The organism is Shinella sp. H4-D48 (assembly GCF_022637395.1).
Taxonomy (GTDB): Bacteria; Pseudomonadota; Alphaproteobacteria; order Rhizobiales; family Rhizobiaceae; genus Shinella; species Shinella sedimenti.
This window is the reverse complement of record NZ_CP093337.1, coordinates 991,753-1,047,772: the sequence shown is the minus strand read 5'-3', so window position 1 is coordinate 1,047,772 and position 56,020 is coordinate 991,753. Positions and strand designations below refer to the sequence as shown.

At 63.6% G+C, this 56,020-nt stretch carries 54 protein-coding genes (1 of these 54 cut by a window edge); 27 read left to right on the top strand and 27 right to left on the bottom strand.

Going from position 1 to position 56,020, the window contains the following annotated elements:
* The first annotated feature begins 13 nt into the window (after positions 1 to 13).
* Positions 14 to 946 carry a ribose-phosphate pyrophosphokinase gene (locus MNR02_RS04985; protein ID WP_241598083.1) on the top strand — a complete coding sequence of 311 codons (933 nt, stop codon included), beginning with the start codon at positions 14 to 16 and terminating at the stop codon, positions 944 to 946.
* A gap of 141 nt (positions 947 to 1,087) precedes the next feature.
* Positions 1,088 to 1,735 carry a Kazal-type serine protease inhibitor domain-containing protein gene (locus tag MNR02_RS04980; RefSeq protein WP_241598082.1) on the top strand — a complete coding sequence of 216 codons (648 nt, stop codon included), beginning with the start codon at positions 1,088 to 1,090 and terminating at the stop codon, positions 1,733 to 1,735.
* A 55-nt stretch (positions 1,736 to 1,790) separates the two neighbouring features.
* Here MNR02_RS04980 and MNR02_RS04975 read toward each other — a convergent pair whose 3' ends face one another.
* The 3 genes from MNR02_RS04975 to MNR02_RS04965 form a co-directional block, all read right to left on the bottom strand.
* Positions 1,791 to 2,174: a DUF779 domain-containing protein gene (locus MNR02_RS04975; protein WP_371746710.1), complete on the bottom strand. Its 384-nt coding sequence runs from the start codon at positions 2,172 to 2,174 to the stop codon at positions 1,791 to 1,793.
* Between the two features lie 124 nt (positions 2,175 to 2,298).
* The gene (gene adh / locus MNR02_RS04970; RefSeq protein ID WP_241598078.1) at positions 2,299 to 3,807 is read right to left on the bottom strand and encodes an aldehyde dehydrogenase; all 1,509 of its coding nucleotides are present in this window, start codon (positions 3,805 to 3,807) and stop codon (positions 2,299 to 2,301) included.
* Between the two features lie 150 nt (positions 3,808 to 3,957).
* Positions 3,958 to 4,917, bottom strand: coding sequence for a helix-turn-helix domain-containing protein (locus MNR02_RS04965; protein WP_241598076.1), 960 nt, complete (start codon positions 4,915 to 4,917; stop codon positions 3,958 to 3,960).
* A 200-nt stretch (positions 4,918 to 5,117) separates the two neighbouring features.
* On the opposite strand from MNR02_RS04965, the gene MNR02_RS04960 reads away from it, so the two are divergent.
* A complete protein-coding gene (locus MNR02_RS04960) occupies positions 5,118 to 6,302 on the top strand; it encodes a benzoate/H(+) symporter BenE family transporter (RefSeq protein ID WP_241948824.1) in 1,185 nt (394 codons plus the stop codon).
* Here the strand turns inward: MNR02_RS04960 and MNR02_RS04955 are convergent, their stop codons facing one another.
* Positions 6,303 to 7,760, bottom strand: a complete 1,458-nt coding sequence (locus tag MNR02_RS04955) for a hypothetical protein (protein WP_241948299.1) — start codon at positions 7,758 to 7,760, stop codon at positions 6,303 to 6,305.
* Between the two features lie 230 nt (positions 7,761 to 7,990).
* Here MNR02_RS04955 and MNR02_RS04950 point away from each other — a divergent pair, with 230 nt between their 5' ends.
* The 4 genes from MNR02_RS04950 (at position 7,991) to pth (ending at position 12,770) form a co-directional block, all read left to right on the top strand.
* Positions 7,991 to 8,599 (top strand): 50S ribosomal protein L25/general stress protein Ctc, encoded by a 609-nt coding sequence (locus MNR02_RS04950; protein WP_241598072.1) that lies wholly within the window; start codon positions 7,991 to 7,993, stop codon positions 8,597 to 8,599.
* Between the two features lie 226 nt (positions 8,600 to 8,825).
* Positions 8,826 to 11,210, top strand: coding sequence for a bifunctional diguanylate cyclase/phosphodiesterase (locus MNR02_RS04945; RefSeq protein WP_241948823.1), 2,385 nt, complete (start codon positions 8,826 to 8,828; stop codon positions 11,208 to 11,210).
* Between the two features lie 22 nt (positions 11,211 to 11,232).
* A complete protein-coding gene (locus MNR02_RS04940) occupies positions 11,233 to 11,982 on the top strand; it encodes an ABC transporter substrate-binding protein (RefSeq protein ID WP_241948298.1) in 750 nt (249 codons plus the stop codon).
* 74 nt (positions 11,983 to 12,056) lie between these two features.
* Complete coding sequence (pth, locus tag MNR02_RS04935) at positions 12,057 to 12,770, top strand: aminoacyl-tRNA hydrolase (protein WP_241948297.1); 714 nt, start codon at positions 12,057 to 12,059, stop codon at positions 12,768 to 12,770.
* A 27-nt stretch (positions 12,771 to 12,797) separates the two neighbouring features.
* On the opposite strand, the gene clpS is transcribed toward pth, so the two are convergent.
* On the bottom strand, positions 12,798 to 13,109 hold the full coding sequence (gene clpS / locus MNR02_RS04930; protein ID WP_241598065.1) for an ATP-dependent Clp protease adapter ClpS: 312 nt from the start codon (positions 13,107 to 13,109) through the stop codon (positions 12,798 to 12,800).
* Positions 13,110 to 13,266: 157 nt separating this feature from the next.
* On the opposite strand from clpS, the gene ychF reads away from it, so the two are divergent.
* A complete protein-coding gene (gene ychF / locus MNR02_RS04925; RefSeq protein WP_241948296.1) occupies positions 13,267 to 14,370 on the top strand; it encodes a redox-regulated ATPase YchF in 1,104 nt (367 codons plus the stop codon).
* A 37-nt stretch (positions 14,371 to 14,407) separates the two neighbouring features.
* Here the strand turns inward: ychF and MNR02_RS04920 are convergent, their stop codons facing one another.
* Complete coding sequence (locus MNR02_RS04920) at positions 14,408 to 15,523, bottom strand: hypothetical protein (RefSeq protein WP_241948295.1); 1,116 nt, start codon at positions 15,521 to 15,523, stop codon at positions 14,408 to 14,410.
* A gap of 71 nt (positions 15,524 to 15,594) precedes the next feature.
* Here MNR02_RS04920 and MNR02_RS04915 point away from each other — a divergent pair, with 71 nt between their 5' ends.
* Positions 15,595 to 16,104 (top strand): MaoC family dehydratase, encoded by a 510-nt coding sequence (locus tag MNR02_RS04915; RefSeq protein WP_241948294.1) that lies wholly within the window; start codon positions 15,595 to 15,597, stop codon positions 16,102 to 16,104.
* Positions 16,091 to 16,558, top strand: a complete 468-nt coding sequence (locus tag MNR02_RS04910) for a MaoC family dehydratase (RefSeq protein ID WP_241598047.1) — start codon at positions 16,091 to 16,093, stop codon at positions 16,556 to 16,558. Before MNR02_RS04915 ends, MNR02_RS04910 begins: the two co-directional genes overlap by 14 nt.
* A 26-nt stretch (positions 16,559 to 16,584) precedes the next feature.
* On the opposite strand, the gene MNR02_RS04905 is transcribed toward MNR02_RS04910, so the two are convergent.
* The 6 genes from MNR02_RS04905 to MNR02_RS04880 form a co-directional block, all read right to left on the bottom strand.
* Complete coding sequence (locus MNR02_RS04905) at positions 16,585 to 17,127, bottom strand: adenine phosphoribosyltransferase (RefSeq protein WP_241948293.1); 543 nt, start codon at positions 17,125 to 17,127, stop codon at positions 16,585 to 16,587.
* Positions 17,128 to 17,234: 107 nt separating this feature from the next.
* Positions 17,235 to 18,113 (bottom strand): cytochrome c1, encoded by an 879-nt coding sequence (locus MNR02_RS04900; protein ID WP_241598043.1) that lies wholly within the window; start codon positions 18,111 to 18,113, stop codon positions 17,235 to 17,237.
* 26 nt (positions 18,114 to 18,139) lie between these two features.
* Positions 18,140 to 19,408 (bottom strand): cytochrome b N-terminal domain-containing protein, encoded by a 1,269-nt coding sequence (locus MNR02_RS04895; protein WP_241598041.1) that lies wholly within the window; start codon positions 19,406 to 19,408, stop codon positions 18,140 to 18,142.
* 14 nt (positions 19,409 to 19,422) lie between these two features.
* Positions 19,423 to 20,001: a ubiquinol-cytochrome c reductase iron-sulfur subunit gene (gene petA, locus MNR02_RS04890; RefSeq protein ID WP_241598039.1), complete on the bottom strand. Its 579-nt coding sequence runs from the start codon at positions 19,999 to 20,001 to the stop codon at positions 19,423 to 19,425.
* 265 nt (positions 20,002 to 20,266) lie between these two features.
* Positions 20,267 to 22,135, bottom strand: a complete 1,869-nt coding sequence (locus tag MNR02_RS04885) for an ABC transporter ATP-binding protein (protein ID WP_241948292.1) — start codon at positions 22,133 to 22,135, stop codon at positions 20,267 to 20,269.
* 90 nt (positions 22,136 to 22,225) lie between these two features.
* Positions 22,226 to 24,082, bottom strand: a complete 1,857-nt coding sequence (locus MNR02_RS04880; RefSeq protein ID WP_241948291.1) for an ABC transporter ATP-binding protein — start codon at positions 24,080 to 24,082, stop codon at positions 22,226 to 22,228.
* A gap of 434 nt (positions 24,083 to 24,516) precedes the next feature.
* Between MNR02_RS04880 and MNR02_RS04875 the strand changes: the two genes are divergently transcribed.
* Entirely contained in the window at positions 24,517 to 24,978 is a 462-nt protein-coding gene (locus MNR02_RS04875) for a tRNA (cytidine(34)-2'-O)-methyltransferase (RefSeq protein ID WP_241948290.1), read from the top strand.
* Between the two features lie 19 nt (positions 24,979 to 24,997).
* Here MNR02_RS04875 and MNR02_RS04870 read toward each other — a convergent pair whose 3' ends face one another.
* Together MNR02_RS04870 and MNR02_RS04865 are read right to left on the bottom strand one after the other, a co-directional pair.
* On the bottom strand, positions 24,998 to 26,230 hold the full coding sequence (locus MNR02_RS04870; RefSeq protein ID WP_241948289.1) for an MFS transporter: 1,233 nt from the start codon (positions 26,228 to 26,230) through the stop codon (positions 24,998 to 25,000).
* On the bottom strand, positions 26,227 to 26,799 hold the full coding sequence (locus MNR02_RS04865) for an NADPH-dependent FMN reductase (protein WP_241948288.1): 573 nt from the start codon (positions 26,797 to 26,799) through the stop codon (positions 26,227 to 26,229). The genes MNR02_RS04870 and MNR02_RS04865 overlap by 4 nt, the downstream gene beginning before the upstream one ends.
* Positions 26,800 to 26,871: 72 nt before the next feature.
* Between MNR02_RS04865 and soxR the strand changes: the two genes are divergently transcribed.
* Positions 26,872 to 27,339, top strand: a complete 468-nt coding sequence (gene soxR, locus MNR02_RS04860; RefSeq protein ID WP_370879904.1) for a redox-sensitive transcriptional activator SoxR — start codon at positions 26,872 to 26,874, stop codon at positions 27,337 to 27,339.
* On the opposite strand, the gene MNR02_RS04855 is transcribed toward soxR, so the two are convergent.
* Entirely contained in the window at positions 27,336 to 28,616 is a 1,281-nt protein-coding gene (locus MNR02_RS04855) for a hemolysin family protein (protein ID WP_241598025.1), read from the bottom strand. The genes soxR and MNR02_RS04855 overlap by 4 nt on opposite strands.
* A gap of 133 nt (positions 28,617 to 28,749) precedes the next feature.
* On the bottom strand, positions 28,750 to 29,007 hold the full coding sequence (locus MNR02_RS04850) for a hypothetical protein (RefSeq protein WP_241598024.1): 258 nt from the start codon (positions 29,005 to 29,007) through the stop codon (positions 28,750 to 28,752).
* 171 nt (positions 29,008 to 29,178) lie between these two features.
* Here MNR02_RS04850 and hemF point away from each other — a divergent pair, with 171 nt between their 5' ends.
* From hemF to MNR02_RS04835, 3 genes are all read left to right on the top strand, one after another.
* Positions 29,179 to 30,090 carry an oxygen-dependent coproporphyrinogen oxidase gene (gene hemF / locus MNR02_RS04845; protein WP_241598022.1) on the top strand — a complete coding sequence of 304 codons (912 nt, stop codon included), beginning with the start codon at positions 29,179 to 29,181 and terminating at the stop codon, positions 30,088 to 30,090.
* 110 nt (positions 30,091 to 30,200) lie between these two features.
* A complete protein-coding gene (locus MNR02_RS04840; protein WP_241948287.1) occupies positions 30,201 to 30,452 on the top strand; it encodes a hypothetical protein in 252 nt (83 codons plus the stop codon).
* A gap of 97 nt (positions 30,453 to 30,549) precedes the next feature.
* Complete coding sequence (locus tag MNR02_RS04835; RefSeq protein ID WP_241598018.1) at positions 30,550 to 30,741, top strand: DUF1059 domain-containing protein; 192 nt, start codon at positions 30,550 to 30,552, stop codon at positions 30,739 to 30,741.
* Positions 30,742 to 30,766: 25 nt separating this feature from the next.
* Here the strand turns inward: MNR02_RS04835 and MNR02_RS04830 are convergent, their stop codons facing one another.
* The 3 genes from MNR02_RS04830 to MNR02_RS04820 are packed head-to-tail and all read right to left on the bottom strand — an operon-like array spanning position 30,767 to position 33,269.
* Entirely contained in the window at positions 30,767 to 32,026 is a 1,260-nt protein-coding gene (locus tag MNR02_RS04830; RefSeq protein WP_241948286.1) for a CCA tRNA nucleotidyltransferase, read from the bottom strand.
* Positions 32,023 to 32,655, bottom strand: a complete 633-nt coding sequence (locus MNR02_RS04825; RefSeq protein WP_241948285.1) for a CoA pyrophosphatase — start codon at positions 32,653 to 32,655, stop codon at positions 32,023 to 32,025. Before MNR02_RS04825 ends, MNR02_RS04830 begins: the two co-directional genes overlap by 4 nt.
* On the bottom strand, positions 32,652 to 33,269 hold the full coding sequence (locus MNR02_RS04820) for a DUF1285 domain-containing protein (protein ID WP_241948284.1): 618 nt from the start codon (positions 33,267 to 33,269) through the stop codon (positions 32,652 to 32,654). Before MNR02_RS04820 ends, MNR02_RS04825 begins: the two co-directional genes overlap by 4 nt.
* 192 nt (positions 33,270 to 33,461) lie before the next feature.
* On the opposite strand from MNR02_RS04820, the gene MNR02_RS04815 reads away from it, so the two are divergent.
* From MNR02_RS04815 to MNR02_RS04795, 5 genes are all read left to right on the top strand, one after another.
* A complete protein-coding gene (locus MNR02_RS04815) occupies positions 33,462 to 34,475 on the top strand; it encodes a MoxR family ATPase (RefSeq protein WP_134647000.1) in 1,014 nt (337 codons plus the stop codon).
* Positions 34,476 to 34,488: 13 nt separating this feature from the next.
* Entirely contained in the window at positions 34,489 to 35,406 is a 918-nt protein-coding gene (locus MNR02_RS04810) for a DUF58 domain-containing protein (RefSeq protein ID WP_241948283.1), read from the top strand.
* Positions 35,403 to 38,213: a DUF4159 domain-containing protein gene (locus MNR02_RS04805; protein WP_241948282.1), complete on the top strand. Its 2,811-nt coding sequence runs from the start codon at positions 35,403 to 35,405 to the stop codon at positions 38,211 to 38,213. The genes MNR02_RS04810 and MNR02_RS04805 overlap by 4 nt, the downstream gene beginning before the upstream one ends.
* 1 nt (position 38,214) lies before the next feature.
* Positions 38,215 to 40,287 carry a hypothetical protein gene (locus MNR02_RS04800; protein ID WP_241948281.1) on the top strand — a complete coding sequence of 691 codons (2,073 nt, stop codon included), beginning with the start codon at positions 38,215 to 38,217 and terminating at the stop codon, positions 40,285 to 40,287.
* Positions 40,288 to 40,481: 194 nt separating this feature from the next.
* Complete coding sequence (locus tag MNR02_RS04795) at positions 40,482 to 41,018, top strand: glyoxalase superfamily protein (protein WP_241948280.1); 537 nt, start codon at positions 40,482 to 40,484, stop codon at positions 41,016 to 41,018.
* Between the two features lie 17 nt (positions 41,019 to 41,035).
* Here the strand turns inward: MNR02_RS04795 and MNR02_RS04790 are convergent, their stop codons facing one another.
* Positions 41,036 to 41,536 (bottom strand): GNAT family N-acetyltransferase, encoded by a 501-nt coding sequence (locus tag MNR02_RS04790; RefSeq protein WP_371746731.1) that lies wholly within the window; start codon positions 41,534 to 41,536, stop codon positions 41,036 to 41,038.
* A gap of 291 nt (positions 41,537 to 41,827) precedes the next feature.
* Between MNR02_RS04790 and MNR02_RS04785 the strand changes: the two genes are divergently transcribed.
* Positions 41,828 to 42,814 carry a glutathione S-transferase family protein gene (locus MNR02_RS04785; RefSeq protein WP_241948278.1) on the top strand — a complete coding sequence of 329 codons (987 nt, stop codon included), beginning with the start codon at positions 41,828 to 41,830 and terminating at the stop codon, positions 42,812 to 42,814.
* Position 42,815: 1 nt separating this feature from the next.
* Here the strand turns inward: MNR02_RS04785 and MNR02_RS04780 are convergent, their stop codons facing one another.
* Positions 42,816 to 43,313 (bottom strand): NUDIX domain-containing protein, encoded by a 498-nt coding sequence (locus MNR02_RS04780; RefSeq protein WP_241948277.1) that lies wholly within the window; start codon positions 43,311 to 43,313, stop codon positions 42,816 to 42,818.
* A 109-nt stretch (positions 43,314 to 43,422) separates the two neighbouring features.
* Here MNR02_RS04780 and MNR02_RS04775 point away from each other — a divergent pair, with 109 nt between their 5' ends.
* From MNR02_RS04775 to MNR02_RS04760, 4 genes are all read left to right on the top strand, one after another.
* A complete protein-coding gene (locus MNR02_RS04775) occupies positions 43,423 to 44,325 on the top strand; it encodes a metallophosphoesterase (protein WP_241948276.1) in 903 nt (300 codons plus the stop codon).
* Between the two features lie 129 nt (positions 44,326 to 44,454).
* Positions 44,455 to 45,057, top strand: coding sequence for a hypothetical protein (locus MNR02_RS04770; protein ID WP_241597993.1), 603 nt, complete (start codon positions 44,455 to 44,457; stop codon positions 45,055 to 45,057).
* A 192-nt stretch (positions 45,058 to 45,249) separates the two neighbouring features.
* On the top strand, positions 45,250 to 45,768 hold the full coding sequence (locus tag MNR02_RS04765) for an RNA polymerase sigma factor (protein ID WP_160869739.1): 519 nt from the start codon (positions 45,250 to 45,252) through the stop codon (positions 45,766 to 45,768).
* A complete protein-coding gene (locus MNR02_RS04760; RefSeq protein ID WP_241948275.1) occupies positions 45,768 to 46,628 on the top strand; it encodes an anti-sigma factor in 861 nt (286 codons plus the stop codon). Before MNR02_RS04765 ends, MNR02_RS04760 begins: the two co-directional genes overlap by 1 nt.
* A 65-nt stretch (positions 46,629 to 46,693) precedes the next feature.
* On the opposite strand, the gene MNR02_RS04755 is transcribed toward MNR02_RS04760, so the two are convergent.
* The 3 genes from MNR02_RS04755 to MNR02_RS04745 form a co-directional block, all read right to left on the bottom strand.
* Positions 46,694 to 47,167: a VOC family protein gene (locus tag MNR02_RS04755; protein ID WP_241948274.1), complete on the bottom strand. Its 474-nt coding sequence runs from the start codon at positions 47,165 to 47,167 to the stop codon at positions 46,694 to 46,696.
* Between the two features lie 134 nt (positions 47,168 to 47,301).
* Positions 47,302 to 49,008 (bottom strand): 2-isopropylmalate synthase, encoded by a 1,707-nt coding sequence (leuA, locus tag MNR02_RS04750; RefSeq protein ID WP_241597986.1) that lies wholly within the window; start codon positions 49,006 to 49,008, stop codon positions 47,302 to 47,304.
* A gap of 445 nt (positions 49,009 to 49,453) precedes the next feature.
* A complete protein-coding gene (locus MNR02_RS04745) occupies positions 49,454 to 50,032 on the bottom strand; it encodes an ATP-dependent Clp protease proteolytic subunit (protein WP_117366840.1) in 579 nt (192 codons plus the stop codon).
* 264 nt (positions 50,033 to 50,296) lie between these two features.
* On the opposite strand from MNR02_RS04745, the gene MNR02_RS04740 reads away from it, so the two are divergent.
* Positions 50,297 to 50,875, top strand: a complete 579-nt coding sequence (locus tag MNR02_RS04740) for a HupE/UreJ family protein (RefSeq protein WP_241948273.1) — start codon at positions 50,297 to 50,299, stop codon at positions 50,873 to 50,875.
* An 80-nt stretch (positions 50,876 to 50,955) separates the two neighbouring features.
* On the opposite strand, the gene MNR02_RS04735 is transcribed toward MNR02_RS04740, so the two are convergent.
* The 3 genes from MNR02_RS04735 to MNR02_RS04725 form a co-directional block, all read right to left on the bottom strand.
* On the bottom strand, positions 50,956 to 51,873 hold the full coding sequence (locus MNR02_RS04735) for a cation diffusion facilitator family transporter (RefSeq protein WP_241948272.1): 918 nt from the start codon (positions 51,871 to 51,873) through the stop codon (positions 50,956 to 50,958).
* A 153-nt stretch (positions 51,874 to 52,026) separates the two neighbouring features.
* Positions 52,027 to 52,836: a signal peptidase I gene (gene lepB / locus MNR02_RS04730; RefSeq protein WP_241948271.1), complete on the bottom strand. Its 810-nt coding sequence runs from the start codon at positions 52,834 to 52,836 to the stop codon at positions 52,027 to 52,029.
* Positions 52,837 to 52,893: 57 nt separating this feature from the next.
* A complete protein-coding gene (locus MNR02_RS04725) occupies positions 52,894 to 55,089 on the bottom strand; it encodes an anthranilate synthase (RefSeq protein WP_241948270.1) in 2,196 nt (731 codons plus the stop codon).
* Between the two features lie 352 nt (positions 55,090 to 55,441).
* Between MNR02_RS04725 and MNR02_RS04720 the strand changes: the two genes are divergently transcribed.
* Positions 55,442 to 56,020, top strand: partial view of a TonB-dependent hemoglobin/transferrin/lactoferrin family receptor gene (locus tag MNR02_RS04720; protein ID WP_241948269.1) — the 5' portion only. 1,740 nt of this gene lie beyond the right edge of the window; the window shows 579 of its 2,319 coding nt (coding positions 1-579); its start codon is at positions 55,442 to 55,444; its stop codon lies off the right edge, out of view.

The following is a 56,020-nucleotide window of genomic DNA, read 5'->3' as shown; positions in this document are numbered from 1 at the left end:
AGGCGGACCATAAATGAAGGTTTTCGCGGGCAATTCGAACCGGCTTCTGGCCGAAGCGATCTGCAATTATCTGAATGTTCCGCTTGGCCGCGCGACGGTCAGACGCTTCGCAGACCAGGAAATCTTCGTTGAAATCCAGGAGAATGTGCGCGGCGAGGACGTCTTCGTCGTCCAGTCCACCTCCTTCCCGACCAACGACCACCTCATGGAACTGCTGATCATGATCGATGCCATGCGCCGCTCTTCGGCGCGCCGCATCACGGCCGTGATCCCCTATTTCGGCTATGCCCGCCAGGACCGTAAACCGGGTCCGCGCACGCCGATCTCCGCCAAACTCGTCGCCAACCTGATCACCGAAGCCGGCGCCGACCGCGTGCTGACGCTTGACCTGCATGCCGGCCAGATCCAGGGCTTCTTCGATATCCCGACCGACAACCTCTACGCCGTGCCGATCCTGGCGCGCGACGTGAAGGAAAACTACAACCTCGAAAACGTCATGGTCGTTTCGCCGGACGTTGGCGGCGTGGTGCGCGCCCGTGCGCTCGCCAAGCGCCTCGACTGTCTGCTTGCCATCGTCGACAAGCGCCGCGACCGCCCGGGTGAATCCGAAGTTATGAACGTCATTGGCGATGTCTCCGGCAAGGATTGCCTGCTGATCGACGACATCGTCGATTCCGGCGGCACGCTCTGCAACGCGGCCGAAGCACTGCTGAAGAACGGCGCGACCAGCGTCACCGCCTATATCACGCATGGCGTGCTCTCGGGCGGCGCGGTAGCCCGCGTCACGTCCTCCAAGCTCAAGGAGCTTGTGATCACCGACACGATCCAGCCGACCACGGCCGTGCAGTCCGCGCACAATATCCGCGTCATCTCGACCGCAAACCTGCTCGGCGAGGCGATCAACCGCACGAGCGCGGAAGAATCCGTTTCCAGCCTGTTCGACTGATACGGCTCCCTTCTCCCATTCAGGCCTGCGCACCGGCACCGGTTGCGCAGGCTTTTTCGTCTCCGGCGTCTTTCCGCGCAGATCCCGATGTTGCGCCCATCGAATCTGCGCTAGGTTCCATCAGTCTCACAGGAGGAGTCCATGAACGTGACGTCGCCTTTCCTACGCCGGCTTGCCGGTCGCATCGCCATCCTTCTCGCGGCCGGCACGCTCGCAGCCTGCCAGGTCGAGGTCGATCAGGGCGGCGGCGGTTACCGCCCCGGCCCGCAGGCCTGCACGCGTGAGTACCGCCCGGTCTGCGGCGCGCGCGGCGGCGATCTCCAGACCTTCGCCAACGCCTGCGAAGCCCGCGAAAGCGGCTACCGCGTCGCCGGCCCCGGCGAGTGCCGGCGAGATGGCGGCCGCCCGGAGCCCTATCCGAATCCAGATCGTGCCTGCACACGCGAATATGCGCCGGTCTGCGGCACGCGAGGGCGTGACCGCCAGACCTTCGCCAACGCCTGCGAGGCGCGCAAGAGCGGCTATGACATCATGGGCCGCGGCGAGTGCCGGGCCGGCCGACCGGACAACCAGTGGGGTGGTGGCGGACGCGATCGTCCGGGCCGCGACCGTGACCGTGACGACGACTGGGCCGGCGGCGGCAGCGGTGGCGGCCAGCGCATGTGCACAATGGAATACAATCCGGTCTGCGCCCAGCGCGGCCGTGACCTGAAGACCTTTGGCAATTCCTGCTCGGCCGATGCCGCGGGCTATCGCGTGGTCCGGCCCGGCGAATGCCAGGCCTACTGATCACGGCCTGACGTAACTGCACGCCCCGCCCGCAAGGCGGGGCTTTTTTTGCGCCCTATCGCGGCGGAAGCGGGCAGGCCTCGCCACCGCCGAACAGGCGCGAGCGGGTGAGAAAGCGCTTTTCCCTTCCGTTATCGAGCGAAAACATCCCGCCGCGCCCCGGCACGACATCGATGATGAGCTGCGTGTGCTTCCACACGTCGAACTGGCTCTCGCTGATATAGACCGGCACGCCGCCGATTTCCCCGAGCTTCACGTCGCGGTCACCGACGATGTAATCGTCCGCCGGATAGCACATGGGGGACGAGCCGTCGCAGCAGCCGCCCGACTGGTGGAAGAGTATATCGGGATAATCCGTCTGGATTTCCCTGATGAGCGCAAGCGCCGCATCGGTCGCAACGACCCGCGGCTCCGTCACGGCTTCTGGCACGTCTGGCATCGCAGCCTCCCGAAACAGGTTTCCCTCCCCCCGGAGACCGGAGAGAGGGAGGAGGCAGGTCACGGAGAATGCGCCCTGCCCTGCGGTCACCTTCTCCGGGGGGTAGGAGAAGGTTATCGGCGGCTCAGAAGAAGCCGAGCGCCTTGGGAGAGTAGCTCACCAGCATGTTCTTGGTCTGCTGGTAGTGGTCGAGCATCATCTTGTGCGTTTCGCGGCCGATGCCCGACTGCTTGTAGCCGCCGAAAGCGGCGTGCGCCGGATAGGCGTGGTAGCAGTTGGTCCACACACGACCCGCCTGGATGTCGCGGCCGAAGTGGTAGCAACGGTTGGCATCGCGGCTCCACACGCCGGCGCCGAGGCCGTACAGCGTGTCGTTGGCGATTTCGAGCGCTTCCGCATCGTCCTTGAAGGTCGTGACCGATACGACCGGCCCGAAGATTTCCTCCTGGAACACACGCATCTTGTTGTGACCGCGGAAGACGGTCGGCTTCACGTAGTAGCCGCCGGCCAGATCGCCGCCAAGATCGTTGCGGCCGCCGCCGGTCAGCACTTCCGCGCCTTCCTGCCGGCCGATGTCGATATAGGACAGGATCTTTTCCAGCTGCTCGGACGACGCCTGCGCGCCGATCATCGTCGCCGTATCGAGCGGGTTGCCCTGAACGATCTTCTCGACGCGCTTGATGGCCTTTTCCATGAAGCGGTCATAGATCTTCTCATGCACCAGCGCACGGCTCGGGCAGGTGCAGACCTCGCCCTGGTTGAGCGCGAACATCGCAAAGCCTTCCAGCGCCTTGTCGAGGTAGTCGTCATCCTCGTTCATGACGTCGGCGAAGAAGATGTTCGGCGACTTGCCGCCCAGCTCCAGCGTGACCGGAATAAGATTCTGGCTGGCATATTGCATGATCAGGCGGCCCGTCGTCGTCTCGCCGGTAAAGGCGATCTTGGCGATGCGCGGGTTGGACGCGAGCGGCTTGCCGGCCTCAAGACCGAAGCCATTGACGATGTTGAGCACGCCGGCCGGCAGGAGATCGCCGATCAGCTCGGCCCAGACGAGGATCGAGGACGGCGTCTGCTCGGCGGGCTTCAGCACCACGCAGTTACCCGCGGCAAGCGCCGGTGCCAGCTTCCAGGCGGCCATCAGGATCGGGAAGTTCCAGGGAATGATCTGGCCGACAACGCCGAGCGGCTCGTGGAAGTGATAGGCGATCGTGTCGTGGTCGACTTCGCCGATCGTGCCTTCCTGCGCGCGGACACACGAGGCGAAGTAGCGGAAGTGGTCGATGGCGAGCGGAATGTCGGCAGCCATCGTTTCACGCAGCGGCTTGCCGTTGTCCCAGGTCTCGGCGCGGGCAAGCAGATCGAGATTGTCCTCCATGCGCTGCGCGATCTTCATCAGGATGTTGGCGCGCTCCGTCGAGGAGGTGCGGCCCCACTTGTCCTTGACGGCGTGGGCCGCATCGAGCGCCAGCTCGATATCGGCGGCGTCGGAGCGTGCGACTTCGCAGAGCTTGCCGCCGGTGATCGGCGTGATGTTGTCGAAGTAGCGGCCGGCGACGGGCTCCTTCCACTCACCACCGATGAAATTGCCGTACTTCGCCTTGTACGGATTCTCGACGATCTTCTGATGCAGCATTGTCATTCCTCCCATGAAGAGCCCGGATGGGCCGTGGGAGGAATGGTGCGGTGCTTTGCCCTTTTGCGATAGGGCGACGAGGGCGATGGCCGGCGCGACTGTTTCAGAATTGAGACAGGGCGACGCGGCAGGCTGTGCTGCGCCGCAGCATCAGTTGATCGAGAGCTTCTTCATCTTGCGATAGAGCGTTGCCCGGCTGATGCCGAGCAGATCGGCCGCGTGGCTGACATTGCCGCCGGCACGCGTCAGCACGCGGCGCAGCGCAGCGCGCTCGGCGTCGTCGAGATCCCGGCCCTCCTCCACGCGATCCTCCTTCAGGAGGTCGGAGGCGGCGATGCCGGTGGCGATGCGCCGGTCGTCCAGACCGAGCACCTGCCGTGCCGCACGTGTTGCGCCGAGCACCAGATCGTCCCGGTCGACGGCCAGTAGAGCCGGCGAGGCCCTGCCCTCCACGGGCACGAGCAGGATGCGGGCTGCAGAGAAGGCGCGCCGGAAAAGCCCGGCCTCGATGCGCGCCGCGGCATCGCGAACCGCCTGCGAGAGGATCGACATGGTCATCTCGTTGGCATCGTCGCGGCAGGTGGAAATATCGATGGCCGCAGCAATGCGGCCGGTATGGTCGCGGATCGGCGCCGTGGTGCAGGAAAGCCGCGTGTTCTGCGACAGGAAATGCTGGTCGCGCAGGATAAGGACCGCGCGCTCGTCGGCAAGCGCCGTGCCGATGCCGTTCGTGCCGACGCTCGCCTCGCTCCACACCGTGCCGGACCACAGGCCGACCCCGCGGAAATCGCGGTCATCGCCGGCAGCGCCACGCCGTTCCAGTGCAATGCCGTTCTCGTCGGTGAGAAGCAGGCAGCAGCCGGCCTTGCCGACGGTGGCGAACAGACGGTCGATTTCGCCGCGCGCCTCCTCGATGAGATCGCTGGAGCGGGTCCGGGCCTGCCGGAACTCGCCTTCGGTCAGCCGCCAGGGAACGCGCGCTTCTTCCGGTGACAGGCCGTGCAGCGTCAGGCATCGCCGCCAGGAGGCCGCAACGGGTGAATTCGCCGCGGCCGAGGCATGGGCCACCACCGTCTGGACATGATCCGCGTGATCGAAACGCACAGGCATCCGCTCTCCTCCCGAAAGCTTCCGACCGATCGTCGCACTGGAGTACAGTGCCGCGAACTATAGAACCGTTTGCGGCGAAAGGTCCAGCGGGACGAAGGTTCAACATGGATATGGGCAGCGCGGGGCCGCACAACAAGGCTGTTTCCAACCGTCACGCCGCCTGTTACGAGTGCATATCCTTTTCCAGCATCGATCCTGCCATGTTCCGCGACTTTTCCGCCCAAGCCCTGTTCATGGGCCTGCTCACCACCTTTGTCGGTTTCGCCAGTTCCTTCGCCGTTGTGCTGCACGGCCTGACGGGGGTCGGCGCCAGCGAGGCGCAGGCCGCCTCCGGCCTGATGGCGCTTTCCGTCTCGATGGGGCTCTGCGCCATCGTGCTGAGCGTCGCGACACGGCTTCCCGTCTCGATCGCCTGGTCGACGCCGGGCGCGGCATTGCTCGCCACCTCCGGCGCCGTCGAAGGCGGCTTTTCGACGGCGGTGGGCGGCTTCCTCATCTGCGCATTGCTGATCGTGATTGCCGGCCTGTGGAAACCGCTCGGGCGCATGGTCGCCGCCATTCCCGCGACGCTCGCCAATGCGATGCTGGCGGGCGTGCTGATCGGCCTGTGCTTCGCGCCGGTGAAGGCCATCGCTTTTAATCCGCTGCTCGGCCTGCCGATCGTGCTCGCCTGGGCGATCGTCGGCAGCATCAACAGGCTTTACGCCGTGCCGGCTGCCCTCCTCGCCTTCATCGCGGTGCTGGCCTTCGGCGTCGACATTCCCGACGGTGCTTTCAGCGGTCTTGCCGCATCGCTGCTGCCGCAACCCGAACTCGTCGCGCCGTCCTTCACCATGGCGGGGCTGGTGGGCATCGCCCTGCCGCTCTTCATCGTCACCATGGCATCGCAGAACATTCCCGGCATCGCCGTGCTGAAGGTCAATGGCTATGAGCCGAAGCCGGGGCCGCTCTTTGCCGTGACGGGCGCGTTCTCGTTGCTTTCCGCCCCCTTCGGCGGCCATGCCGTCAATCTTGCCGCCATCACCGCCGCCATGTGCGCGGGCAGCGATGCACATCCCGACCCGGCCAGGCGCTACTGGGCGGCGATCAATGCCGGCATCTTCTATGTGATCTTCGGGCTTGCGGCCGGTGCGGTTACGGCCTTCGTAGCCCTCGCCCCGCCGATCCTCATCCAGGCCGTCGCCGGCCTTGCGCTGATCAGCGCCTTTGCCGCCTCAGCACTGAATGCGTTCCGAGAGCCCGAGGGCCGCGAAGCCGCGGCGGTGACGTTCCTGGTCACCGCCTCCGGGGTTTCGTTTCTCGGCATTTCCGGCGCGTTCTGGGGGCTGCTTGCGGGCGGGCTGATGCTTGGCCTCGCCCATGTCACAGCCCGACGCCGGCGCTGATTATGGCTGGAACGGCAACGGGCGGCCGTTGATCAGCACCTTGCCGTCCTCGCCGACCGTGACGTCCCAGGCCTGCGCCCCGTCACCCGCATCGCGCGCGAGACCCTTCATCATCAGAAGCCCGAAGGAAGCCTGACCGAATTCCGGAACCACTGTGGCGTTCTTCTGCAGATAGGCGACCGTCTCGTCGAATTTGCGCATCGTCAGTGTCAGGTCGGCCCTGCGGCGGTCCTTGTCCTCGATATGGACCTGCATCGTGCCGGTGAGGCGCACGTCATAAATCGGGGAAACGGCCGAGACATCCTCGAGCTCGAACGTCATCATGCCGCCAGGCAGCACGATACGGCCAAGTTCGGCGCTCTGCTCCTCGGTCAGCGGTTCCTTTTTGGAAAAGTCGCCATGGTCGAGCATGTAGGTAACGGCGCCGGCGAGGTCGAGATTGGCAACGGCCATCTTGAAGGTCGCGTGCTCCGGCACCGCGCTTTCGAAAGCCGCCGGCACCACACCGGCAGGCAGCCTCGGCTTGTCGATATCGATGCCGAAGCCGACGCGCGTGGAATGGGCGACCCCGTTCATGTCGATATTGTAAACGAGGCCGTCAGCTCCGAACGTCCCCTTGTCCGTGCCGATGGTGACGTTGGAGGCCCGGATCGTCTCCTTCAGGTTGTCGAAGACTGGAAGGGAATTGCGAAGGAGCTGCTTGAGGCGCGCGATTTCCGGCGGATCGAGAAGAGGCTTGTCGATGTTGTCGAGGATAAGGAAGACAAGGTCCTGCAACGTCTTGTAACGTGCGCCGTCCATGCTGACGTCGATATCCACCTTGTCGGCGCTGATATCCACCTTGCCGGAATCCTTGCTGGTAATAGTCTCCGCAAAGGCCTGCATGACGCCCGTCGTGGAAATGTCGAGGGTATCGGCACCCTTCTTCTCCGCCGCGATCGACATCACCGACTGGCCGAAGCTCGCCGAAATGCTTTCCCTGGGCGTCACGCTGGAGAAGGCGATCTTGCTGGCGGACCAGTCGGCCGAGGTGAAGTAGAGGATCTCGGGATCGTAGATCCCGTCGAGCTTAATGGAATCGATCACATAGGAGAAGGAGGTTGCCTTGTCCGCAGGGGTGTCGAGCGTGCCCTTGATGTCGAGGCTGTCGTTCGACTCGATGCGATAGGTCCCCTCCGGCATGGGCCGCAGATAAGAGGTCATCGGCTTCAGGCCTTCGATCTTCACCGCCCCGCTCTTCGCCTTTGCCAGCAGCGGCGCGGGATCGAAGCGCAATTCATAGAAAGACGTCGCGGCCCGGACCGTGACCATGCCGGCATCGACCAGGTCCTTCGGCAGGTAATGCGTCAGGCGCTTCTGGATGTTTGCGGCCTCGGATACCGAAACCTCCTGGGCATGGACCGTGCCTGCACAAACGAGTGCAACAGCGGCCGAAGCCATCAGGGTCTGTCTTATCATCATGGTCTCCTTGCCAAAAACGAGCTGGGCGGAACTTCCATATACCGCGGCGATGTGTCAATCCGGTCGCGGCCTTGCATTTCCGGGGATTCTCGTTTATCGAGCCCCCGTCCGCGTAGACACCCTTGGAGGCAACGCGGATGAGGCTTTCACGAAATCCTCAAGTTTTGCGCGGCCGGTGAAGACGCCTGCCGGGGAAAACTCTCCAGTAACATATGAAAGGTTTTGCCATGAGCAACGATACCTACGAGCTTAAGGCCGAAACGCGCGAACGGGTTGGTAAGGGGTCCTCTCGTGAACTTCGCCGCAACGGTCTCATTCCGGCAGTCATCTACGGTGAGAAGCAGGCCCCCCTCGCTATCGCCATCGCCACGAAGGAAGTCACCCAGCGCATCTACGCCGGCGGCTTCAAGACGACCGTCGCCACGATCGACGTCAACGGCGAGAAGATCAAGGTTCTCCCGAAGGACTACCAGCTCGATCCGGTCCGCGACTTCACCATGCATGTCGACTTCCTGCGCGTTTCGGGCAACACCCACGTCGTCGTTGAAGTTCCGGTTCACTTCGTCAATGAAGAGAAGTCCCCGGGCATCAAGGCCGGCGGCGTCCTGAACATCGTTCGCCACGCTGTCGAGCTGCACGCTCTGGCCGGCAACATTCCGGATTCCCTGACGGCAGACCTTACCGGCCTCAAGGTCGGCGAAGGCATCCACATCTCCAACATCAAGCTGCCGAAGGGCACGAGCCCGGTCATCACCGACCGTGACTTCACGATCGCGACGATCGCTGTCCCGGCTGCCGGCGTTGAGGAAGAAGAAGTGGAAGCGACCGAGGAATAAGCATTTCTCGGAAATAGCCCCTACAGAAACCCCGTCTCCTAAGGAGGCGGGGTTTTTCTTTGGCCCAAACATCTCTCACGCTACGGCAGGTTTGAATTATCAGCACTTTTCCGAACGAATATTTCAGCAACCTTTAAGTTTTTGATGAAACGCTGATCGGCATGAGGAAAGCCAAAGATATAACGGGCGAGCTTCGCGGACCGGCGGGGGAGCAACCGGCATGAAGATGCATTCGGTGGAGAGCCGATTCATTGCCATCGTTATCGGTGCGCTCCTGGTTTTCGTCGCGCCGCTTTTCGTCCTCTTTCTCATCATCTCGTCCGACCGTGTCGCCCGCGAGCGAACGGAAAGCACCGAAGCCCTGCTCAGGGCCAATGTGCAGGCACTCGGAAAGCCACTGTGGGATTTCGATCTGGACAGCGTTACCCAGATTGTCACATCCCTGCACGCCAATACCGACATCAACTTCGTGCGCGTGCGCGACACGGCCGAAATGATCGACATCAGCCGGCCGGTGGGTCGGCCCGCGGCCGAAGAGACCCGTTCCATCGTCAACGCGGACATTCTCTACAGGGCCAGCGACGGCATCAAGAAGGTCGGCACGGCGGAAATCTGGCTGGAAAAGCAGGGCCTGCTTTCGCGCTTCAGCAGGGACGAAATGGCGATCTTCGCCATCTTTTTCTTCGCCGTCGCGACGCTCTTCACCGCCGCCATAATCGGCAACCGGATCACCATCATACGTCCGCTCATGCGCCTGACGGCGGCGATAGAGGCAACACGCCGCCTCGGCTCACGCCACCATGTCGACTGGACATCGAAGGACGAGATGGGCGCGCTCGCTCATAACTTCAACGAGATGCAGAGCAAGCTCGAGCACGAGGAAGCCGGGCTGAAGCTTGCCCATGCACGGGCGACGGAAATCTACAATCTCACCCCGGCCATGCTGTTTTCCATCGATGCGACAGGCCGCATCACCGCCGTGAGCGACTATTGGCTAACGGCCACCGGCTACACGCGCGACGCTGTGATCGGTCGTGCCTTCACAGATTTCGTCGTCGAGGACTGCCGCGAAAGCTATGACCGCCGCCACCTCACGCAAATGGAAGACGGCGGCATCTGCGAGGTCACCCTGCGCTTCAAGCGCGCCGATCGCACCGTGATCGACGTTCTCATCCTGGAAACGGGGCTTGCGACAGGCGACGAGCGGCCGTCGCTGTCCCTCTCCGTCATGACTGATGTGACCAGCCTGAAGGATGCGGAGAACCGCAACCACCGGCAAGCCATCACGGACCATCTCACCGGCCTGCTCAACCGCCAGGGCTTCGAACTCGTGCTGGACGACCTAATCGGCGATGCCGACAGGCTTGGCCAGCAACTCGCCTGCATCTTCGTCGATCTCGACCGTTTCAAGTGGATCAATGACAATCTCGGCCATGCCACTGGCGACGCGGTGCTGCGTGAGGTGGCGGATCGCCTGCGCGGGCAGTTGCGTGGCAACGACGTCATCGCGCGTCTCGGCGGCGACGAGTTCGCCATCCTGCTCTGCGCACCCGACGCCTGCCGGCTGGCGACCGACATCAGCGAACGGCTGGTGGAAGGCATGCGCGCGCCGCTGACCGCCAATGGCGCGGAGCTGAATGTCAGCGCGAGCATCGGCATCGCCCTCTACCCCGATCACGCGAAGACGGCCGCCTGCCTCCTGCAGAAGTCCGACATGGCCATGTATGCCCGCAAGCGCAGCGGCAAGAACGGCATCCAGCTGTTCGACAACGATATGATGGACATCGCCCGCAAACGGCTGGAAACAGAACAGTTCATCGAGCAGGGCCTGCGCGAGGACTGGTTCGACGCTTATCTCCAGCCCATCGTCGCACTGTCGGACGGCCGTGTCGCCGGTTTCGAGGCGCTGATGCGCCTGAACCATCCCGAACGCGGCCTGCTCTCCCCTGCCGACATCATCGGCATCGCTGAGGAAAACGGCTCCATCGGCCGCATCGGCGACTGCATTCTTTCCAAGGCGATCGCCCATCTGTCCACACTGTCGAAGCTGGAAGGGCTGGCCGACAGTTATCTCGCGGTGAACTTCTCGCCGCTGCAATTCGAACCGGCCCTGCCGTCGCGCGTCGCCGCACTGCTCATGGAAGCTGGCCTCACGCCCTCGCGCATCGTCATCGAGATCACCGAGGCCGTGCTGATGCTCGACAACCCCGTCGTGCGCTCGGTGCTCGATGCGCTTTCGAGCCTGGGCTGCCGCATCGCGCTCGACGATTTCGGCACGGGCTACTCCTCGCTCAGCTATCTCAACCGCTTCCCGGTCGACATCGTGAAGATCGACCAGTCCTTCACCAAGTCGCTGACAAGCGAGCAGCAGGACGTGCGCCGCAAGAGCCGCATGCTGGTGGAGGGCATCCGCACCATCTCGCATCAGATGGGCTGCGCCGTCGTCGCGGAAGGCATCGAGACCGAGGAACAGTGGTCCATGCTCCAGGCTATGAACGTCGAACTCGGCCAGGGCTATCTTTTCAGCCGCCCCTTGCCGCTCGAGGCGCTCCTCGTCAAACTGGACGAACTATCGCCGTCGGAAGAACACGGGCACAAAGTGGCCTCCTGAGGAGCCAGCCGGGGACAGGATGATGAAGACACTCTTTCTGCTGCTCGGCCTGTCACTCGCACCGCTGTCGTCCGCCTGCGCCCAGACCATCCACTTCCTCACCGAGGAATATGCGCCTTTCAATTACACGAAGGCTGGCGCGATCACCGGCATCGCGGTGGACCAGATGAAGCTGGTGACCGAACGCGCCGGCATACACCACACGCTGGAGATCATGCCCTGGGCGCGCGCCTTTTCACTCGCCGAAAAGCAGCCCATGCACTGCGTCTTCACGGCCGGATACAACCGTGATCGTGCCACCCGCTTCGTCTGGATCAAGCCGCTGCTGAAAGACCAGATGGTCATGTTGAAGCGGCAGGATGCGGTCTACGATAACCTCACCATCGTCAAGGCGCGTGAGCTCAAGGTCGGCTCGCAGCGGGGCGACTTCGCGGTGGAAGCGCTGGAGCAGATCGGCTTCCACGACATCGATCTTGCCGCCGATATCGACATTACCCTTCGCAAGCTGTTGAGCGGCCGCATCGACCTGATGCCGACCTCGGTCAAGACCTACGAAAAGATGCGGCTCGACGGTGTTCCTGTCGAGAAGGCCATGATGCTGGCGGGCCAGGTCTACGGCGTCGCCTGCAACAAGGACACTCCCGCCGATCTTATCCAGCGCATGCAGGCCGAGCTCGACAAGCTGATCCTCAGTGGCGAGCAGGACCGCATATTTGCCGCCTATGGACTGCCGCCGAACCCCCGGACGTCTCAGACCCGCGCCCACAAATAATGCGCACGCATGGTTGACTTCCGCGCGCATTCGCGGTGGTGAAGGCGAAACGACATGCTTTGGCGGAGCAATCCATGCTGATCATCGCGGGGCTCGGCAATCCGGGCGCGAAATATGCGGGCAACCGCCACAATATCGGTTTCATGGCGCTGGATGCGATCCATCGCAAGAACCCCTTCTCGCCCTGGTCGAAGAAGTTCAAGGCCGAGATCTCCGAAGGCGAGCTTGCCGGCGACAAGGTCCTGCTCATCAAGCCGCAGACCTTTATGAACCTGTCGGGCGAAGCCGTTGGCGAAGCCATGCGCTTTTACAAGCTCGCTCCCAAGGATATTGTCGCCATTTACGATGAGTTGGACCTCCTGCCCGGCAAAGCGCGTATCAAGGTCGGTGGCGGCCATGGCGGCCACAACGGCATCAAGTCGATCGACGCCCATTGCGGCAAGGATTACCGCCGTCTGCGTCTGGGCATCGGCCATCCCGGCGCGAAGGAACTCGTGACAAACCATGTGCTCGGCGATTTCGCCAAGGTGGACCACACATGGCTCGACCCGCTGCTTGACGAGCTTGCGGTCCACGCCGATATGCTGGTGCGCGGCGAAGACTCACGACTGATGAACAAGCTGGCTCTTGCCACGGGAGGCAAGGCGGAAGAGGACAAGGCCACCAAGAAGCCGGCCGGCCAGTCCCATATCCGCGCGGCCCGCAACCATGCCCAGCCGAAGTCGCTGCCGACGAGCGGCCCGATGGCCGACATGCTGAAGAAACTGTTCGGCAACAAGGGCGATTGACGCTGCGCGCCGGGCAGGCGCGAAAACCTATTCTTCCGGCTCCGTCTGGAATAGCAGCGGAAAGCCCGCCTCCTTGGCGAGGTCCGTCGCCTCCTTGGCCTTGGTCTCGGCTATGTCGCGGGCGCAAATGACGACCACGCAGGTCCCCATCTTGTGCGCCGTCATCATCACGCGGTAGCTCGTCTCCTCCGCCATGCCGAACACGGCCTTCAGCACCAGCACGACGAATTCGCGCGGCGTATAGTCGTCGTTGACGAGAAGCACCTTGTAGAGCTTCGGCCTTTCGAGCTTGGGCTTGGTGGTGGTTTTGGGGTCGAGGATCGTGTTGCCATTGCTCATTGGAAGCTCCTCACGACATTGGCTTCGAGCAGTGTGCGCTCATTGTGCACCGCAGGACGGTGGAGTTCAAGGCCCCGCGCCGCCAAGGTCTTGACCCTGCCCCGTCCTTCCCCCATAGCGGTGGCAACGATTTTATCAAGACGAATGGACCATCTCCATGGGCTTCAAATGCGGTATCGTCGGCCTGCCGAATGTCGGCAAGTCGACCCTCTTCAACGCACTCACCAAGACGGCTGCCGCCCAGGCGGCGAACTATCCCTTCTGCACCATCGAGCCGAACACCGGCGAAGTCGCTGTGCCAGACCCGCGCATGAAGGCGCTCGCCACCGTCGCCGGCTCGAAGGAAATCATCCCGACGCGTATCTCCTTCGTCGATATCGCCGGCCTCGTGCGCGGCGCGTCGAAGGGTGAAGGCCTCGGCAACAAGTTCCTCGCCAATATCCGCGAAGTCGATGCCGTCGTGCATGTGCTGCGCTGCTTCGAGGACGACGACATCACCCATGTCGAAGGCCGCATCAATCCGGTCGGCGATGCCGAGACCATCGAGACCGAGCTGATGCTCGCCGACCTCGAAAGCCTCGAGCGCCGCGTCGAGCAGACCCGCAAGCGCGCAACGGGCAAGGACAAGGAATCGCTTGCCCAGCTGCCAATCATGGAAGCCGTGGTCAAGCTGCTCAACGAAGGCAAGCCGGCCCGTCTTCTCCTCAAGACTTTGGCACCGGAGGAGATCGAAATCCTCAAGAGCCTGAACCTGCTCACGTCCCACCCGGTCCTCTATGTCTGCAACGTCGCGGAAGGCGACGCGGTGAACGGCAACGCGCACACCGAAGCCGTCGCCGCCATGGCGAAGGAACAGGGTGCGGAATGCGTCATCATCTCGGCTGCAATCGAAGCCGAAGTCGCCCAGCTGCCGGAAGAGGAGGCCACCGAGTTCCTCTCCGCACTCGGCCTCGACGAAGCCGGCCTCGACCGCCTGATCCGCGCGGGCTACCACCTGCTCGACCTGATCACCTATTTCACCGTCGGCCCTAAGGAAACGCGCGCCTGGACCATCGTGCGCGGCACCAAGGCGCCTCAGGCTGCCGGCGTCATCCACACGGATTTCGAACGCGGCTTCATCCGCGCCTTCACCATCGCCTATGACGACTACATCGCCTACAAGGGCGAGGTCGGTGCCAAGGAAGCCGGCAAGGGCCGCGACGAAGGCAAGGAATATGTCGTGCAGGACGGCGACGTCATCCACTTCCGCTTCAACACCTAACGTCTCGCCGGACTGACGATTTTCGAACTGCCGTCCCTCACCGGAGGGGCGGCAGTTTTTCTTTGAGCGCAAGCGGCAGCGGCGTCAAAACCCAGCGCCGGAAATGCGGCCAGCCGATGCCGATGGTCAGCACGACAATTCCGACGATCAGAAGGGAGAGGAAAATATAGCTTTCCGGAGCAGCGGTCGTGCGCTGGAGCAGGCTCGCCGTGGCGACACCCAGCGACAGCAGGCCCGAGGTCACGAAGGCGCGGCGATCGATGGCAAGGCCGATCCCCATGAGCACGACGACGATGGCAACGATGACGAGCGCATCGGGCAGGCCCTTGTCGCTGCTGAACAATGTATTGTTCGCGAAGTCGCCGAGAAACACGAAGCTCAGCGTCGAATAGAGCAGCGCCGGTGCCGTGACGAGGTGCAGCCAGAAAGCGATATCGGAGCGGCGGGTGATACGGAAACGATCCGACAGGTCATAGCGCATCGCCACGGTAAACAGCGCGAGAGCCGTAACAAGGAAGATGCCGGCGCAGAGCGTCGAGTGCTCGGTGAAAAGATCGGCGCTATCAAGCATCCGCCCGAGCCCGAAGAAGACAAGGCCGAGCGCCGTGGCCGCAAGCGACAGATACCACAGACTCAGGGACAACGGGATACGGTAGCGCCAGTAGAACAGTGGCAGGAGCACGCATAACGGCAATACCGTCAGCAGGAAGCCGACGATGGCATCCTGCGTGCCGATCGTCTCGTCCTGCAGAAGAACCGACGTCGTGAGGATCCAGTGTACGTAAAGCGCTGTCAGCAAGACGGCCGGAAGCGCGAGCCGCTGCCGCTTCACGAGAATTTCCGCGAGAATGACGATGGCCGGCAGCGCCAGGAGAAACGCGCCGATGCCCCAGACCCCAGCCATGACGATGGCAACGCCGATCGTGATGAGCACATCGTGGAAGCCGCGGATGAAGCGCGGCGCTTCCGTATCTTCCACCGGAGCGATGGCACGGTCTTCCGCAGGCCCGCCGATATCGAGCGCATCAGCGGCCGCCGGCGCATGCAGCCCGACGCCGCGCGCTTCCATATAGGGCAGCAACGCGCCGGCCTGCTCGCCGGAAATGATGCCCTCGCCGGCCGCGCCGTCGAGAACGGATTTCAAAGTCTGCATCGCTGGCCTCTCCTGTTGCCCGCGCACCATAGCGTCGCGCCGCCGCCTGACAAGCCTTGCAAAACAATGTCATGACCGCCATTCTCCTGCCCGTAACAGGACAAACGGACGTGGCCAACCGCAGCTTTGAAGATTTCACACCCGGACGCCGCTTCACCTTCAAGGAGCGCACGCTGACGGCCGACGAAATCATCGCCTTCGCGCGGGAATTCGACCCGCAACCCATGCATATCGACGAGGCCGCCGGCCGCGCCAGCATTCTCGGTGGGCTGGCCGCTTCCGGCTGGCACACCAGCGCGGTGATGATGCGCATGCTCTGCGAAGCCTATATCGACGGCTCCACCTCGGAGGGCTCGCCCGGCGTTGACCTGATGGAGTGGAAGCGCCCGGTTCTGGCCGGCGATACGCTCGGCGGTCATTGCGAGGTGCTGGAGGCACGCGTCTCGCGCTCGCGGCCGGAAATCGGCATCGTGCGGCTGCGCGCCGAAGTGACCAACCAGCGCGGCGAGATCGTCGCCATCTCGGAATATGTCAACATGATGCGCCTTGCCGGGAAGGATGCCGCCTATGCGGATGGCTGAGCTTTATCCGTTCGGTCAGACCGTCCAAATCGGTTCGAACACCTTCACGGCAGAAGATATCATCCGCTTCGCCCGGGATTTCGATCCTCAGCCCTTCCATCTGGATGCCGAGCTCGCCCGGCAAAGCCTGTTCGGCGGCCTGTGTGCCTCCGGCTGGCACACCAGCGCCGGCTGGATGAAATGCTTCGTCGCCTTCTGGACCGCCGAATGCCGGCGCCTGGCGGCAGAGGGCATCGCGCCGCCGAAACTCGGCCCCTCGCCCGGCTTCACCAAGCTCGGCTGGTTCAGGCCTGTCTTCGCCGGCGATACGATCAGCTATTCGGTAACGCTGCTCGCCTCACGCGAGCTGGCGACGCGCAAGGACCGGGTGCTCAACACGATCCGTTGCGCGGGAGAAAACCAGAACGGCGAGCCCGTCATCCGGTTTGAAAGCACCGTGCTGGAGTTCGTCTGAGAGACGAACCGGGGATTGACGCCTCGTCAGTGCCCGTCGAAAGCCACCAGCGTTCGCACTTCGACGCCGAGCGCTTCCAGCTTCTTGCGCCCGCCAAGCGCCGGCAGGTCGATGACGAAGCAGGCCGCGACAATATCCGCCCCCATCTGGCGTAGCAGCTTCACGGCGGCCTCTGCCGTGCCGCCGGTTGCGATCAGGTCGTCGACGAGGATCACTCTCTCGCCCGGCGTAATGGCGTCCTTGTGCATCTCCATCTCGTCCACGCCGTATTCCAGGCTGTAGGCGATGCGCACGGTCTCATGCGGCAGCTTGCCCTTCTTGCGGATCGGCACGAAGCCGGTCGAAAGCTGATGCGCCATTGCACCGCCAAGGATGAAGCCGCGCGCCTCGATTCCGGCGACCTTCGCGATGCCGATGCCCGCATAGGGATGAACCAGTTCGTCCACGGCGCGGCGGAAGGCGCGCGGATTGCCGAGCAGTGTGGTGATGTCCCGGAACACGATGCCGGGCTTGGGATAGTCCGGAATGTTGCGGATCGCGGCGACGAGTTCTTGTTCAACGGTAGACATGGGATTTCCCGGCTGCGGAAGACGGTCCGGTTATTGCAGGTGCGGCAACGCCCCACAACAAAAAAGGCGGCCCGGAGGCCGCCTTTCGAACCGGGCGGTCAGACCGCTCAGTGTTCCTTGTTCGCGTAGACCGACTTCTTCGTCAGATAGATCAGGCCCGTGAAGATCAGCAGGAAGACCATCACCATGAAGCCGGTACGCTTGCGTTCCTCGAGATGCGGCTCAGCGGCCCACATCAGGAAGGCGGCGACGTCGTGAGCGTACTGGTCGACCGTCTGCGGCGCACCGTCGTCATAGGTGACCTGGTCGTCGGAGATCGGCTTTGCCATGGCAAGCGCCGCAGCATTGGCGAAATAGGGGTTGTAGTGCGTGCCTTCGGCGACTTCGAGATGCGCCGGCTTCTCTTCATCGTAACCCGTCAACAGCGAGTAGATGTAATCCGGCCCGCCTTCCTGGTACTGCGTGAAGATGTCGAAGACGAACTGCGGGAAGCCGCGGGTGATGCCGCGCGCCTTGGCGATCAGCGAGAAGTCCGGCGGAGCCGCACCATTGTTCGAAGCGGCAGCCGCCTCGTGGTTGGCGTAGGGCGACGGGAAGTGGTCGGAAGGCACGGCCTTCCGCATATACATCTCGCCGTCGCTGTTCGGGCCGTCCTGAACTTCGTAGTTCGCGGCGAAAGCCTTGATCTGGGCCTCCGAGTAGCCAAGCCCTTCCAGCGTGCGGAAGGAGACGAGGTTCATCGAATGGCAGGCCGAACAGACTTCGGTGTAGACCTTCAGGCCGCGCTGAAGCTGGCCCTTGTCGTACTTGCCGAACGGACCGGCAAAAGACCAGTCCTGCTGCTTGGGCTTATGCATCGGATAGTGCGGCGTGGCGTGTTCGGCCTCTGCACCGGCTGCGGGCGCTGCCTCTTCCGCCGTAGCGAAGGAGGCGCCCAGACCGGCGACGAGGGCGAGCGACAGAATGCCTGCAACAAGCTTTTTCATTGTCATGGTTCCTTTCGTCGCCCGTCTCAGGCCTTGGCCGCCTTGGCGTTCTTCTTTTCCAGAACCGCTTCCGTGATCGAATTCGGAATGCGCTTCGGGGTCTCGATCAGGCCGAGCAACGGCATGAGGATGATGAAGAAGCCAAAGTAATAGACCGTGCCGAGCTGCGACAGGATGACGTAGATGCCCTCAGCAGGCATGGCGCCGAGCCAGCCGAGCATGATGGCGTTGGCCACGAAGATCCAGAAGAACAGCTTGTACCACGGACGGTAGACTGCGGAACGCACCTTGGAGGTGTCGAGCCACGGCAGGAAGAACAGGATGATGATCGAGCCGAACATCACCAGAACGCCACCGAGCTTGGAGTCGATCGGGCCGACATTGAAGGTGATGGCGCGCAGCATCGCGTAGAACGGCAGGTAGTACCATTCCGGAACGATGTGGGCCGGGGTCTTCAGCGGATCGGCCGGGATGTAGTTGTCCGGGTGGCCGAGATAGTTCGGCATGTAGAAGATGAACCAGGCGAACACGATCAGGAAGACCGATACGCCAAGGGCGTCCTTCAGCGTCGCATAGGGCGTGAAGGGAACCGTGTCCGTCTTCGACTTCACCTCGACGCCGGTCGGGTTGGTCTGGCCGGTGACGTGCAGGGCCCAGATGTGCAGGACAACGACGCCCGCGATCATGAAGGGAAGCAGGTAGTGCAGCGCGAAGAAGCGGTTCAGCGTCGGGTTGTCGACGGCGAAACCGCCGAGCAGGAACTGCTGGATCCACTCGCCAACCCACGGGAAGGCGGAGAAGAAGCCGGTGATAACCGTCGCACCCCAGAAGGACATCTGACCCCAGGGCAGAACGTAGCCCATGAAGCCCGTTGCCATCATCAGGAGGTAGATGACGACGCCGAGGATCCAGAGGATTTCGCGCGGCGCCTTGTAGGAGCCGTAGTAGAGACCACGGGCAATGTGCAGGTAGACCGCGATGAAGAAGAAGGACGCGCCGTTGGCGTGCATGTAGCGAAGCAGCCAGCCGTGGTTCACGTCGCGCATGATCTTTTCGACCGAGTTGAACGCGACTGTGGTTTCGGCGGCGTAGTGCATGGCCAGCACGATGCCGGTCGCGATCTGCACGATCAGCATCACCGACAGCATGGCGCCGAAGGTGTAGGCATAGTTCAGATTGCGCGGTACCGGGTAGGAAACGAAGCTGTCATGGATCATGCGCGGCAGAGGCAGGCGCGAATCGACCCATTTTTCGATGCCAGTCGTCGGCTGGTAGGTGGAATGTTCAGCACTCATTATCAGGTGTCCCCTCAACCGATCTTGATGACTGTGTCGGATACGAACGAGAAGGTCGGCACAGCCAGGTTCTCAGGGGCAGGACCCTTACGGATACGGCCGGCCGTATCGTAGTGAGAACCATGGCAGGGACAGAACCAGCCGCCGAAATCGCCGGCCTGGCCGAGCGGAACACAGCCGAGATGGGTGCACGAACCGATCATGACGATCCAGTTCTCCTTGCCTTCGCCGGCGGAGCGGTCGATATCCGTCGCCTGGGCGTCGGGCGCGATGTTTGCGTTGCGCGCGACCGGGTCCTTCAGGTCGGCGAGCGCGACGGCCTTGGCTTCCTCGACTTCCTGCTCCGTGCGGTTACGGATGAAGACCGGCTTGCCGCGCCACTTGGCGGTCAGCGACATGCCAGGCGTCAGGCTGGAGACGTCGACCTCGATGGAAGCGAGCGCCAGCGTGGACGCATCCGGACGCATCTGGTCGATGAACGGCCAAGCGACAGCAACGCCGCCCACGACGCCCGCCATACCGGTGGTCAGGTAAAGAAAATCGCGGCGAGTGGGCTCGCCATGGGATTCGCTTGTTGTCTCGTGTTCGCTCACGGCTAAACCATCCTCTCACGCAAAGTCTGCGGAAAACCGCACCGCCCCCTGGGAACCGGCAATATCCGGACACAATACGGCCATAGATTCCCCGTCAATCCGGCGCGTTCTATGCTTGATCGCAAATTATGTCCAGCCTTGGCAAGGGGAGGTGGGCACATTGTCGCGGGAAAACGGTGAGGGCTTGACATCCATCAGGATGGCGCCGGAAAGCGCAACCCTTTCAAGGCGCAAAGGCGTGCCTGTTCACGACCGCGAGGCGGCCCTATTGCGCCGCTTCCACCTGCCCAAGAAAACCGCCTGACTGGCGTGACCAAAGATCCGCATAAAGCCCGCCGCGCGCGACAAGCTCGCCATGCGTGCCCTCCTCCACGATCCGGCCGCGATCCATCACGATCAGGCGGTCGAGGGCGGCAATGGTCGAGAGGCGGTGGGCGATCGCAAGCACGGTCTTGCCGCGCATCAGGCGCTCCAGATTGGACTGAATGGCCGCCTCGACCTCCGAATCGAGGGCGGAGGTCGCCTCGTCCAGCACGAGGATGGGTGCATCCTTCAGCATGACGCGCGCAATCGCGATGCGCTGGCGCTGGCCGCCGGAGAGCTTCACGCCGCGCTCACCGACATGGGCGTCATAGCCCCGGCGCCCACGCTGGTCCTCCAGCTGGAGGATGAAATCGTGCGCTTCCGCCTTCCTGGCAGCCTCGATCATCTGCTCTTCGCTGGCATCCGGGTTGCCGAAGAGGATGTTGTCGCGCAGCGAGCGGTGCAGCAGCGCCGTATCCTGGCTTACCATGCCGATGCTGGCGCGCAGGCTTTCCTGGGTGACAGCGGCAATATCCTGTCCGCCAACCAGAATGCGGCCGCCCTCCAGGTCGTAGAACCGCAGGAGAAGATTGACGAGCGTCGACTTGCCCGCACCCGAGCGCCCGACGATGCCGACCTTCTCGCCGGGCCTGATGGAGAGCGTAAGGTCGTCGATCACGCCGGATTGGCGGCCATAATGGAAGCGCACGTTCTCGAAACGGATATCGGGGCTCACGACCTTGAGCGCGGTCGCGTCCGGCCTGTCGACAAGGCCGATAGGCTTCGAAATCAGGTCGGCCGAATTCTGGATCGTGCCGATATTGCGCATGATGCTGTTGAGCTGCGTCATCAGGCGGTTGAGCAGGAAATTCAGCCGCAGCACCAGAGCCATGGTGAAGGCGACAGCGCCCGAGCTGATGACGGCGGTAAGCCAGAGGTGAATGCACAACACCGCCATGCCCGCGATCATCAGGCCCGACAGGAAGGCAAGCGACGCGCGCAGCGAGGTCAGAAGCCGCGTGAAGTTCAGGATCGTGGCCTGGAATATATCGAACCCGTCGCGCATGTAGCGGTCGTTCGCATCATCGCGGCCGAAGAGCTTCAGCGTCTGAATATTGGAATAGGCATCGACCATGCGGCCGCTGATCATCGACCCGGCTTCCGCCGACTGGCGGGCATGCTCGCGAATGCGCGGCACGAAATGGCGTGCCAGCGCTGCGAAAATCACAAGCCAGGCCAAAAGCACGGCCGCAAGCCGCCAGTCGAGCTGGCCGAGCAGCACCAGCGTCGAGACCGTGTAGATCGAGACGAACCAGATGCTTTCCATGAAGGAGGTGATGACATCGCCCGTCGCCTGCCCTGCCGACCAGACCTTGGTGACAATGCGGCCGGAAAAATCGTTCTGGAAGAACGAGAGCGACTGGCGCGCGACATGCACATAGGACTGCCAGCGCACGAGATTGTAAAAGCCCGGCGTGATGACCTGCTGGTCGACCAGCGCGGTGAGAAACGCCATGATGAAGCGCACGATGCCGATAAGGACGAGCATCAGCAGCAGTTCTGTTCCATGGGTAGCAAGCAGGCCGCTCCACCCCTCGCCCGGCCTGACCGTCGCCAGCATGTCGACGAGACGCCCGACGAACCAGAAGGTCGCCGCCTCGATCCCCGCCGTAATGCCGCCCAGCACGAGCAGCGCCGCAAACGGCGCCTTGGCCTGCCGGACATAGAACCACACGAACGCAAACAGCCCCGCCGGCGGCCGCAGGTCATCACGCCGCTCGAAGGGCTTTATCCAGGTCTCGAAGAAGGAGAAAAGCGGCCGGAAGATCATGCCCCCGATATAGGCCGTTTTGGCCGGGCGGCAAATTAAAGTTCGGAAAGGAAGAAGGCCGGCCACTAGTAGGGCCGGCCTTCTCTGTTTTTATTCGGCCGCCGTCTCGGTCTCGGCCGCGTCATCGGCGATGAAGCCGCCGGACTGGCGGGTCCACAGGTCGGCGTAGATGCCGCCGCGGGCGACCAGTTCGGCATGCGTGCCGGTCTCGCTGATGCGGCCCTTGTCGAGCACGACGAGGCGGTCCATCTCCGTCAGCGTCGACAGGCGGTGGGCGATGGCGATCACCGTCTTGCCCTGCATGAGGGCGAAGAGGTTTTCCTGGATGGCCGCCTCGACTTCCGAATCGAGCGCCGAGGTCGCCTCATCCAGCACGAGGATCGGCGCGTCCTTCAGGAAGACGCGGGCGATGGCGATGCGCTGGCGCTGGCCGCCGGAGAGCTTCACGCCGCGCTCGCCGACCTGGGCATCGAGGCCGCTGCGACCCTGGTGGTCGCTCAGGCTTTCGATGAAGTCCCAGGCATTCGCACGCCTTGCCGCCTCCATGATCTCGGCATCCGTCGCGTCCGGTTTGCCATAGGCAATGTTGTCGCGAATGGAGCGGTGCAGCAGGGAGGTGTCCTGCGTCACCACGCCGATCTGCGAGCGCAGGCTGTCCTGCGTCACGGTGGAGATGTCCTTGCCGTCGATCGTGATCCGGCCGGCCTCCAGATCGTAGAAGCGCAGGAGCACGTTCATCAGCGTCGTCTTGCCGGCGCCGGACCGGCCGACGAGGCCGACCTTCTCGCCGGCGGCGATGTCGAGCGACAGGTCCTCGATCGCACCCTTGTTCTTGCCATAGTGGAAGCGGACGTGATCGAAAGTGATGGCCCCCTTTGCCGTCGGCAGCGGCGGCGCCTGGGGCGCATCCTTGATATCGTGCGGCTTGGTCATCATGCCCATGCCGTCATAGACCGTGCCGATATTCTCGAACAGCGCGGTCACTTCCCACATCACCCACTGCGACATGCCGTTGATGCGCATGGCAAGGCCGGCGGCCACCGCGACGGCACCGACTGTCACATCGCCCGACATCCAGAAATAGATGCCGATGGCCGTGGTGAAGAACATCGCGATGACATTGTTGATGTCGATGGCGATGTTGAAGGCCGTGATGAAGCGCATCTGCTTGTGCACCGTCTGCAGGAACTCGTCCATGCCTTCGCGGGCATAGGTTTCCTCGCGGCCGGCGTGCGAGAACAGCTTCACGGTCGCGATGTTCGTGTAGCTGTCGACGATACGGCCCGTCATCATGGAGCGCGCATCCGCCTGCATGCGCGAAACCCGCATGAGCTTCGGCACGAAGTAGCGCAGGATGCAGATATAGACGACGAACCATACGAGCAACGGCACCACGAGGCGCAGGTCCGCCGACGCGATGATGGCGATCATCGAAACGAAGTAGCTCACCACATAGATGAAGACGTCGATGATCTTCATGACCGTTTCGCGCACGGCAAGCGAGGTCTGCATTACCTTCGTCGAGACGCGGCCCGCGAACTCGTTGGAGAAGAAGGTCATGCTCTGGCGGATGAGATACCGATGCATCTGCCAGCGGGCGATCATCGGGAAATTGCCCGCAAGCGCCTGGTGCATGGTCATCGTGTGCAGCGCGCCGAAAAGCGGAATGAGCACGAGCAGAAGCACGGCCATCCAGATCAGCGTACCGCCCTCGCGGGTGAGGAACGTGCCGGGATCGCCGGCCGAGAGCCAGTCGACGATATTGCCGAGGAACTGGAACAGCAGCACTTCGGCGATACCGAGCGCCATGGAGCAGAAGCCCAGCACGGCAAGCCACGGCGCCGCCGGGCGCGTGTAGTGCCAAAGGAAGGGGAGTATTCCCTTGGGCGGAAGCGAGGGCGCCTCCGCGGGATAGGGATTCAAACGTCTTTCGAACCAGCCGAACATGGCTTTCTCCGTAATAGAAACGACGGAACCGGTACGCACGGCGCAAAAGGGCGCAGTCGGGAGCGGGTTCCGCTTGGCGTGCCGCGGGGCGACGAAAGGCGTCACACGGCGAATTGATATGCAGGCACGAAGGGAATGAGGGCGGCGAAATGCCTAAGCGAGAAGAGGCGTGATTCCTGCCGGGAGGCGCAGCCGATGGGCGTTATTCATCATGTTCCTCCCTTTCTCGCGTTTCAGATGTGCCGTGGTTAACCCGAAACGATGCAATTTTCCAGCCGCTTCCTGGCGATTTCCCATCTGCGACTAATTCTGTTGCCTTGCCGCCACATTCATCCGCGCCTGCCCCTTCCCGCTCGGGCCCACCTCGCGCCGTTTTCGCCGCGCGCCATGAAAACGGCGTCGCATCGGGCTGCGAATTGTTATAGCGAGACGGCATGTCCGCACTTCGCATTGCCCTCTACCAGCCAGATATCGCCGGCAATACCGGCACGATGCTGCGTTTCGCCGCCTGCATGGGGCTCGCCGTAGACATCATCGAGCCGGCCGGCTTCGACATATCCGACCGCAGCCTGAAGCGCGCCGGCATGGACTATCTCGCCTCGGTGACGCTGACGCGCCATGTCAGCTGGGACCGGTTCGAGGATTGGCGCAGCCAGACCGGCCGCCGCCTGATTCTCGCCTCCACCAAGGCGGCGGGCATCTATACAGACTTCGCCTACCGGCCCGACGACATCCTGCTTTTCGGTCGCGAAAGCGCCGGCGTACCGGACCATGTTCACGACATCGCCGACGGACGCGTCCTTATCCCGATGGTCGAGGCACAGCGCTCCATCAACGTCGCGCTCTCCGCCGCAATGATCTGCGGCGAAGCGCTGCGCCAGACCGGGTTCGTCTGACGCGCTTTCCGGCAAGCCCCTATGCATGCCGACCGGAGACGACCGCACCGTTATCCCGCCACAGCAGCCGTGCCGCGAAGGCCGCGATGCCGATGACCAGGACAATGGCTCCGACGACGGCATACGCCGCCTCGAAACCCGACGCCGAAATGAGCGGCTGCGAAACCACAGGCGAAAGGAACTGGCCCGCAAAGATACTCGCGACCAGCAGACCGGAGATCCGGCCGCGCAGCGCGGGTGGCGCCAGAACCATCGCGGCCGCCGCGAAGTTCGGCATGATCGTGCCCATGCACACGCCGGAGACCGCCATCGCGAGGAGCACACCGGCATAGCTTTGCGCATACGACAGCAGCAGGAAGGAAAGCCCGGCCGAAACGAAACCGAGGCTGAACACGCCCATGATGCCGAGCCGGCGCCGGACCGGCGCAAAGGCAAGGGCACTCATCACGCCGACGAGCTGGCCGGCGCCGATCGCCGTGCCCGCCAGACTGGGCGCGGCAAAGCCGAGATGCGCCAGATAGAACGGCAACTGCGTCGGGATCATGTAGAATGCGATCATGTTGATGATCGCCGCTGCAAACAGCAGGGCGAGCAGCGTCACCCCGCGCCCGCCAAGCCGGCCCTGCCCTTCGACCACCCCCTTCGTCGGTGCACGACGCGGCTCCGGCAGGAACGCGATGGCCGCCGGCAAAAGCAGGATCGCCACCGCGTAGATGAGGAAGGGGCCGCGCCAGTGGACCTCCGCCAGGAAGCCGCCGCCCGTGAGGAAGATCGTGCCGCCGATCCCCACAAAGGCCTGCTGCAAACCCATGTAGCGATCGCGCGCAGCTCCCTGGAAGAAATCGCCGACAAGCGCCGTCGTCGCCGTCATGATGCCGCCGATCGCAATGCCAAGCACGGCCCGCCCTACCAGCAGTCCCGGCAGGGTATCGGCAAACAGCCCCGACGCGCCGGCCAGTGTAAAGAGGACAAGCGAAGCGAGCAGAAGCGGCTTGCGGCCGAAGCGGTCGACCACAAAGCCGGCGGCCGGCGAAAACAACGCGATGAACGCCGCCGGCAGTGTCAGCACCAGCCGGCTGAGCAGCGCCACATTGTCGACATCGGCAAAACGCGCGGCGATGCCCGGCAGGGAGGCGGAAATCGTTGCGCCCGACATGATGGTGAGCGTGCTGATCATCAGCATCGTTGCGTTGCGGCGATAATCCTGGGGCGAGCGCGCAACCTCTGCGGTCGCATAATCGGCCGGTCTCATGCCGCCACCTCGTCATAACGCGTTGCGATCCGCGCCGCCTTCAGGGCATGCGCCCACCAGGCAAGACGCGACATCAGCACGGCGAGCTGGCCGTTCAATATGCCGGGACGGAACGGATTGCCGGCGGGGTCGAACTGCGTCCAGGCATGGGCGAGGCTCACCGTTTCGCGGATCGTCACCGCATGCAGCTCCGCAAAGACCAGCCGCAACTGCTCGACAGCGCGCAGACCGCCCGAGACGCCGCCGTAGCACACGAAGGCGACAGGCTTGGCGTGCCACGGCCTGAAGGAGCTGTCGATGATTGCCTTCAGTGCTGCGGGATAGGCGTGGTTATATTCGGGCGTCACGATGAGGAAGGCATCCGCCTGCGAAATGCGGCTTTCCACCAGCGCCGCCGACGCTTCGTCGAGACCGCCGGGTGTGAAGGCAAGCTCCGCCGCATCGATACGGACGATATCATATTGAGAGAAGCTGGCGAGCTCCGGTTCCAGCCATCCCGCGACCGTATCGGCGAAACGACCCTCGCGGCCGCTGCCATAGATAAGGGCGATGGTCAGTCGTGTTGTCATGTGTTTGGGGCTCCGTTGAAAACTGGGAGCCCGTGGTATAAAACCTCAACTAAACCTGAGGTCAACACCATGATGGAAAAATGTCCCAACGGCGCGATGTCCCGGGAACTCAGCGTCGGCGAGGTTGCCGAACGCAGCGGGGTGGCGGTGTCGACCCTGCATTTCTACGAAGAGAAGGGGCTCATCCACAGCCAGCGCAATCGCGGCAACCAGCGGCGCTACCCCCGCAGCATCCTGCGGCGTGTCGCAGTGATCAAGGTTGCGCAGCGCACCGGCATACCACTTGCCGAGATTGCCGAAGCACTGTCCGTGCTTCCCCATGACAGGCCGCTGACTGTAAAGGACTGGAACGCGCTCTCAAAGACCTGGCGCGGCAAGCTCGACGAGCGCATCGCGCGGCTGACGCGGCTGCGCAACCAGCTCGACGGCTGCATCGGCTGCGGATGTCTTTCGATGCAGGAATGCCCGCTGCGCAACCCGCTCGATACGCTAGGCGCCGAAGGCCCGGGCCCGAGACTGCTCGAGCCCGATGTCCCTTAGTCGAGGCGCGTGACCAGGAGCTTGTCGACGCGGCGGCCGTCCATATCGACGACCTCGAAGCGCCAGCCCTGGGTTTCGGTGACCTCGCCGGTCTTCGGGAGCTTCTGCAGCGATTCGATGACGAGACCGGCGGCTGTCTGGTAGCTGCGGCGCGCCGGCAGCGACAGACCGAGCCGATCGGCCATTTCATCGATCGGCATGGCGCCGGAAATGAGCCACGAACCGTCGTCGCGCTGAACGGCATATTCGTCGTCCCCCTCCTCGATATCGGAGCGGAACACGCCGGCAATCGCCTCCAGCACGTCGGCGGGAGTGATGACGCCCTCGAAGTGGCCGTACTCGTCGTGGATGAGCAGGATCGGCACTTCCGAATTGCGCAGCGTATCGAGAACGCGCATCGCATCCATCGTATCCGGTACGATCGGCGCGGGACGAACGAAGGAGCGGATGTCGAGCGGTTGGCCGCTCAGCAGGGCAGAAAGCAGCTCGCGCTTTTGTACCACCCCGACGATGGTTTCCGGTCCGCCATCGGCGACCGGCAGGCGCGAATGCTGGCTCTCAACGAGCTGCTGGTGAATTTCCTCGACCGTGTCGCCAAGATCGATCCAGTCCACATCGTTGCGCGGCGTCATGAGGCCGCGCGCCTCGCGGTCGGAAAAGCGCATGACGCCGGCGATCATCAGCTTTTCGCCGCCCTCGATGACGCCGGCGGCTTCCGCCTCGGCCACGATGGTCCTGATCTCCTCGTCCGTCACGACCGTTTCGGAGGCCGCATGCTGGCCCATGAGACGGAAGATAAGGCGCGTCGAGGCATCGAGCGCCCAGACGGCAGGCGCGCCGATCTTGGACAGAAGCGACATGGAGGGCGCAACCATCGAGGCGAAACGCTCGGGATTGCGCAGCGCGATCTGCTTGGGCACCAACTCGCCGACGACGACGGACAGATAGGTGATGATGAAGATGACGATACCGTAGCCCAGCGGGTCGGCCAGCCAGTCAGGCACGCCCTCGGCGGCAAGGATGTTACGCAGGCGGCCGCCGAGCGCCGCACCCGAGAACGCACCGGCGAGAATGCCGATAAGCGTGATGCCGATCTGGACGGTGGAGAGGAACTTACCGGGGTCTTCGGCCAGTCGCAGCGCCGTAGCTGCGCCGCGCACGCCCTGCGCCGCCATGGTTTTCAGGCGGGGCTTGCGAGCGGAAACGATGGAAAGTTCGGAAAGGGCAAAAACCCCGTTGAAGAGGATAAGGAAGACGGCAATCGCGAGTTCGAACAAGGACTATGAGCCGTGCTTGAGAACCGCAACGGCGCCTTTCTGTTGATGACAATGGCGGTAAAATAGGGGGGCCGCGCTCCGCCGTCAATCGAGCTTGCACATATGGCGCTTCATCACGTCCTGCAGCAGTGCCTCAATCGGCGCTCGGCAACCGGCGCATGGTGAACTCGATGCGGTCGCCGTCCAGCGCGCGCCAGCTTTCCACTTCTGTCCAGTAGGCCGCCTTCGGCCATTGGTCGAACCACTCGCGGGCCTTCTCACGGGCGTCCTGACGCTCCATGCAGAAGGTCTCGCGCACGAAATGCCCTCCGGTCGCACCTTTCGCGAGCCGGCTGCGCTCGATGTGGCGACGGAGCCCGTCGAGGGGCGGCGGTCCTGGAACACGCGCCATGCAGGTTTCCTCCTGGCAGCACATTCTATACGCTCAATATAGGCCGGATCTGCCCGTTTTGCGAGTCCCGCCGTCCCCAGCGGAAATGCCCCGCTTTGTTGCCAAATGGTGCAAAGTTAAGGAGTGTGACCGAAATGCGATTCGGCGGCGCGGCCGTCAGCGGGAAACATCATGGAACGACCAAACCTGCCGAAAGGCCTGCCCGAAGACATCGAAGACAAGAAGGCCGCTGCCCGCGCATGGTTCGAGCATCTGCGCGACGCGATCTGCGCGAGCTTCGAAGCCATCGAGAACGAGCTGGAAGGTCCGCTGTCGGACATGCAGCCCGGCCGCTTCGTGGCCAAGGACTGGCTGCGCGAGGGTGGCGAAGGTGGCGGCGGCCGCATGTCGATGATGGAAGGCCGCGTCTTCGAGAAGGTCGGCGTCCATACATCCACCGTCTATGGCGAATTCTCCCCCGAATTCCGCGGGCAGATCCCCGGCGCGGATGAGGACCCTAGCTTCTGGGCCTCGGGCATTTCGCTGATCGCCCATCCGGTCAATCCCAATGTCCCGGCCGTGCACATGAACACGCGCATGGTCGTCACCACCAGCCGCTGGTTCGGCGGCGGCGCGGACCTGACGCCCGTGCTGGACCGTCGTCGGGTGATGAGCGACCCGGACACCGCCCTGTTCCACAAGGCGATGGAGATCACCTGCAACCGCCATGCGGTGGCCGATCACGCAAAATTCAAGGAGTGGTGCGACGAGTACTTTTTCCTGAAGCACCGCAACGAGCCGCGCGGCACCGGAGGCATCTTCTATGACTGGCTGCATTCGCCGGAAGAACTCGGCGGCTGGGATGCGGATTTCGCCTTCACGCAGGATGTCGGCCGCGCCTTCGCCATGGTCTATCCCCGCATCGTGCGCTCCAATTTCAACAAGGGCTGGACGGAAGAGGACCGCGACGAACAGCTCGTGCGTCGCGGCCGCTATGTCGAATTCAACCTGCTTTATGACCGCGGCACGCTGTTTGGTCTGAAGACCGGCGGCAATGTCGATTCCATCCTGTCGTCGCTTCCGCCCGTGGTTCGCTGGCCCTGACGTCTGGCCTCCGGACCTCCCCGATATGCTCCCTAGCGGTGTTGTGAACGGGGCTTGATCCTTTTGCGTGGTACACTACCTCTATTGAGGTACTCGTGGAGGAGACAGTCATGAGCAATGCCGCAAAGAACGGATTGCAGTCGGGCAACGACCCGCAGTCCGTCGACTTTATCAATCGTTTTGCCGAAACCATGCGCGCCGAAAGTGGCGTCGATCTTCCGCATGACTATTTCGTCGCCGAAGCGCGGATGCGCCTTGCCGGCGGGACCGTGCATCATATGCCCAGCCAGACTGCCAAGCCGGGCAAGCCGGAGACGTCCGCCTGCTTCGACGCCTGGGCGAAGGCAGGTCACAACAGCTGATTTCGAAGCGTCGGGTGGAACCCTGACCGGCTCTGCGGATTTGGCTCTCGGGGCCATGTCTGCTAAACTGCCCCCGTTGAAACGACAGGAGATAGTCATGAGACTTTTTGAATGCGGTTCACTTGTCCCGGGATGCGACTGGCACACACGCGCCAGCGACGACGCTGAAGTCGTGCGCCGCGCCGTGGAGCACATGCGTACAGCCCATGGCGAAACCACGATCCGCGAAAACATGGTGGAAAACATCAAGCAGCGCATCGTCGACGAAAAGACCGCCGACGCCGCCTGACGGCTGAAGCGGGATGACGGGAGGGTCAGCCCTCCCCGGCGAGCGCCTTAAGCCGGGCAAGCAGCCTTGCCCGGTCATCATGGAAATTACCCCCCACCCATTCTTCCTCGATACGCTCCAAAATCGTGCCCACCGCCGGCCCAGCCGAAACACCAGCGGCAAGCACATCTGCTCCCGTCAGCGGGAAAGTTGGCTTCTGCCATTTTTCAGCGCGCGCCAGCAAACGCTGGCAGAGCCCGGCGAAAGCAAGTACATCCGCATCGCCAAGTCCACGTGCGCGGGCCGAAGCGAGCGCAAGCCTCAACCGCATTGAAAGTCCTTTCGGACCGTTACGGTAGAGCAGCCGGTCAAAGGCGGTTTCCGCCAGTTTCGGCGCAATCTCGGGTGCGGCCGCCCAGCCATCGAGAACAGCGGCCTCCGCCTTGGAGAGGCGCAACCGCTCGGCAAGCGCCTTCAGCCGCTCACGATCCGGCGGCACGATGGCCGCCAGCCTGAGCAGCGCATCCGGCTGCCAGCCGAAGGCTTTCTCGGCCTCGATGAGCCCGGGGACCGCGTCGATGCCCCATTTCTCCGTCTCAGGCAGGATTTCGGTCAGCACGCCAGCCTGCCGCATCCACAGCAGCGCGCGGCCCGGATCAGGAGCAGCCAGAAGTTTCTTCGTCTCGGACCAGACCCGCTCGGCCGACAGCCGCCCAAGCTTGTCCTTTGCCCGCGCACAGGCCTTCAGCCCCTCGGCATCCGGTCGGCCGCGGCCGTAGAGCGCGAAAAATCGGAAAAAGCGCAGGATGCGCAGATGATCCTCGTCGATGCGCGTCGCTGCGTCGCCGATGAAGCGCACCGTGCGGCTTTCGATATCCGGCAGACCGTTCACGAGGTCGATCACCGTACCGTCCTGTGTCGCGTAAAGCGCGTTGATGGTCAGGTCGCGCCGCTCCGCATCGGTCTGCCAGTCGGTGCCGAACGCGACTTCCGCGCGGCGTCCGTCTGTCGCCACGTCGCGGCGCAGTGTCGTCACCTCGAACGGTTTGCCGCCGATGACGAGCGTGACCGTACCGTGCTCGATGCCGGTCGGCACCGCCTTGATATCAGCGGCCTTCGCCCGCTCCACCACGCCCTGCGGCGGCAATGTCGTGGCGATGTCTATATCCGCGACAGCCAGGCCCATCAGGCTGTTGCGCACCGCGCCGCCCGCCACCCGCGCCTCGCCGCCCTCGTTGTTCAGCAGCGAAAGCACCTGCCCGAGCGCCGGATCGGAAAACCACGCCTCGCCCGCAACAGACGTCATGCATAAAGCCTTTCATAGATCACCCGCACGATGCCGGCGGTGATGCCCCAGATGTTATGCCCCTCATAGGGCATGCGATAATAATGCCGTTCGCTGCCGAGCCAGACGCCGCTGCCCTGCGCGTGATTGCGCGGGTCCATCAGGAAGGACAGCGGCACGTCGAAGACCTTGTCGACTTCCGACGGATTGGGAATGAGCTCGAAGCCCGGCTGCACCACCGCCAGAACAGGCGTGATGGAGAAACCCGACAAAGCCTTGTATTGCGGCAGGCGCCCGACCGGCTCCACGAAACGGCGGTCGAGGCTGATTTCCTCCTCCGCCTCGCGCAGGGCGGCCGCCTCTACGTCCGCATCCTCGTCATCCACGGCTCCGCCCGGAAAAGCGATCTGGCCGGAATGCTTGCGCAGCGTCGCCGTCCGCTGGGTGAAGATCACCCGCGCCTCCTCGCCATCGTCGACGACGGGGATCAGCACCGCCGCATAGCGCAGCTTCATGCCTTCCAGATGGGGAATGACGGCGGGGTTGAGCAGGCTGTCGCCATGCTCGCGCCAGGTCTCGTCACCGATGCTGCGCATCTGCGCGACGGCACGGCGGCGGAACTCCGCAGCACTGTAAGGCGTAGAACTCATCGCGAAAGTGCATCCAGCTCGGCAGCCGGCATGACGGGAAAGACCATGCCGCCCGAGCGCACCGCAAACATGTCGACGCCGTCGATCGCGATGGTTTCGCCAAGCGCCACCAGATCGTACATCACGGCGCGCGAGACGAGCGCCTCCAGCCGGCCGCGCACGAGGAGATAGGGCTTCAGCTCGCTGTTTTCGCCCGCGATAACGAAACGCAGCGGATGCTCCGGCCCGACCTCGACAACGTCGCCGACATTGGTGCGGAAGGTGAGCGTCTGCGCCGCGCCCACGCCGCTCGCATTCATCTCCACTGCCAGAAACGGCGCATCGACGACGCGGATGCCGACCTTCTCGACCGGCGTCACCAGATAGGTCCGGCCGTCCTCGTCCTTGCGCAGGACCGTGGAGAAAAGGCGCACCAGCGGTGCACGGCCGATCGGCGTTCCCAGGTAGAACCAGGTACCGTCGGCACGGATTTCCATGTCGATGTCGCCACAGAACGGCGGGTTCCAGCGCTCGACCGGCGGCAGGCCTCGTCCGCCCGTCTCCGCGCCGGCGCGCGCGATCAGGGCGGCCAGTCCCGCCGCATCCGTGCTTTCGCGAATTTCACCTGTTGCCATTGTTCCGTCCCGGTTCACCCCTATCTCCGCAAGAGACCGTTCTTCCCGCGAGGAAAGGGTGGATACACTCACGAGATAGTCATTTCGTGGCCGCTTGTCAGCCACGGCTGCGCTAATAAGGTCTTTATGTAGGACGCGGACGCGGCATGACCACGATTCGCAGGTCATTCATTACCGGCACTGGAGATGAGCATGGGCGTTCAGAATTCCCACGAGGCAGGCCTGGACGAAAAGGCGGTGATCGCGGCGGCCGAACGGGCCCTTTCGGATATCGCCGTCATCCGCAAGGAAGTCTCCAAGGTGATCTTCGGCCAGGAAAGCGTGGTCGAGCAGACCATGCTCGCCGTGCTCTCCGGCGGTCATGCGCTGCTCGTCGGCGTGCCGGGCCTCGCCAAGACGAAGCTCGTCGTGACGCTCGGCACCGTGCTCGGCCTTGCCTCCAGCCGCATCCAGTTCACGCCTGACCTCATGCCGTCGGATATTCTCGGCTCGGAAGTCATGGACCAGGACGAAAACGGAAAACGCTCCTTCCGCTTCGTGCCCGGCCCGATCTTCACCCAGCTCCTGATGGCTGACGAAATCAACCGTGCCTCGCCACGTACCCAGTCCGCCCTGCTCCAGGCCATGCAGGAATATCATGTGACGGTGGCCGGCGCCCGCAACGACCTGCCGAAGCCCTTCCACGTTCTGGCGACCCAGAACCCGCTGGAACAGGAGGGCACCTATCCCCTGCCCGAGGCGCAGCTCGACCGCTTCCTGCTGCAGGTCGATGTCGACTATCCCGAGCTTGCCGCCGAGCGGCAGATCCTACTCGAGACGACCGGCGTCAGCGAGACGCGGGCCGAAGCCGCCATCTCGGCCGAACGGCTGGTGGAGATCCAGACCCTCATCCGCCAGATGCCGGTGAGCGAGAAAGTGCTCGACGCGATCCTCTCGCTTGTGCGTTCAGCCCGCCCCGGCAATGGCATCGCCTCGACCGACAAGCATGTCGCCTGGGGCCCAGGCCCGCGCGCCGGACAGGCGATGATGCTGTGCGCCCGCGCCCGCGCGCTCTACGAGGGTCGCCTTGCGCCCTCGGTTGACGATGTGCTGGCGCTGGCCGAACCCGTGCTCCAGCACCGCATGGCACTGACCTTCGCAGCCCGCGCCGAAGGCATGTCGGTTCGTGATGTGATTGCCGATCTCGTCCGGCAGGCGGGCGGCTGAGCGGAGAAAGCGCATGGCCTCCGTCGGGCAGATCGTCGAGCCAACACCGACCCGCGACGTGCTTTCGCGGGCGCAGGCGCGCGCCGCCCTCATTCCCGATTGCATGGTAGAGGCCCAGCGCCTCGCCAATACGGTGATCGCCGGCTGGCACGGCCGCCGCAAGCGCGGTATCGGCGAGAATTTCTGGCAGTTCCGCCCCTATGTCGATGGCGAAAGCCTGTCGCGCATCGACTGGCGACGCTCGGCCCGTGACGATCATACCTATGTGCGTGACCGCGAATGGGAAGCCGCCCACACCGTCTGGGTCTGGGCCGATCTCTCCCCCTCGATGATGTACAAGTCGACTTTCGGCACGGTCTCCAAGGAGAGCCGCGCGCTCGTCATCATGCTGGCGCTGGCCGAAATCCTCGCGCGCTCGGGCGAACGTATCGGCTGCCCTGGAATCATGGAGCCGATCGCAGCGCGCAATGCCGCCGAGCGCCTCGCCACCGCCCTCATGCACAACCCCGCCACCGGCGGCCTGCCGGACACCGGCATGATCCGCGGCAGCAGCGATGTCGTGCTGATCGGCGATTTCCTTGATCCGGTCCAAGACGTCATGGCGCGCCTCGGCCCGCTGGCCCGTCGCGGCCTCAAGGGTCATGTCATTGAGGTCGCCGACCCGGCAGAAGAGACCTTCCCGTATACCGGCCGCACCGAATTCACCGACCCCGAAAGCGGGCAAAAGATCACCGCCGGCCGCGCCGAGACGCTGAAGGACGACTATGCCCGCGCCTATGTCGCGCGACGCGAAACGCTGGCCGAAAGCCTGCGCCATCTCGGCTGGAGCTTCGTGCCGCACCGAACGGACCGTCTCGCCTCCGAAGCGCTGGTCGCCGTGCACATGTATCTCTCCGGCATGCCGGCGATGCGGGCGGAGCGCGGCCGATGAGTGCCTTCGCTTTCGCCTTTCCCGCCGTGCTGACCACGCTGGTTCTGCTGCCCGTCATCTGGTGGCTGCTGCGCCTCACGCCGCCCAAGCCGCAGGCCGAGGTTTTTCCGCCATTCGCCATCCTCGCCTCGATCCTCAAGCGCGAGGAGACGCCGGCGCAAAGCCCCTGGTGGCTGACGCTGCTGCGCATGCTCATGGCCGCCGCCGTTGTCTTTGCCATCGCCGACCCCGTCTTCAATCCGCGCACCAACACACTGGCATCGAGCGGCCCGCTCGCGCTCGTCGTCGACAACACCTGGGCCTCGGCCACCGACTGGCAAAGCCGTGTCGACACGGCCACCACGCTGATCGATGATGCGGAAAGCCGGAACGTGCCGATCGCGCTGGTGCTGACCGCCGAACGCCAGCATGATGCGGTGCCGGTCGATGCCGCGACCGCGCGCACGCGCCTTGCCGCCGCCGAGCCGCGCCCGTTGCTCGCCGACCGCACCGCCGCGATCGCCTCGCTGCGCACCGCGCTCGATGGTGCTGCGCCCGGCACGCTCGCCTTCATCAGCGACGGCATGGCCGGCGGCGAGACGGACGAAACCGTTGCCGCCCTGCAAGGGCTCTCGCCCGCCGATCTGCGCCTGATCGAGGGCGACGGTGCGGCGGCTGTCGCCATTACCGCCGCGGTGAATGGCGCGGATGCATTGACCGTCGCCCTCACCCGCCTCGATGGCGGCCCGGCACGCAGCCTGCCGCTGACGGCTTATGATTCGCGCAGCCGCCCTATCGCTACCGGGACCGCGAGCTTCGCGGCGGGCGCGACGACGACGACCGGCACCATCACGGCCCCCTTCGAGCTGCGCAACGACTTTGCCCGCATCAGCATCGACGGCCTCGCCAATGCCGGCGGCGCCTATCTGCTCGATGACGGCTTCCGCCGACGCCGCGTCGCCTTCCTGTCCGGCGAGGTGGTGGATGCGAGCCAGCCGCTGCTGTCGCCGCTGCACTATATCAACCGTGCGCTTGCGCCCTATGCCGATCTCATTGAACCGAACGTGGCGGACCTTTCTATCGCCATTCCCCAGATTCTCGAGCAGAATCCGTCGGTCCTGATCATGGCCGATATCGGCCGCCTGCCAGAGGATGTACAGAGCGAGGTCCAGCGCTGGATCGAAGCCGGCGGCATGCTCATCCGCTTCGCCGGTCCGCGCCTTGCGGCCGCCCCGGGCGACGATCCGCTCGTGCCCGTGGTGCTGCGCAAAGGCGAACGCGCGCTTGGCGGCGCGCTGTCCTGGTCCGAGCCGCAGCCGCTGTCGGCCTATCCGTCCAACAGCCCGTTCTTCGGCATGCGTGCGCCGCAGGACATCCTGATCAAGCGGCAGGTCCTTGCCGAACCGACGCCCGACCTCGCCGAACGCACCTGGGCGAGCCTTGCCGATGGCACGCCGCTGGTCACAACGGGCCCGCTCGGCTCCGGCCGCATCGTGCTTTTCCACATCAGTGCAGAAACGGGATGGTCGAACCTGCCGTTGTCGGGCGATTTCGTGGAAATGCTCCGGCGTACCGTGCAGCTTTCCCGCGGCGGCGGCGTCTCGGCCGAAGGCGGCCAGGCAACCACGGGCCTGCCCCCCTATCGCCTGATGACCGCAAACGGCACGCTTGCCGCGGCAACCGGCGAGGCCAAACCGCTCGCGGCCGGCGATGGTTCTAAGGTCGTGGCGAGCTTCGACAATCCCCCCGGCCTCTACGGTTCGGAGGACGGCTATGTCGCGCACAACCTCTTCCCGCCGGAGCACACCATTCGCCCGCTTGTCGTTCCCGAAGGCGCAAGCATCCTGCGCGAGCCGCTTGCCGGCAAGGAGACCTGGTCGCTGAAACCCTATCTCTTCACGCTCGCGGCCCTGCTGCTGATCCTCGATTGCGCCATCGTGCTTCTGATAGGCGGCGCCTTTGCCGCTGCCGCCCGTCGCGTGCCACGCCGCGGTACGACCGCCGCCGTGCTCCTCGCCCTCTTCGCCGGCGCCCTGATGGCAATGCCGCAGCAAGGCCATGCGGCCGACAGCAAGCCCGGAGACGAGACCATTCTCTCACGGCTCGACACAACGCATCTGGCCTATGTCGTCACCGGCGAAAGCGAAGTGGACCGCATCTCCGAACGCGGTTTGGCCGGCCTGACTGAATTCCTGACTTACCGCACCACACTGGAGCCCGGCGAGCCTGCCGGCATCGACATCGAGAAGGACGAGCTGGCGCTCTACCCGATCATATACTGGCCGGTCAGCGCCACGGCCTCCATGCCGTCCAATGCCGCGATCAGCCGCATCGACGCCTATATGCGCAACGGCGGCACGGTGCTGTTCGACACGCGCGACCAGTACATCAACCTCGACGGCAATGCGACAAGCCCCAATACGGAGCGCCTGCAGGCCATTCTCGCCAATCTCGACATTCCGCCGCTGGAGCCCGTGCCGGCCGACCACGTGCTCACCAAATCCTTCTACCTGCTGGCCAATTTCCCGGGCCGTTATGCCGGAAGTCCTCTGTGGGTCGAGGCGGAACTCGACCGCGCAGAAGACCCGTCGCGGCCGGCGCGCGCGGGCGACGGCGTTTCGCCGATCATGATCACCGGCAACGATTTTGCCGGTGCTTGGGCGATCGACACCAACGGCATGGCACTGCTGCCGACGGTGCCGCCGGACGAGTTGCAGCGCGAGCACGCCTTCCGCTCCGGCGTCAACATCATGATGTATATGCTGACGGGCAACTACAAGGCGGACCAGGTGCATGTGCCCGCCCTCCTCGAACGGCTGGGGCAGTGACATGACGCTTCAGTTCTCCCCCTTCCTGCCCTGGATCGCGATTGCCGCCATCGGCATCGTCGGGCTTGCGCTTGCAGCCCTCGGCTTCTGGCGCGGCCTGCGCGGTTCCGTCGTCCGGGCGGTGGCGCTCGCCCTTCTGGTGCTGGCGCTCGCCAATCCCGTCTTCCTTCAGGAGGACCGCGAGGCGCTGTCCACCATCGTCCCCGTCATCGTCGACCGCAGCCAGAGCCAAGACAACGAAACCCGCACCGCCCAGACCGATGCGGCGCTGGAGGGCCTGAAGGAGCGCTTCGCCCGCTATCCGCGCATCGAGCCGCGCATCGTGGAGGCCGGCGACGACGGCACGTCGGAAACGCCCTCGACGCGCCTGTTTGACGCGCTAAATGCCGCCATCGCGGACGTGCCGCGCTCGCGGGTGGGCGGCGCGATCATGATCACCGACGGGCAGGTACACGATATCCCCGATGCCGCGGCCTTCACGGGCTTCGACGCGCCGCTGCATGCGCTCGTCACGGGCCGTCCTGACGAATTCGACCGCCGGATCGAGGTGGTCAGCGCCCCGCGCTTCGGCATCGTCGGCGAAAAGCAGGAGCTGAAATTCCGTGTGGTGGATGACGGTGCAGGGCCCGGCGGCACGGCACGCGTCACGGTGCGCCTCAACGGCAACGAAATCGCCGCCGAAAACGCCACGCCGGGCACAGAACAGCCGCTCGAATTCACCGTGCCGCGCGGTGGCAACAACATTCTCGAATTCGAGGTAGCCCCGGTCGAAGGCGAGATCACGACGGCCAACAACCGCGCCGTCCACGTCATCGAAGGGATCCGCGAGAACCTGCGCGTGCTCCTCGTATCGGGCGAGCCGCATGCCGGCGAACGCGCCTGGCGCAACCTGTTGAAATCCGACACCGCGATCGACCTCGTGCATTTCACCATCCTGCGCCCGCCGGAAAAGCAGGACGGCACGCCGATCAACGAACTGTCGCTCATCGCCTTCCCGACGCGCGAACTGTTCGTGGACAAGATCAACGAGTTCGACCTCATCATCTTCGACCGCTACCAGCACCGTGGCGTGCTGCCGATTCTGTATTACGACAATATCGCGCAATATGTGGAGAATGGCGGGGCCCTGCTGATCGCCGCCGGCCCCGAACATGCCGGCAACGATTCCATCGCCGGCACGCCGCTCTCGGTCGTGCTGCCGGCGGCGCCCACCGGCGCGATGAACGAGACGCCCTTCTATCCCCGGCTGTCCGATCAGGGTAAAAAGCATCCCGTGACGCGCGGCCTGGAAGGCGCCAACGACGAGCCGCCGCACTGGGGCCGCTGGTTCCGCACCGTGGACGTGCAACGCCCGGACGGCAACGTCGTGATGGAAGCCAATGACGGCAAGCCGCTGCTCGTGCTCAACCGCGCCGGCAAGGGCCGCGTCGCCATGCTGCTCTCCGATCAGGGCTGGCTGTGGGCACGAGGCTTCGAAGGCGGCGGGCCCCATGTCTCGCTCTACCGGCGCACCGCCCACTGGCTGATGCAGGAACCGGCGCTGGAGGAAGAGGCGCTGACCGCGCGCACCTTCGGCCGCACCTTGCAGATCAACCGCCAGACCGTCGGCGATGCGCCCGGAGAGGCCACGCTCAAGCTGCCATCCGGCGCAACGCAACAGGTCGCGCTCACAGAAGCCGAACCCGGCCTCTACCGCGCCGAGGTCCAGACCACGGAAACCGGCCTCTACGAAATCACCAACGGCGATCTCAACGCGCTCGTTCATGTCGGCGCGGTCGATGCGCCCGAGTTCAAGGCGACGATCTCCACCACGCAGACGCTGAAGCCGCTCGCCGACGCCACAAGGGGCACCGTGCGTCGGCTGGTAGACGCCGAAGGCGGCGCGATTTCGCTGCCGCCCCTGCTGCCGGTCTCCGGGCAGGTCCGCACCGTCGATGAAGGCCGCCTGTCCTTGCGCATGACGGACGAGACCGTCCTGAAGGGCATCAATTCCCTGCCCTTGTTCGCCGGCTTTGCCGGTGTCGGCCTGCTGCTGCTTGCCTTCTCCGCGATGTGGTACCGCGAAGGCCGCTAGCGCGAAAAGCGCTGGCGGGCCGCCGTCGCTTGGGCTAGTCTTCCCGCACGGCCGGAGGCGGCCGGCAGACCCGCGCCTTTCCTGAAGGCATGGCGAACGCCTCCATCAGAACCTTTCTCCACCGTTCATCGTTGGGCGAAGGCGTCGGCAATGCGGGCACTGACGGGGACTTCGCCGGGAGATGAGGAACGGACATGCGCGATTTTCGCGATGCCAAGGCCATGGCGAAAGCCATGCGGGAAACACTGGCCGCCCGCAATATCGAGATAACTCACAGCGAAGCGCTCGAAATCGTCGCCCGCCAGTTCGGCGTGGAGGCCTGGAACATTCTTTCCGCGAAGATCGAGACAAAGCCGATGGAGGGCGGCATCGCCTTCGAACAGGCCGTGCCGATCGTGCGCATCTTCGATGTGGCGAAGGCGCATGAATTCTATCTCGGTTTTCTGGGTTTTTCCGTCGACTGGGAGCATCGATACGGCGACAATTTCCCGCTCTATACGCAGGTCTCGCGCGGCAATCTCAGGCTGCATCTGTCCGAACATGCGGGCGATGCCTCGCCCGGCGGCAACATGGTCGTCTACATGAAAAGCATCCGTGCCTTCCAGAAAGAGCTGATCGACAAGAACTATCGCTACATGAAGCCGGGGCTGGAGGACGAAGGCTCGCGGCTTGAAGTGACCGTCATCGATCCGTTCCAGAACCGCATCCACTTCATGGAAGCAAAGGACTGAGGGCGTCGAGAAACCCCTCACCCCCGCCAGGCGATCACGCCCTTCAGCCGCTCATGCGTATCCTCGGCAAAGGGCATGACAAGCACGCGGGCAGGATCGACGGGACCGGGGAAGGACAGCGCATTCCACGCAACCTTTTCGAAGCCGAGCGGGCCGTAATATGGCGGATCGCCGACCAGGATAACGGCTTCGGAGCCCTTCCGCCGGGCAGAAGCGCAGGCGATGCGCAGCAGTTCGCGGCCGATGCCCTGGTTCTTGTGCGAGGGCCGCACGGCGAGCGGACCGAGCAGATGGCCCTTCACGCCGCCGGCCCAAACCGGGGTCATGCGCACCGAGGCGATCGTCTCGCCGTCATCCGTGCAGACGAAGGAGAGCGACAGGTCGTGCGGGCCCTGCTCGCGGATGCGCGCAGCAGCGCGCACATGCCGGCCGGGACCGAAGGCTTCTTCGTTGATGAGTTCGATGGCGGCGTCGTGGGAGACATCTTCCGTCAGGTAGACGAGATTGTGCTTGAGCATGTTCATGGCGATAGGGAACCGGATACGAAGCTTAGGGATGCGGGTTATCGCGCCGCCGCCGAAGGGGGCGCAGCATGGGCATCAGCGTCGTCGTGGGTTTCCCGTATGGAACATGCGTTCGTCTTCCTCGCCGGCTTGAGTGCCGGTGCTTGTCTGCGCGGATAGCAGAAAATTTGCTTCCGTCAAAGGGCAAAACGCACTGTTCACGAAATTGCGCCTATCCAGTCCGGACCGATACGCTATCTATGATCCCAAGTTCACGGCCGCCGGGCCGATCAGAAGGAGAAGATCATGGGCATGCTGGTTGACGGCGTCTGGCACGACGTCTGGTATGACACGAAGGCCACAAAGGGTCATTTCAAGCGCTCCGTTTCGCAGTTCCGCAACTGGATCACGCCGGATGGCGCGCCGGGCCCCAGCGGCGAAGGCGGCTTTGCGGCAGAGGCCGACCGCTATCACCTCTACGTCTCCCTGGCTTGCCCCTGGGCCCACCGCACGCTGATCTTCCGTGCACTCAAGAAGCTGGAAGACCTTATCACCGTTTCCGTCGTCGATCCGCTGATGCTGTCGAAGGGCTGGGAGTTCAAGGGAGAGAACGGCGGCACGCTTGATCCTCTGTTCGGCGCCTCCGCACTCTACGAGGTCTATCTCGAGGCCGATCCTCACTATTCGGGCCGCGTCACCGTCCCGGTCCTGTGGGACAAGAAGCAGAATCGCATGGTCTCAAACGAATCCGCCGAGATCATCCGCATGTTCAACTCCGCCTTCGACCACCTGACCGGTTCGACCGACGATTTCTACCCGGAAAACCTGCGCAGCGAAATCGACGCGCTGAACGACCGGATCTATGACACCGTCAACAACGGCGTCTACAAGGCCGGCTTCGCGACCACCCAGGACGCCTATGAAGGCAGCGTCACCACGCTGTTCGAAACGCTCGATAGCCTAGAGGACCGGCTCGGAAAGAACCGTTACCTGACGGGCGACCGCATCACGGAGGCCGACTGGCGGCTCTTCACGACGCTGGTGCGCTTCGATCCTGTCTATGTAGGCCACTTCAAGTGCAACATCCGTCGTATCGCGGACTATCCCAATCTCGACGGCTACCTGCGCGAGCTTTATCAGGTGCCGGGCGTGGCCGAGACCGTCAACATGCGCCACATCAAGGAGCACTATTACCGCTCCCACACCATGATCAACCCGACGGGCATCGTCCCGGTCGGCCCGTCCCTCGACCTGACCTCGCCGCACGGCCGGGAGAAGCTGAAGGCGGCCTGACCTACCAGATATCCGCGAAAGGCGACCGGCCGGCGATTTCCTCCAGCCGCCGGCGGGTGGCCTCGGTCGTTCTGGCCGGCAGCGCGTCGAGGCTAAAGAAACCTGCCTCGACGATCTCGCGGTCCTTGAGGCGCGGAGCGGTTTGGATCACGCCGTCGCAGCGGTAGAACAGCACGTGGTCGCGCTTGCTGGTCCGGCGATTGAAATAGACGTGGAGTAGCTGTGGCGCAGCGCCGATTTGAAGGTTGCCCTCCTCCCGCATCTCCTTGGCCAGCGCCTGAAGCGCGGTCTCGCCGCGCTCGATCCCGCCGCCGGGCAGATGCCAGCCGGGCACGTAGCTGTGGCGCACGAGGAAAACGCGGCCCTCGGCATCGAAACAGGCCGCCCGCACCCCCATCGTCATGCCGCGTGACCATGCGAAGTAGCGGTGCAGCACCCATGTCAGGAGCCGCGCAACAAGGCTTCGCGTCGGAAAATCGGGCAGCGTGTCCTGTTCCATACCGGCACTTCGCAGCAAGGCCCTTCCCAAATCAAGCCTGCGTGATCGCGAAGCGCCGAATATCCACGCCTTGCGTTTCCCTTAACGGCCTTATGCTCTAAGGAAGGGTATGTTCAGACTTGCCCATATCTCGGATGTCCATCTCGGGCCGCTGCCCGCCCTCACCTTCGTGGAACTGTTTTCCAAGCGTATCACGGGCTTCGTCAACTGGCATCGCAATCGCCGCAGGCATCTCTTCACCAACACGCTCGACCTCGTGCTCGACGATATCGAACGGCAGGCGCCCGATCATCTGGCGATCACCGGCGACCTCGTGAACCTCGCCTCGCGGCTGGAGATCGCGGCCGTCCGCCACTGGCTCGCCGAGGCGGGCCGACCGGAAAACGTCTCGGTCGTGCCGGGCAATCACGACGCCTATGTGCGCGGCGCCTACGAAAAATCGACGCGCGCCTGGTATCCCTATATGCGCGGCGATGCCGCCCCGGTCGAATGGCAGGAGGACAGGCATGTCTTCCCCTATCTGCGCGTGCGCGGGCCTGTGGCCATCATCGGCTGCTCGACGGCCGTCGCGACGCCACCCTTTTCGGCATCCGGCTACTTCGGCAGGCGGCAGGCCCGCGAGACCGTGAACATGCTGCGGGCGGCGGGCGAAGCCGGCCTGTTCCGCGTCGTGCTCATCCACCACCCGCCCATCCGCGGCGCGACCGCCTTCCACAAGCGCATGATCGGCATCCGCCGCTTTGCCGCAACCATCACCAGCGGCGGGGCCGAGCTCGTGCTGCACGGCCATACCCATCTCGACACCGTGCACTGGCTGGCCGGCCAGACGAAGCCCGTGCCGGTCGTCGGTATCGCGTCGGCCTCGCAGGGGCCGGGCGGTCACAAGCCGCCGGCGGGCTACAATCTCTTCTCGATCTCCGGTTCCCCGGGCGATTGGAACGTCGTGCGCGAACGCTACGCGCTGACGCCGGACGCACAAAGTCTGGCGCTAGCGGAAACGACAAAATTCTAGACGCGTCCGAATAAATCACACCATTGACCCGTCATGATTTCTTGGACAGCCCCGCCGGATGCAACGACATCGGACGGGCCCGCTTCCCTGACGGCCAGCGCCCGGCAGTGGACACGTTCGGAGGGAACCATGACCATTTACCGCCATAAACTGCTGCTTTCGCTGTGCGCCGCCGTCTCGCTGACGGCCTTCTCGTCCGCGCGGGCCGCGGAGTCCGATACAACCACGCCCCCCGTCGCCACCGAAACCACGACGACGTGCACCGACGGAAAGATCTGGAGCGACGAGAAGAAGGAATGCATCGCGCCGGAGGACCTGAAGCCCGCGGAAAAGAAGCCGACGGCAGAGGAACAGAAGAAGAGCGAGCGCCTCATCGACGACAAGCTCTATGAAGCCGCCCGCGAATTCGCCTATGCCGGCCAGCACGAGAATGCGCTTCGTGCGCTGCGCGCCGCCTATGACCAGGAGGATCCCCGCATTCTCAACTACATGGGCTACAACACCCGCAAGCTCGGCAACATGCAGCTCGGCATGACCTACTACAAGCGTGCCCTCCAGAAGGACGAGAACTACATTCTCGCCCGCTCCTATATGGGCCAGGCGCTGCTCGAGCAGGGGGATGTGGAGGGTGCCCGCGTGCAGCTTGTCGAGATTCGCGACCGCGGCGGTGAAAACACCTGGGCCTATCGCGCGCTCCTGCAGTCGCTCGGCGGCGAACGCACCACCTATTGACATCGGTGCCTGCGTTCCTCGGGACGTGAAGACGCCGGAAACCGACGATCAATCCTGACGGGAACGCGGGAAACTGCGCATCCGGGTGCCGTTCATGCTTGCAGACCAGTGGAAGAATGTTTCATATCAGGCATTCGCCGTCGTCGCGACGGCGAATAGAGCCATGTTCCCAAACGTTTCCCTGGAAAAGCAATGCGTCCGACGGCTGAATCGAATGAGTTCCGGCGAGAACTGGTCAATTTGCTGCCGAAGCTGCGTCGTTTCGCCATGACGCTGACGCGCAACGGCAGCGATGCAGACGATCTCGTGCAGGAGGCGTGCGAAAGAGCGATCACGCGGTGCCATCTCTGGAACGGTGAAGGCCGGCTCGAAAGCTGGGTTTATGCAATGACGCGCAATCTCTGGGTGGACGAAATCCGCAAGCGAAAGGTCCGCACAGGGTCCGGCACCGTAGATGTGGCCGAGCAGGATAGCCTGCATATCGAAGCGTCGGCCGACAAGGCGGTCTATGCCAAGCAGTTGCACAAGTTGATCATGACAATGCCCGAAGGTCTGTCCAGCGTCTTCCTGCTGGTGAATGTCGAAGGCCACAGCTACCGCGAAGCAGCCGATATTCTCGGCATACCGATCGGCACCGTGATGAGCCGTCTTTCGGCGGCGCGCATCAGGCTTTCGGCCATGATCTCCGAGCAGACGGAAAGGAGGGCCTGATGGTTGGAAGTACGCAGGGTCTCCCGTTGGAAGTCCGTCTGTCAGCCTATCTCGACGGCCAGTTGCCGGCAGACGAAGTGGCGGAGATCGACGCGATCCTCGCCGACGACGCCGCCGCGCGCGCCGTCTACGAAAAGCTCAAGCTCGGCAGCGAGTTCGGTGCCCGCGCCTTCGAGAGGATGCTGCAGGAGCCGATCCCGCTCGATCTGGTGCGCAACATCAAGGACGTCCGCGGCGATCAAGATGATTCTTCGTCATCGCTCGGTTTTGCCGCCATCCCGATTTCGGACACCCGCGCCCCGCGCCGCAGCGCCTTCTGGCCGCAGGCGCTTGCCGCCTCGCTGGTGATCTTTCTCGCCGGCGGCGCCGTGGGCTACCTCATTTCAGAGCAGAAGCAGACTTCGTTCCAGTCCGCCGCAAACGAGTTCGCGCCCGCCCGCACCTGGCTCGACGATGTCGCGGACTATCATCGCATCTATGCGCGGCAGGCACGCCATCTCGTGGAAGTGCCGGCAAGCGAGAAGGACCATATCGCGGAGTGGCTCTCGGCCAGCACCGGCGTGACCTTCACCGTGCCCGACCTGACGGCTCAAAAGCTGACCTTCGAGGGCGCGCGCCTGCTGGTGGCCAACGGCAAGCCGACGGCCCAGTTGCTCTACCGGGACGCTGAAAACGAGATCTTCGCAATCTGTTTCCTGAAAAGCGACCCGGTCGAGGGCACCACGGCGATGGTGGAGAGCATGCGCAACGATGTCGGCCTGATCTCCTGGCAGAAGGGCGACGCTTCCTTCGTGGTCGTCGGTCCATCCGCCGACCCTGATCTCGAACGTATCGCCGAAGCTGTCTCCACGACGATCTGAGTTTTTCGTTCTGCCGAATCGTCCGACGCGGAACCAATCCGGCGCCGGATGGAAACGCTCCGGCTTCAGCCGCGCCGGGCCGCTTCGATCGCCGCCACGTCGATCTTCTTCATCGTCATCATCGCGCTGAAGGCACGCTTGGCTTCCGCACCGCCGACGGCAAGCGCCTCGGTCAGCACACGCGGCGTGATCTGCCAGGAAATGCCCCAGCGGTCCTTGCACCAGCCGCATTCGCTTTCCTGCCCGCCGTTACCGACGATGGCGTTCCAGTACCGGTCGGTCTCTTCCTGATCCTCGGTGGAAATCTGGAAGGAGAAAGCCTCGTTGTGCTTGAAGACCGGGCCGCCGTTGAGGCCGATGCACGCAACGCCCGCCACAGTGAAGGCGACCACGATCACCTCCCCTTCCTTGCCGCTGGGATAGTCGCCAGGTGCCCGTGTAATGGCGCCGACGGCGCTGTCGGGAAAGGTTTGCGCATAGAAGCGTGCGGCCTCCTCGGCATCCTTGTCGTACCAGATACAGATCGTGTTCTTTGCCATGACATGTTCCTTTCTTCCGTGGTTTCGTTGAACGATACCTAGAAGACGAACAACGCCCGGCCAGGCCGACACGTCCCGAAAACAAAAAGCCCGGCAATACGATTGCCGGGCCTTTGCAGTTTCTTGCCAGCCGATCAGCCGCGTGTTGCAAGCACCCGGTTGGCAGCGGACACGATCGCCTCGAGCGAGGCGGTCACGATATTGGTGTTGATGCCGACACCGAACAGCTTGCCGCCGGGATGCACGACCTCGACATACGCGATGGCCGCAGCGTTCGAGCCCTGCTGGAGCGAGTGTTCGGAATAGTCGGCAACCGACATGTCTATGCCGAGATAGATCGACAGCGCATGGATGAAGCCGTCGATCGGGCCGGTGCCCTTGCCCTCGATGCGCTTCGTTTCGCCGCCGTCGGTGATCTCGGCCGCAACGATGCGCGCGCCCTTGCCGCTCGTATCGGGATAGGTGTGATGATCGACGAAGCGCAGGCGCGTGTCGGGCTGCGTGACATAGGTGCGCATGAACTCTTCGTGGATGCGCTTTGCCGGCAGCTCAACGCCCTCCTCGTCGGTGATGCGCTGGATCTCGTCGCGGAACTCCACCTGCAGGTTGCGCGGCAGGTTGATGCCGTAGTCTTCCTGCAGGATATAGGCGATGCCGCCCTTGCCGGATTGCGAGTTGATGCGGATGATCGCCTCGTAGGAACGGCCGACATCCTGCGGGTCGATCGGCAGGTAAGGCACTTCCCACAATGGCTTGTTGGCCTTCTTGATGGCCTTCATGCCCTTGTTGATGGCGTCCTGGTGCGAGCCGGAAAAGGCCGTATAGACCAGTTCACCGACATAGGGGTGGCGCTCGGGAATGGCCATCTCGTTGGAATACTCGTAGACCGCCTTGATGCGCTCGATGTCGGAGCAGTCCAGCTTGGGATCGACGCCCTGCGTGTACATGTTGAGCGCCAGCGTCACCACGTCGACATTGCCGGTGCGCTCGCCATTGCCGAACAGTGTGCCCTCGACGCGGTCCGCGCCGGCCATCAAGGCGAGTTCGGTGGCGGCGATGCCCGTGCCGCGATCGTTGTGCGGATGCAGAGAAATGATGACGTTCTCGCGGTTGTCGATGTTGCGGCACATCCACTCGATCTGGTCGGCATAGATGTTCGGCGTCGCCATCTCGACGGTGGACGGCAGGTTGAGGATCAGCTTGTTGTCGGCCGTCGGCTTCACGATCTCGACGACCGCGTTGCAGATCTCCAGCGCCACTTCCAGCTCGGTGCCGGTGAAGCTTTCCGGCGAATATTCGAAACGGTAGCCGCCGCCGGCCTTCGCAGCCATGTCGGTGATCATCTTGGCGGCGTCGGTGGCGATCTGCTTGATACCGGGCACATCCTTGGCAAACACCACGCGGCGCTGCAATTCGCTCGTCGAATTGTAGAAATGGATGATCGGATTATGCGCGCCGTCCAGCGCCTCGAAGGTGCGGGTGATCAGTTCCGGGCGGCACTGCACCAGAACCTGCAACGAAACGTCCTGCGGAACATTGCCCTGCTCGACACACCAGCGGGCGAAATCGAAGTCGGTCTGCGATGCCGATGGGAAACCGATCTCGATTTCCTTGAAGCCCATGTCCAGCAACAGCTGGAACATGCGGGCCTTGCGGTCGTGGCCCATCGGGTTGACCAGCGACTGATTGCCGTCGCGCAGGTCTACCGAGCACCAGATCGGCGCCTTGTCGATCACCTTGCCTGGCCAGGTGCGGTCGGGAATGTTGATGACAGGATAGGGCTGATACTTGGCGGCGGCTTCGGGCATGCCCTGCTTGGGTGTATGGGTCTTCAAAATCATCGTCTTCGTCTCTTCGTCGTCCCGGCATTCGGCAAAGCGTCTTAGCGCAAGCTCCACAATGCCGCACGTCATTTCATGACGTGCAAAGGCCGCTGTAGCAAGGACTATGCGCATTTTGCGATGGCGAATGCTGGCCATGAGCGGCCAGAACCGGAATTAATGCATAGGGGTGAAACGAGGAGCTATCGCCTGGGCGGGCTTTTCGGCCGCCGGGCGCTCCTCAACGAACCCGGCAACCGCGCGTAAGGCCGAGAAGAAGAAGCGAGGAGAAGCCGCGCGAACGCTCACGAACAGCTGCGCTGCCGCGGGAAACTCGTTCGATGATCTGTGCGCCGGTCTTCAACATGAGGCCGTCTATACCGGCGGGACGCCGATTGCGCAACCATCTAAAAGAAAAAGCCCTCCGAAACGGGAGGGCTTCCTCAATTCATCTGGCCGAAAAGCCTCAGATATCCGCCTGGGACGTCACGATGCGCGAGACGAGGCCGTAACCCTTGGCTTCCTCTGCGGAGAGCCAGTAGTCGCGGTCAGTGTCCTTGGCGATCTTCTCGATCGGCTGGCCGGTGGCGTCGGCGAAGATCTTGTTCAGGCGCTCGTTCATCTTGATGATTTCGCGGGCTTGGATCTCGATATCCGACGCCATGCCGCGGGTGCCGCCCGACGGTTGATGCAGCAGGAAGCGGGTGTTGGGCAGGCAAAGGCGCTGCTCCTTGGGAGCGGCGACATAGATCAGTGCGCCGGCCGAGGCCACCCAGCCCGTACCGATCATCCAGACCTTCGGCTTGATGAACTTGATCATGTCATGGATAGAATCGCCCGATTCGACATGACCGCCCGGCGAATTGACGTAGATGCGGATGTCCTCGTCGCTGGCGGCGGCAAGCGCCACGAGCTGCGAGCAGACCTTCTGCGCCAGTTCCTGATTGATGGGCCCATAGATGAAGATCGAACGCGACTTGAAAAGGTTCGCCTCCGTTTCCTTGCCCAGGGGCAGTTCCGTCTTCTTGTCGTCCTCGTCGCTCATCCAAAGTCTCCGGATTGCTCGTCAATAGTCGTGTCGCTGTCAGATAATGCGACTCACCCGCCAAGACAATGCAACAAAACGGATAAGGCGCGATAGAGCCTCGCCGCGACACCGGAAAACAGGGTAAACGCCGCGCGCGCACACAACAGGCACGCCCTACCCTGCATGAATTGCGTATGGACTTGGCCGCTGCCGTGCTCCTAGGATGGCATGGTGATAAATCGATGCCCGGCCCGCTCCCGGGGCCGGAAGACAGGGGACATCATGATCAGGATCCTTGCGCTGGCGACCATCGCCTTCGCCGCCACCACCGCAACCGCCTTTGCCCATCTCAACCCGGCCGAACACGGCTCCTTCATGGCCGGCTTCTCGCATCCACTCTTCGGGCTCGACCACATCCTCGTGATGGTCGCCGTCGGCCTGTGGGCAGCGCAGATCGGCGGACGTGCGTTGTGGCGCGTGCCGCTCGCCTTCGTCGCGACCATGGCTGTGGGCTTCGGCCTCGCCGTTGCCGGCATAGACCTGCCCTTCGTCGAGCCCACGATCCTCGCCTCCGTCGTCGCACTCGGCCTGCTGGTCGCCATGGCGGTCCGGCTCGATACGGCGATGTCGATGGCGATCGTCGCCGTTTTCGCGCTTTTCCATGGCCACGCTCATGGCGGCGAACTCGGCGCTGCGGGCGCCCTGCCCTTCGGCGTCGGTTTCGTCATCGCGACCGCTCTGCTGCACGCCGCCGGCATCGGCCTTGGTCTCGGCATCGCACGGCTCTCGGGCAGCGGCATCGTGGCCCGCATCATCGGCGGCCTGACCGCACTGGCCGGCCTCGCCCTCGCCTTCGGCTGAAACCGAGCCTGAAACGGCGGCGTGAAAATGCCGCCGTTCAATAAAGCATGTCCGGTGAACGACGCTTCACCGGGAAGGATTTAGGCATCCGGCGCCGTCATCCGCACGCGCTCGCCATGCGCCTTCTCCGTTTCCGGCTCGACATGGATGGCGATCTGCGCGCCGGGTAGAACGACGCGTATGGCGTCTTCCAGCCGGTCGCAGATGTCGTGCGCGTTGCCGACCGCCATTGCCGCCGGCACCACCAGATGGAAATCGACGAAGGTCGCCGCCCCCGCACGCCGTGTCTTGAGGTCGTGCGCGCCGAGCGAACCCGTGGCATTGGCGGCAATCGCCGCCTTGATGGCCTCAGCCTCCGCGGGCTCCACCGCATGGTCCATCAACCCGTCCACCGAATGCGTGATGACCTTCCAGCCCTGATAGAGAATGTTGAGCGCAACGAGCACGGCGAGCAGCGGATCGAGCATGGCATATCCGGTGAGGATCGCCAGCACGAGACCGACAAGCACGCCGACGGATGTCACGACGTCCGACAGGATATGCTGGCCGTCGGCCGCAAGCGCAGGCGAGCGGTAGCGTTTGCCGGCACGAATGAGCACCATCGCCCAGATCGCGTTGAGTACCGCGGCTGCGAAGTTGATGGCAAGGCCGAGCACCGGCGCCTCCATCGGCGTGGGCGCGAAGACCGCCGGCAGCGCCTCCTTCACGATAAGGAGTGCAGCGACGACGATCAACACGCCTTCCAGCACCGCCGAGAGATATTCCGCCTTGTGATGCCCGAAAGGATGCGTCTTGTCCGCGGGTTTCGCCGCATAGCTGATCGCAGCGAAGGCGACGATGGCGGCGATGACGTTGACGCTCGATTCCATCGCATCCGACAGGAGTGCGACGGAACCAGTTACCCACCAGGCAACGAGTTTCAGGCCCATCACGAAGAAGGCGAAGGGAATGCCCCACAGCGCCAGCCGCTGGACCGTTCTGATATCCGATTTTTCCATGCCGCTCTCCATGCGTATGCAACCGAGTTGCAAAAAGCCTGGCCCATCAACGCAAAACCGCCCGCGCGGTATGTCGCGCAGGCGGTTCTGTATGCTGGGCGTTTAGAGCAGACGAGCCGGTTTGTCAAAACCGCAAACCGCCTGCGGCATCGTTCATCTGAGCGTTAGCCCGATCCGCGCGTGGTCGTTGGCCGCAAGCACCGAGGCGGCGACACCGACGACGTCGGACTGCGCGACGAAACCGTCTTCGTTGAACATGTCGGGGAAACGGCTGTCGAGCGAATTGTACCGGTTGTCGCCCATGACGAAATACTTGCCTGTCGGCACCGTGACGGGCCCGAAATTGTCCGCCTGGGTCTGCGGACGCGGGTCCGGCATGGCGATCGTGTAGTTTCGGCCCTCAGGCGTCGTCTCGCGCACGACGGCAGCGGAGAAGATGTCGTCGCCATATGTCTCTCCGGTCGCCTCGCGGGCAAAGGGCTTGCCGTTGACAAGCACGTCCCCCGCGCGGATTTCGACCGTATCCCCCGGCATGCCGATCACCCGCGTTATGCCCATCGAGGCAGCGCCCTGGTATTTCGCATTGTGTACGAGGACATCGCCCCGGCGGACCGCGCCGAAATCCTTTTGCAACACGGCGACAGTGTCTTTTTCCAGCAGTCCCGGCGCCATGGACAAGGACGGAATGCGCACCAGCTTGACGCCGCAGAGATCGCGGTTCATGCGCGCAACGTCGCAGGTCTCGGGAAGCGTGGACGCCAGGCCATGCGCGGACCGTTCGGTCGCCGTCTGGATCGCAGTCACATCGGCGGTGAAGGCGCCGGCCTGCGCCAGCCAGACCGGCAGGCTGGCCGCGACGAGCGCTTTGGCCGCCGCCTCCCGTTCATCGGCCGCATGGGCCGCTGCCGTCGGCAGGCTGAGCGCCGCAAAAATTCCGGCGATCATTCGCTTCGACTGTATCATTCCATCGTCTCCGGCTGCGCCGCGCCTGTCCCCTGGACTGGCGCGGCAAACGGTCGGTCAGGCCACCTTGCTTTTGGCGTCCTTCTTCTTGGAAAGATGCGCCACCACGTTCTCGATCATGCGCATGCCGGCATCCTGCCCGAGCGTCATGATCGATTCCGGGTGGAATTGCACGGCTGCGACGGGTTCGCTGGCATGCTCGATGCCCATGATCGTGCCATCCTCGCTCTCGGCCGTGATGATGAAATCGCGCGGCAGGGTCGAAGGATCGGCGAAGATCGAGTGGTAGCGGCCGACCGTGACTTCGCGGCCCAGCCCTGAAAACACGATGCCCGGCTCCAGCACGCGGATGCGCGAGGGCTTGCCGTGCATGGGAACGGCGAGCTGCCGCAACTCCCCGCCATACGCCTCCGCTAGTGCCTGCAGGCCGAGGCAGACGCCGAAGATCGGCAGGTTGCGGGCGCGCGCCTTCTTGATCGTCGCCTTGCAGTCGAAGTCTTTCGGATTGCCCGGTCCGGGCGACAGCACGACGAGGTCGGGATTGATGCGATCGAACACCTCCTCCGGCACCGGCGTGCGCACGGTCGTTACCTCCGCGCCAGTCTGGCGGAAGTAATTGGCGAGCGTGTGCACGAAGCTGTCCTCGTGATCGACGAGCAGGATCTTCACCCCTGCCCCGACCGATGCGACATCACGCTGGACCTTGGCGGCATTGCCCGACTTTGCGTCACGAATGGCTGCGATCATGGCGGAGGCCTTCAGTTCGGTTTCGGCTTCTTCTTCGTCCGGGTTGGAATCGTAGAGCAGCGTGGCGCCGGCGCGCACTTCCGCAATGCCATCCTTGATGCGGATGGTGCGCAGCGTCAGCCCCGTGTTCATGTCGCCGTTGAAGCCGACCATGCCGATCGCCCCACCATACCATGCGCGCGGGCTCTTCTCATGCGCCTCGATAAAGCGCATCGCCCAGAGCTTCGGCGCACCAGTCACCGTCACGGCCCAGGCATGCGAGAGGAAGCCGTCGAAGGCATCCATGTCGTCGCGAAGCCGCCCCTCGATATGGTCGACCGTGTGGATGAGGCGCGAATACATCTCTATCTGCCGGCGGCCGATGACCTTCACCGAGCCCGGCTCGCAGACGCGGCTCTTGTCGTTGCGATCGACATCCGAGCACATGGTGAGCTCGGACTCGTCCTTCTTGGAGTTGAGCAGCTTCAGGATCTGCTCCGAATCGGCAATCGGATCGTCGCCGCGCTTGATCGTGCCCGAGATCGGGCAGGTCTCGATGCGCCGGCCAGACACACGCACGAACATTTCCGGCGAGGCGCCGACGAGGTATTCCTGGTTGCCGAGATTGATGAAGAACGAATAGGGCGACGGATTGATCGCCTTCAGGCGCCGCGAAATTTCCGAAGGCTTGCTTTCGCAGCGCTCGAAGAACTTCTGGCCTGGAACCACTTCGAAAAGGTCACCGCGCTTGAAGCTTTCTTTCGCCTTGACGACCAGTTCGGCATATTCGCCCGGTCGATGGTCGCCATGCGGCGGGATGACATCGACGGTCTCAAACGGCTCGGCGGCGATCGTCTCGGCCTTGCCTTCGGTCGACTGCCCATCCTTGGCAAAGTCGTAGCGGTCGATCCAGGCCTTGGCGGCGTAGTGGTCGACGACGAGGATTTCGTCCGGCAGGAACAGCACCATGTCGCGCTGGTCGTCCGGCCGCGTGAGCTTCAGGTCGATGGCATCGAACTGGAAGGCGAGATCGTAACCGAAGGCGCCATAGAGGCCGAGATTGGCGTCCTGGTCCGAATGGAAGAGATCGGTCACGGCGCGCAGCACCGTGAAGACCGTCGGCATCTTCGAGCGTTCCTCCTCGGTGAACACCCGGTCGGGCATCTTCACGTCGAGATCGAGACGCGTCGCCGAACGCGCGCCAAGTGCCAGTTCCGGCACGGCGGCGAGACGGTCGGCGATGAAGGCGAGCAGCACCTCGCCGCGCGCATTGTAGGCCTCGATCCAGACGGCGCGGCCGAAGGAGGAAATGCCGATCGGCGGATCGACGACGGCCGTATCCCAGCGGGTATAACGACCCGGATACTCGTAGTTCGACGAAAACACGGCGCCGCGCCGTTCGTCGAGCTTGTCGATATAGGTCGAGATCGCATTGGCGTAATCTGCCGCGCGACGCCGGCGCGTGACGGTCACCCCGCCCTTGGTCTCATAGGCCTCGCCGCCGTCATCCAGAACTTTCGTCGCCATTCCCCACTCCGTTTTCAGGCCCGGTCTTTGAGAAGGCGGCCTAAAACACAAAAAAGCCGCCTCGAATTCTCCGGGCGGCTTGTCGTCTCAATCACGCATGACTGGTCAAGGCCGCCTCAGCGAGCCCACCACCAGCCAGCGATGATGATCATGTTGGTCATGGCGGGATTGTTAGCGCGAGATGCGCGACTACGCAATACCACCTTGTTCGCAGCCGAACCATTTCCTCACCTGTCGCAAAAGCACAACGCCAACAAAAACATGAATTAAAAAATCATATTCAAACTTGACTCATTGAGGAAACATTTAGTAGCCACATTTCCGCCCAATTGCAAAACGCCAAGGAGCTTCCATGCGCTGGTCCAAATCGCCGCGTATACGTCTGTTGAGTGGATCGGCCGCCCTCATCTTCTGCATGCCCACGGTCGCCCTCGCTCAACAGGCGACGACCACCGCGACGCAGCTCGAAACCATCACGGTGCAAGGAAAGAAGCAGGCGCGCGTCGCACCGTCCCCCCTGACGAAGACGACTGAGCGTTCCACGCTCGACGAACGAATGGTCACCGACTTCAATGACTTCTCCCGCCGTGTCGACGCCGGTGTGAACTTCAACAGCACCAGCAAGAGCGTCAACCTGCGCGGCCTTCAGGATAACCGTGTTCTAACAACGATCGACGGCATCCGGTTGCCATGGCTGACCGACCCGCGCGACAGCGCTAGGGGCGGCGTCAACGCCTTCGATTTCGACAGCCTGTCTTCGCTCGACATCACGAAGGGAGCGGATTCGAGCAAGTACGGTTCTGGTGCGCTTGGTGGCGTCGTCGAACTCCGTACCCTCAATCCAGAAGACTTGGTCCAAGACGGCAAGACTTTCGGCGGCCTCGTGAAGAGCGGATATGACAGCAGCGACCGCAGCACGGGTGGTAACGGC

Coding starts and splice junctions, on each gene's coding strand:
- MNR02_RS04985 (WP_241598083.1), top strand. CDS start 14: ATGAAGGTTTTCGCGGGCAATTCGAACCGGCTTCTGGCCGAAGCGATC.
- MNR02_RS04980 (WP_241598082.1), top strand. CDS start 1,088: ATGAACGTGACGTCGCCTTTCCTACGCCGGCTTGCCGGTCGCATCGCC.
- MNR02_RS04975 (WP_371746710.1), bottom strand. CDS start 2,174: ATGCCAGACGTGCCAGAAGCCGTGACGGAGCCGCGGGTCGTTGCGACC.
- adh (WP_241598078.1), bottom strand. CDS start 3,807: ATGCTGCATCAGAAGATCGTCGAGAATCCGTACAAGGCGAAGTACGGC.
- MNR02_RS04965 (WP_241598076.1), bottom strand. CDS start 4,917: ATGCCTGTGCGTTTCGATCACGCGGATCATGTCCAGACGGTGGTGGCC.
- MNR02_RS04960 (WP_241948824.1), top strand. CDS start 5,118: ATGTTCCGCGACTTTTCCGCCCAAGCCCTGTTCATGGGCCTGCTCACC.
- MNR02_RS04955 (WP_241948299.1), bottom strand. CDS start 7,760: ATGATAAGACAGACCCTGATGGCTTCGGCCGCTGTTGCACTCGTTTGT.
- MNR02_RS04950 (WP_241598072.1), top strand. CDS start 7,991: ATGAGCAACGATACCTACGAGCTTAAGGCCGAAACGCGCGAACGGGTT.
- MNR02_RS04945 (WP_241948823.1), top strand. CDS start 8,826: ATGCATTCGGTGGAGAGCCGATTCATTGCCATCGTTATCGGTGCGCTC.
- MNR02_RS04940 (WP_241948298.1), top strand. CDS start 11,233: ATGAAGACACTCTTTCTGCTGCTCGGCCTGTCACTCGCACCGCTGTCG.
- pth (WP_241948297.1), top strand. CDS start 12,057: ATGCTGATCATCGCGGGGCTCGGCAATCCGGGCGCGAAATATGCGGGC.
- clpS (WP_241598065.1), bottom strand. CDS start 13,109: ATGAGCAATGGCAACACGATCCTCGACCCCAAAACCACCACCAAGCCC.
- ychF (WP_241948296.1), top strand. CDS start 13,267: ATGGGCTTCAAATGCGGTATCGTCGGCCTGCCGAATGTCGGCAAGTCG.
- MNR02_RS04920 (WP_241948295.1), bottom strand. CDS start 15,523: ATGCAGACTTTGAAATCCGTTCTCGACGGCGCGGCCGGCGAGGGCATC.
- MNR02_RS04915 (WP_241948294.1), top strand. CDS start 15,595: ATGACCGCCATTCTCCTGCCCGTAACAGGACAAACGGACGTGGCCAAC.
- MNR02_RS04910 (WP_241598047.1), top strand. CDS start 16,091: ATGCGGATGGCTGAGCTTTATCCGTTCGGTCAGACCGTCCAAATCGGT.
- MNR02_RS04905 (WP_241948293.1), bottom strand. CDS start 17,127: ATGTCTACCGTTGAACAAGAACTCGTCGCCGCGATCCGCAACATTCCG.
- MNR02_RS04900 (WP_241598043.1), bottom strand. CDS start 18,113: ATGAAAAAGCTTGTTGCAGGCATTCTGTCGCTCGCCCTCGTCGCCGGT.
- MNR02_RS04895 (WP_241598041.1), bottom strand. CDS start 19,408: ATGAGTGCTGAACATTCCACCTACCAGCCGACGACTGGCATCGAAAAA.
- MNR02_RS04885 (WP_241948292.1), bottom strand. CDS start 22,135: ATGATCTTCCGGCCGCTTTTCTCCTTCTTCGAGACCTGGATAAAGCCC.
- MNR02_RS04880 (WP_241948291.1), bottom strand. CDS start 24,082: ATGTTCGGCTGGTTCGAAAGACGTTTGAATCCCTATCCCGCGGAGGCG.
- MNR02_RS04875 (WP_241948290.1), top strand. CDS start 24,517: ATGTCCGCACTTCGCATTGCCCTCTACCAGCCAGATATCGCCGGCAAT.
- MNR02_RS04870 (WP_241948289.1), bottom strand. CDS start 26,230: ATGAGACCGGCCGATTATGCGACCGCAGAGGTTGCGCGCTCGCCCCAG.
- MNR02_RS04865 (WP_241948288.1), bottom strand. CDS start 26,799: ATGACAACACGACTGACCATCGCCCTTATCTATGGCAGCGGCCGCGAG.
- soxR (WP_370879904.1), top strand. CDS start 26,872: ATGGAAAAATGTCCCAACGGCGCGATGTCCCGGGAACTCAGCGTCGGC.
- MNR02_RS04850 (WP_241598024.1), bottom strand. CDS start 29,007: ATGGCGCGTGTTCCAGGACCGCCGCCCCTCGACGGGCTCCGTCGCCAC.
- hemF (WP_241598022.1), top strand. CDS start 29,179: ATGGAACGACCAAACCTGCCGAAAGGCCTGCCCGAAGACATCGAAGAC.
- MNR02_RS04840 (WP_241948287.1), top strand. CDS start 30,201: ATGAGCAATGCCGCAAAGAACGGATTGCAGTCGGGCAACGACCCGCAG.
- MNR02_RS04835 (WP_241598018.1), top strand. CDS start 30,550: ATGAGACTTTTTGAATGCGGTTCACTTGTCCCGGGATGCGACTGGCAC.
- MNR02_RS04830 (WP_241948286.1), bottom strand. CDS start 32,026: ATGACGTCTGTTGCGGGCGAGGCGTGGTTTTCCGATCCGGCGCTCGGG.
- MNR02_RS04825 (WP_241948285.1), bottom strand. CDS start 32,655: ATGAGTTCTACGCCTTACAGTGCTGCGGAGTTCCGCCGCCGTGCCGTC.
- MNR02_RS04820 (WP_241948284.1), bottom strand. CDS start 33,269: ATGGCAACAGGTGAAATTCGCGAAAGCACGGATGCGGCGGGACTGGCC.
- MNR02_RS04815 (WP_134647000.1), top strand. CDS start 33,462: ATGGGCGTTCAGAATTCCCACGAGGCAGGCCTGGACGAAAAGGCGGTG.
- MNR02_RS04810 (WP_241948283.1), top strand. CDS start 34,489: ATGGCCTCCGTCGGGCAGATCGTCGAGCCAACACCGACCCGCGACGTG.
- MNR02_RS04805 (WP_241948282.1), top strand. CDS start 35,403: ATGAGTGCCTTCGCTTTCGCCTTTCCCGCCGTGCTGACCACGCTGGTT.
- MNR02_RS04800 (WP_241948281.1), top strand. CDS start 38,215: ATGACGCTTCAGTTCTCCCCCTTCCTGCCCTGGATCGCGATTGCCGCC.
- MNR02_RS04795 (WP_241948280.1), top strand. CDS start 40,482: ATGCGCGATTTTCGCGATGCCAAGGCCATGGCGAAAGCCATGCGGGAA.
- MNR02_RS04790 (WP_371746731.1), bottom strand. CDS start 41,536: ATGCTCAAGCACAATCTCGTCTACCTGACGGAAGATGTCTCCCACGAC.
- MNR02_RS04785 (WP_241948278.1), top strand. CDS start 41,828: ATGGGCATGCTGGTTGACGGCGTCTGGCACGACGTCTGGTATGACACG.
- MNR02_RS04780 (WP_241948277.1), bottom strand. CDS start 43,313: ATGGAACAGGACACGCTGCCCGATTTTCCGACGCGAAGCCTTGTTGCG.
- MNR02_RS04775 (WP_241948276.1), top strand. CDS start 43,423: ATGTTCAGACTTGCCCATATCTCGGATGTCCATCTCGGGCCGCTGCCC.
- MNR02_RS04770 (WP_241597993.1), top strand. CDS start 44,455: ATGACCATTTACCGCCATAAACTGCTGCTTTCGCTGTGCGCCGCCGTC.
- MNR02_RS04765 (WP_160869739.1), top strand. CDS start 45,250: ATGCGTCCGACGGCTGAATCGAATGAGTTCCGGCGAGAACTGGTCAAT.
- MNR02_RS04760 (WP_241948275.1), top strand. CDS start 45,768: ATGGTTGGAAGTACGCAGGGTCTCCCGTTGGAAGTCCGTCTGTCAGCC.
- MNR02_RS04755 (WP_241948274.1), bottom strand. CDS start 47,167: ATGGCAAAGAACACGATCTGTATCTGGTACGACAAGGATGCCGAGGAG.
- leuA (WP_241597986.1), bottom strand. CDS start 49,008: ATGATTTTGAAGACCCATACACCCAAGCAGGGCATGCCCGAAGCCGCC.
- MNR02_RS04745 (WP_117366840.1), bottom strand. CDS start 50,032: ATGAGCGACGAGGACGACAAGAAGACGGAACTGCCCCTGGGCAAGGAA.
- MNR02_RS04740 (WP_241948273.1), top strand. CDS start 50,297: ATGATCAGGATCCTTGCGCTGGCGACCATCGCCTTCGCCGCCACCACC.
- MNR02_RS04735 (WP_241948272.1), bottom strand. CDS start 51,873: ATGGAAAAATCGGATATCAGAACGGTCCAGCGGCTGGCGCTGTGGGGC.
- lepB (WP_241948271.1), bottom strand. CDS start 52,836: ATGATACAGTCGAAGCGAATGATCGCCGGAATTTTTGCGGCGCTCAGC.
- MNR02_RS04725 (WP_241948270.1), bottom strand. CDS start 55,089: ATGGCGACGAAAGTTCTGGATGACGGCGGCGAGGCCTATGAGACCAAG.